Origin of the sequence: Fontibacter flavus, from assembly GCF_042432905.1 — a bacterium.
In the GTDB taxonomy this organism is placed as follows: domain Bacteria; phylum Bacteroidota; class Bacteroidia; order Cytophagales; family Cyclobacteriaceae; genus Fontibacter; species Fontibacter flavus.
The window spans coordinates 115343-173013 of sequence record NZ_JBHLWI010000009.1 but is presented as its reverse complement, the minus strand read 5'-3'; the positions used below and the strand labels follow the sequence as shown (position 1 = coordinate 173013).

The following is a 57671-nucleotide window of genomic DNA, read 5'->3' as shown; positions in this document are numbered from 1 at the left end:
GATCACATCCCGGAATCCTATCGCCTTGGTCAATTCGAAATTATTGTATTCTTTATTGATCCCTACATATTTTTGGATATGATCTTTGGTAATCGTGGTTGGCTCTGTGAAATTGATAAAGATTTTTCCTACTTCATTTGCAATCACCTCGAGATTATTACCTATACTTTCTGCCAAAAAATTGGCAGTTGGTCCATCGATATGATGCCCTTGGCTTTTGACATAAGCTTCCACCCATGCCGGTAACTGAAAATCCTTGATCTTTTCTGAGTTAACGAGTATGGCTTTTTTATCAACCTCTTTGGACAATGGTTTTCTTCCGTCAAGTTTTTTGTACTTATGGGCAAATACCAAAATAGTGCTTGGCAATGGGTTAGAAAGATAGCTGATCAATAAATTGTCAACTTCTTCTTTGCCTAATCCAAATATATTCTGAGCTTCCTTAATGATCACAACCTGTCGGTCAGCCATCATAGGGAATCTCCGGGCGTTGCTTAAAATAGACGTCATTGGAGCATCTTTACCATACATCACGACCTGATTGAAGCCCTTTTCGTGTTCAGGTATAGCGTTTTTCTCAATAAAATCACTGATTTGGTCAATGAAAAAAGGTTCCTCACCCTGCAAAAAATAGACCGGAGCATATTTCCCAGCTTTTAGGTCTTTTAATACGTCTTCTGCTTTAGTGGCCATAATCTTGTTTTCAGTTCAAAGATATAAAGAATTCAATTTCCCAAAAGCCAAAGCAATTTTCACTTTCATTTAATTTTAAACTTTATCCCTCCTATTTTTGTATTTTATTAGGGACCAATTTACTAACAAGTGAACAATTTCGATATTTCCGTCAAATATTTCAAAGAAGGCAATTTTCAGGAAGCTTTAACCCAGATCAATATTTGTATTGAGGCTGAACAGGACAACAACGAGTTTTATTTTTTCAGGGCAAGGGTACTGAGCAGAATGGGAAACCTTCAAGGTGCTATAGATGATTTTGACTATCTGATCAGTATGGAACCCTTTAATCCAACTTTTATCAGTGACCGTGCAGTTGTTCTACATATGCTCAACAGAAATGAGGAGGCAATACAGGAATTTGATAGAGCGCTGAACCTTGAACCCGGGAATCCATACCGTTATTCCAGTAGGGCATTTTTCAAAGATAGAATTGGTGATTTAGAAGGGGCTATTGCTGATTATGAAAAAGCGATTGAACTCGACCCGGAAGATGCAGTTGCGTATAACAATAAGGGCCTTGTGGAAGAAAAATTGGGATACCGTGACCAGTCCAAAAAGAGTTTTGAAAAGGCTGATGAACTGGTAGGCTATGAACCAAACCGTATAGAAAGGGATGATGTTGTACAAAATACTTCAACTCCATCTGATAAAGCTGAAATTCAGCAAGCGGAAACCGGAGAGAAAATGGACAGTTCAAAGAAAATAAATATCAGCACCTATTTCAAAACCCTGGTTGAGGTTTTGACAAACAAAAATACCCAAAAAGAATTTTGGGCATTTTTAAAAGGTGGTTTAAGAAATCCAAAGAATTAAGCTCTTTTCAGCACCAGTAAGGGTTTATTGATGAAATAAGACATTTTTCTTGAAAGATTGTGCGTGAAAACCTGTTCAAACCAGGTTTTCTTTTTGCTTAAGGTCACCAAAATATCTCCTTTTGCAGTGATGAGGTAATTCTCCAGGCCAAGACCCGGTTCATCCCTGTACGCTTTTAGAATGTAGTTGACTTTATCATATTTCACAAAAGGTTCGATTTCCTGAACCATAATCTGATGTAGGGACTTGTCAATCGCTTTTTCTTTTGAACTGACATGGACAATGTCTATTTCACTATCGAAGAATTTTGCTATTTCCACTACTTTTTGAATAGCTATTTTATCCTCCTCCAAATAATCAGTGGCATAGACAAATTTCCGTGGAGCTTTGAAATACACTCTTCTTGGAATAATGAAAACATCAATTTCAGATCTTTCCACCAGTTTACTGGCCCTTGTTCCTATATAATTTTTTTTGAAATCATTGACTCCCTCTGTACCCATGATGATAAGGTCTGCAGCCATTTCCTCAGCATATTCCAGGATAGTTTTGACGGTTTTACCTTCCCTAATCTCTGCTTTAATGGATTTTAATCCTTTTGCAATGGATTCTTCTTCAACAGTTTTGATCAGGTTATCCAGCTTTTTTTGAATAAATGAATACTGATCACCAGAATTTGAATCGCCGGCAGAAAGCTTTTGATAATCTTCCTTATCCGGAACATGAAAAAGTGTAATTTCTGCCTGATATTTTTCTCCTAATTTTGCAGCATATTCGATGGCATTAAGAGAACATTCAGAAAAATCAGTGGGGCATAGAATTTTAAAATTATTGGCCATGATAATATAAGTTAGTATCCTTTTTTTCTATCTATTTGGTTGATCAGTTCCACTCCTTTTTTAAATCTTTGATAGTTATCAACAATTTGTGGCGCAGCAGCAGAAGGATTGGTTACACTGGCAATATGAGGTGTAATCGTCACCTCACGCATTTCCCAAAATGGATGGGAAGCCGGAAGTGGTTCTTGTCTGAAAACATCAAGAAGCGCTCCTGAAATAAATCCTTCATTAATTGCCAGAATCAAATCTTCTTCTACCAGGTGTTTGCCTCGTGCCACATTGATCAGGTAAGTTCCCTTGTTACATTTCCTGAACAGGTCAATATTCAAAATCCCTTCTGTACCAGGAGTAAGCGGAAGCATACAGACCAAAACATTGACTTCTGCCAAAAAATCATCCATTTGGCTTTGCTCATAATAGGGATAAGAAAGATGTTGTTTGACGGAATTGCCTAATCCGACTACATTGATCCCCAAATACCTAAGCTTGTCTACCACATCTCCACCCAAAGCTCCAACCCCCATAATCCCTACATTCACCGGTAATTCCGGATTGGACATGTCCCAAACTTTATGCTGCTGATCCTGCTGATATCTGTTTAATTGTCTATGGTAGTTGAGAACACCCATAATGACATAATTGGTCATGGAAAAAGTCAATCTTTCATCTACTATCCTGGTAATAGGTAAGTGCGAAGGTATGCTTGTATCAGAAAGAATATGATCAACCCCTGCCCCCATAGAACAGATCAGTTTGAGATTTGGAAAAGAAGAAAGATATCCTTTAGGGTGCTGCCAAAGAATAACTGCATCAACGCTTTCGAAATCTTTGATTTCAGGATAAACCTGAATATCGATGGATTGATCTAATTTTTTTATATTGTCGACCCAAATAGAAGCGTCTCTACCGGGAGAAATGATGGCAATACCCATTATAGTTCAGTTAAAATTTGCGCAGCAGCCAAGAAGTTTAAAATATCGTTTGAATGACCAAGTCATTATGTCACCCTCACATATAACAAATTTAATCGAATCATTTATATTTCAAAACAAGTATTAAATAACATTATACTCATAACTAATTGAAAAAATGAAAAACAAAACCAATTTATTAATCCTATTTGTGGTGTTTCTTGCCCTCAACGGACTTAATGCGCAGCAAATCAATATGCCACAAGCCAGTCCTGCAGCAGTTGTAAGTCAAAAAATGGGACTGACTGATGTAAGTGTAGAGTACAGCCGTCCAAGCATGCGAGGAAGAAAGATTTTCGGAGAATTAGTGCCTTATGGTGAAGTTTGGAGAGCAGGGGCCAATGCTGCTACTGTTCTGACATTTTCTACTGACGTGAAGATTGAAGGAAACAGCATTCCTGCTGGAAGTTATGCTCTTTATGCTATTCCCGGAAAAACTGAATGGACCATTATTCTTTCCAGCAATACGAAACTTTGGGGTGCTGTAGGCTATAGTCAGGAAGATGATGTGTTAAGGTTCAAGGTAAAACCCGGAAAAACGAGCCAGGTATATGAAACATTGGAAATCAATTTCGTGGATATGACAGACACAGGAGCTTCAGTCGCCATCAAGTGGGAAAGAACCCGCGTTAAATTCAGAATAGAAACTGAAGTTGATACTATTGTAATGGCACAGATCAAGGAATTGGTGATTGACCAACAACCACAAAATCCGGGTTTATATTATCAGGCGGCTAATTATTATTTCACCAACAATAAGGACATGAATCTGGCCTATGACTGGATTACCAGATCTGTCAATGATGATCCAAAATATTGGACCATGCACTTAAAAGCAAAAATTGAACTGGCCCTTGGCAAGAAAACCGAAGCTTTGGAGAGTGCCAGAAAATCCATGGAAATGGCGAAAGAAGCAAAAAACCCTGACTACGTCGGTCTAAATGAACGACTAATCAAATCGATTAAATAAGTCATTTATAACATCAATTTTAAATTATTTTGATTTGAGAAAGTGGTCTTTTTGGACCACTTTTCATTTTTAAATAGGATGACAATTTTTTTGGGAAATCTTAAAAAATTTGGATAGTTGAGTTATTCTTTATCTAGGACATTCATTTCATACATCAAAAAAATTTGGGTTTTTGGCCAATACAATCGATTTCATTTCTTAAGTGCCTAAAATCACAAAAGTATTTTGACAATAAAAAGGTTTATTTTTTAATAATATTATAATTTTGAAGCATAAGAGTAAAAAACTTTACAACACTCATGCCCAGCAACAAGAAATTCATCATTGATTTTGACAGTACATTTATGCAGGTAGAGGCCTTGGATATCCTTGGCGAAATTACCCTAAAAGATGATCCCAAAAAGTCTGAAAAACTTCAAGCGATTAAAGATATCACCGATATGGGGATGGATGGATCCCTTAATTTCAGGGAGAGTCTGGAAAGGAGATTGGATATTCTCCAACCGGATAAGGTACAAATTGTTGAATTGATTGATGCTTTGAAAAGTAAAGTCTCCAAATCCTTCAAACGCAATAAAGAATTTCTTCAAGAAAATGCCGACAATATTATCATCATTTCCAATGGGTTTAAAGATTTTATTGCTCCCATCGTAGCTGATTTTGGCATTAAGAAGGAAAATGTTTTTGCCAATGATTTTGTTTATGACCAATCCGGGAAAGTCATAGATTTCAATAGAGAAAATGTACTTTCAAGAAATGGTGGAAAGTCAGAAACCATCAAGAAATTAAACCTCCAAGGGGATATTTATGTGATTGGGGATGGTTATACAGATTACGAAATTAAAGCAGCGGGATTGGCCAATAAATTTTACGCTTTTACAGAAAATGTAGAAAGAGCAAAGGTTACTTCCAAAGCGGATCACATAGCACCAAGTTTAGATGAAATCCTGTACGTCAATAAAATGAACAAAAAATTCTCATATCCCAAAAGCCGGATCAATGTTCTTCTTCTGGAGAATGTCCACCCTATCGGTATTGAATTGATGGAGCAAGAAGGTTACAATGTAGAAGTAATCAGTTCTGCTTTAAACGAAGATGAACTGGCAGAAAAAATCAAAAATGTCAGTATTCTTGGAATCAGATCCAAAACAAATGTTACTAAAAAAGTGCTGGAAAATGCCAACCGTTTGATTTCCATTGGTGCTTTCTGCATCGGAACCAATCAAATTGATTTGGATACCTGTACCAAAAAGGGAATTGCAGTTTTCAACGCTCCTTTCAGCAATACCAGATCTGTAGTGGAAATGGCTATCGCGGAAATCATCTTCCTGATGCGTAATTTCCATGATAAAAGTTTGAATATGCATCAGGGCAAATGGGACAAATCAGCCACAGGAAGCTTTGAAATCCGAGGGAAAAAGTTGGGGATCGTTGGTTACGGGAATATAGGTGCCCAACTTTCGGTCTTGGCAGAAAATATGGGAATGGATGTCTATTACTACGATGTGGTTGAAAAACTTGCGCTGGGAAATGCTACTAAGCTGGATTCTCTGGATGATTTGCTCAGTACATGTGATGTGGTATCCTTACATGTTGATGGTAGAAAAGACAATAAAAACATCATAGATGGCTCAAAAATAGCTTTGATGAAAAAAGGATCCTACTTGGTCAACCTCAGTAGAGGGCATGTGGTAGATATCAAGGCACTTAAAGCTGCATTGGATTCAGGACATATCGCGGGGACGGCTGTAGATGTTTTTCCTGAAGAACCTAAAAACAATTCTGAACCTTTCGTTTCTGAACTCATTGGTACCAGAAACACCATCCTTACTCCTCATATCGGGGGATCTACGCTTGAAGCTCAGCAGAATATTGCTAGGTTTGTTCCTGGCAAAATCATGGAATACATCAATACAGGTAATACATTTAATTCTGTAAACTTTCCTAATATCCAGCTTCCATTCCTTAAAGATGCGCATAGATTGATCCATGTTCACCAGAATGAACCAGGTGTCTTGGCTAAAATCAACCATTGCCTGGCAAAACATGAAATCAATATTGTTGGACAGTACCTGAAAACCAATGAGACCATCGGTTATGTGATCACAGATATAGACAAGGCTTATTCTCCTGAAGTGATAGATGCCATGAAAAATATCCCTGGAACTATTAGATTTAGGGTTTTATATTAAAGGAATAATTAAATACAAACAAAGTGTTTGAACCAAATTCAAAAAATATTCTTGGGGTCAGATCATGAAAGTTCGTTCCCCGATTTTAGATAAATCAATTGCAAGAAGGCAGGGAATTTTCCTGCCTTTTTGTTTACATTGTTTTTGCTTCAATTCTATTTCGTAAATTATTAGAAGAATTATTAGCACTTTTAACTCCTTGCCTTTATGCCATGTATCCGATAACGAATCAGATTTGACCAATATTCAAAATTCTATGACCTTAGGAACCAAAATAATTTTGTTAATTATATTACTTCACTTAATTGTGGGTTTTGGTTTTATTTTTTCACTCTTCTTACCAAAAAAGGAAAAGAAAAAGGACCAAAAAGAATCATCTGAGGCTCATAATTGACCATCAATTGATCATACGCATCATCCGCATACCACCTCCACCTGGTCTTGTCAGGTTATTCATAGGATTCAACCGGCTGTTGAGCTTATAAGTTAAGCTTAACATTACGATCCTTCCGAGATTATTGGTCACTGTTTGTTCTATAAAGTTAACATCTGCCCGTTGAGACACACCAACATTTTGATTGAGCAGGTTCTGACCGGATAATTTGATTTCTCCAGCTCTATTTTTCATCACAAATCTACTGAATGAAATATTTAGGATCGGAATGGATTCATTAAAATCTGTAGTTCTGGACTTATATACTAAATAGTTGAAATTTCCTGCTAAGGTATAATGCTGAAGGAAATTGATGCCCAATTCAGCATTGAAGTTTTGATTGAAAAAGAGTTGGTTTTGCTGAGGGTTAAAATCGTAAGAAGTGCTCTGTCTGCTAAAATTGGCAGAAAGACCAACATTTACAAATTCTTTCCAATTGTAATCATACCTGATATTTCCCCCGAGATTATTGATCTTGATGATATCCTCTACATCATTAATCAGATTCACCCCTTGGTTATACATCAAGCTTGGCCCTATGTTAAACCGACTGTTAAGTGGCTTGATTGGAAATCCAAAATTAAGATTACCGCTTGCCATCAGGTTGTTTTTCACATTCACAGGCGTAATAGTTCTGACCTGCCTATCATCGATACGCTGTGAATTGACCATGGCATTTTCTGTATAATTCACAAAGGCATTTGCAAAGAGATTTACAAATCTCCCCATGTCAAAACTATTGTAATTTAGCCTCCAGCTATGGACATAAGCTGGTTTTAACTCTGGATTACCGACATAAATATTCAGTGGATCAGCATTATTGATAACAGGCTGCAATTGCTCAATACTTGGTTCTGTCACTGAAGTCTGATAATTGAACATCAGATTTTTGGTGTTACTGAAACTATAATTCACCCGCATACTGGGCAAAACATTCTCAAAACTATTGTTGACTATCTCGTCTAATAAGAGCAACTCCCCTTTTAAGCTAGTAGCCTGCAATGCTACCCCAGCCACAAGGTTATATTTCCCACCGTTATAGGAAATGTTTGCCCCTGGTCTATGAAAAGTATATAAGCTGTTAAACCTATTACTCAATGCCTGATTAAAGACCATTGTCTCGCCTTCCCAATCAAAGACTTGCCTGTCTACTTTGTTGTGGTTTTGCCTCAAATTATAAACTAATTCCAGGTACTTCCTACCACCCAAAGGTTCGGTATAGGAAATATTTGTTCCATAATTCAAGGCAGAATTGTTTTGGGAATTCTGTTGCCGGATAATTTCAGTACTGGAGTTGTTCCCGAAAAACTCATTTTCAGCATAAAGGCTTCCTTCAAAATCAGACAGATTATATCCGAAATTAAAATTGGCAGATATGGTCCTTCCTGCTTTACCAAACCTATGTCTGTAGAGGAATTCGCTATTGGCCTGATAACTGTCTCCAGTAGTGATATTCGTCCTTTCTCCCCTATTCAAAAGATTTCCCTCCAAATCTGTATTGCTGGTAATACTGTTACTCACCCTATCTGTTTGGGTAAATTGCCCATTGGACGTTGATCTAAACGAATTGAGACTGTCTATTTTATGGTCAATGATCAAGTTTAACCGATGGTTGGCATTCATATTATCCTGTCTGCTGTTTTCATTGAAGATGAAATCACCATTGGGAAAGAAATTGAGTCTGTCAGTATTTTGAGAAATTTGATGGTCAATCAGATTGAAAAAATAACTGCTTCTCATTTGGGTGTTTTTATTAAAATCCCGGTTGAGATTGGTGCCAAAGGCGTGACTGTTCATGATCCCATTTACCCTTTGACCGTTGTTCAAAGGTATCGGACTTTGGCCACCTCCCGGTCCTCCTACTGTAATCCTGACCATTCCGCCACCACCTCCAAATCCTTGGATTCCTCCTTGAAAATTAATATAATCTTCGATGGAGAAGCCCTGCTCATTGGTATTATTGGACATTCCTAAAAAAGATAGCTGTTGCTTATCTGTAAACTTATTGATATTTCCACGAATTCCATATCGGTTGTCAGTACCATAGCCTCCCTGAAGATTACCAAAATACCCCTTCTTATGGCTATCTTTTAATTGCAGGTTAATGGTTTTTTCACGCTGTCCATCATCAATTCCAGTAAATTGAGCCTGATCGGATTTCCTATCATAAACCTGAACTTTATCAATTGCTTCAGCAAGGAGATTTTTAGTGGCGAGTTTGGGATCATTTCCAAAAAACTCTTTGCCATCAACCATAATCCTTCTCACTGTTTCCCCCTGAGCTTTGATATTGCCATCACTATCAATTTCCACACCTGGTAGTCTCTTCAACAGGTCCTCAACATTGGCATTTGGGAGGGTTTTGAAGGAATCAGCATTAAACTCAACAGTGTCTTTTTTGATGGTCACCGGTGCTACAGCTTCCACAGTAAACTCATCCAGATCGGCTGTTTTTTCCTCGAGCAGAATTTCACCCAATTCCAATAGATTTATTGCTGTGGGTTTTTTGATGGGTTTTGAATAAGGGGAAAAACCCACGAAAGATATCTGAAGCAACAAATCATCTTCCCTTAGGTTTTTTATTTCAAAATATCCGGAGGGATTGCTTACCCCAAAGGTCACCAAAGTAGAATCTTTAGGGTCCAAAAGCGTAATGGTTGCGGATGATAGTGCTTTACCTTCCTTGTCCATGACGGTTCCTGACACCAACCATCTTTGGGTCTGGGCAGACACCTGAACACTGGTCAAAAACATAATTAAGACTACTAGAAATATCTTCAGCATAGGATTAATGGTGGTAAAAATTTTTACTTATCTAAAAAAGAGGGATCTGATTTTAAATCGTTTCTTGTTTCTTGCTTCCTATCTCAATTCCGAATCATCATCCTGAATCCCCCCTGCCCTCTCTGCGCTCCCATTTTTTCCATTTGCTCCTCTACCATTGCCCGATAATCCTCATCTGAAATTTCCTGTCCGCCTTTTGGTTCCCTGAGTTCATTTTTCTTGAGTGCCCTTATGTCAATTTTTTCAGCAGTAATGACCACTTCATCGGTGTTGATTGCAACTTCAAGAATCAATCCGGGTAATCCATAAAAATTTTGAGGTCCAATGGGCAGCCTGATTTCTTCTGTATACCAAGCTGTTATTTCTCTTTCATTTTCATCTTTATAGGTCGCATTTCTGCATAAAAACCCATTTACCTCTTTTGTTTCTTGGCCTAATTTCCAGGGAATCCTATTGGCATCCTTTTTTATAATATATTTTTTACCCATAAACTCCCTCAGTTGGGTCACCATATCAGCATCTCTATCCAGAAAGATTTCATCTTGCATCATCACCCTCATCACCATTCTTTGACCACCTGCACCAGGCCCCTGATCAAATGGGTTTTCATCAACAGGCAATGCCTTGAACAAGCTGGTTAATTCATCAAAAATGAGCATCTGCTGACTGCTGTTGAATTCAGGAATCATTTTTTTCATTTCTTCCTGCTCGGAAGGTATACGTTTGTGCATATTGACTTTAGTAGTATAAGTAATGACACCTTGGTCTATTTGATTGGATATAAATGCCCAAGAGGCACATACAAAAGCGGCTATAAGGTATTTTTTCATGACTATGGAATTTTTATAATCCAAAAGTACAGAAGATCATCACTTTTCTAGGTTAAGCAACCTGAATACAAGGTTAATTAAGGTTAATGTTTTCTCAATTGGCCTGAAAAAGAGAATATATTTGTCATATGCAAAACAAAAACAAATTGTATTTGGGATGGATGATCGGCAGTATCTTGGTACTTGTCCTTATTCAGCTATTTTGGCTAAAATCTGTTTTTAAAGACTATCAAACAAGCCTTAAACAAGAAGCAGTCCTACTTTTTGCAAATACAGTTACCGATATGATGGACTCATTGGTGTTAAGCAAAATGACTCCCGTTTTTATAGATGGAGTTCCGGATACAGTTTTCGTTACGAGTCAAATTGCAAAACCAATCATTCCTGATACAGTAAAAAAGGCTATACGGATCGAAGTACTTAGAGAAGAAAACTTTCCTGAAAAACCCGGTCATGTCAATAGGCAAATCAAAGTAATTACTGGAGGCAATGATTTCCAGGCAGACTCCTTAAGGGCTATTTTTAGACCATTGATGCAGGGAATTGACAGCTTGGGTGATGGCCGGAAATTCACCTTCCGAATGCAGGAAGAATCTCTGGAAGCTGAAGATATTGAAGCAAAATTCAACCAAGAGCTTACTTCAAGGGGGTATGATGTTCAGGCTAAAGTTAGAAAACACCATTTTTTGGATTCCATACCTTTACTTCCAGCAAATGTGATGACATTGGAAGATATAAGAGTTCCATTTGGGACTAGAATACAGGGATACCTGACGGATTATAAATGGTTTATCTACCGGAAAATGATTGTACCTTCCATATTTGCATTCTTAGTTGTGATGTTTATCAGCTGGGCCTTATTTTCCATGTACAGGAATCTGCTCAAGCAGCAAAAACTTAACCTTTTGAAAAACGACATCATCAGCAATATCACCCATGAATTAAAAACTCCAGTTTCCACTGTATCCATCGTCCTGGAATCATTGGAAAACTTTGGCGCAAATGAAAGAATTGATACTAGAAAAGAATACATTGAGATCGCCAAAAACGAACTGAAAAGATTGACTGACATGGCTGAAAAAATTCTGATTTCCAGTAGTTGGGAAAAGGAAGAAAAAGTTCTGTTTAAAGAAATTGATCTTGATTATATACTAGAAAACAAAATCCAGTCATTTAAACCAATTCTTGAGTCAAGGCAATTCAAATTCCGATATGAAAAGGTCGGAAAATCCTTTAAAATTATCGGAAATGATGAACAGATCGGATTGGTCATTTACAATTTGCTGGATAATGCCATTAAATACAGTAAGGAGGAAAAGGAAATTGAGGTAAAGCTTTCAGAAACAGGCAATAAAATCAGCCTTCAGCTTAAAGACAAGGGTATTGGAATTCCTGAGGCTTACCAAAAAGAAATATTCGAGAAATTTATCCGGGTTCCACAGGATGATGTCCATGATGTAAAAGGATATGGCCTGGGATTGGCTCAGGTTTCCGAAATAGTCAGAACCCACAAAGGAAAAATTATTTTGGAATCATCAGTTGGACAAGGATCTGTATTCACTGTTTATTTTCAAAAAAGATGATCAGGATTTTGTATGTGGAAGATGAGCCTGCTTTGGGCAAAATAGTTAAGGAAAGCCTAAAGAGCAGAAGTTATGAGGTGATCATGGCTGAAGACGGGATTACTGCCTTAGGCCTATTTCAAGAAGTCAAGGCTGATATCTGCGTGCTGGATATCATGTTGCCAAAAATGGATGGATTTTCATTGGCAAAAGCCATCAGAAACCTTTCTCCTCAGATACCGATCATTTTCCTTACTGCCAAAAGCCAGGTAGAAGATGTTGTCAAAGGCTTCCAATACGGTGGCAATGATTACCTCAAAAAACCATTTAGTCTGGAAGAATTAATCGTCAGGATTGAAAACCTACTCAATTTGACCAACAGTCAAAACCAATTGGGTAAACAGGAGATAGTTTTTGGTACCTATATTTTCAGCCCTACCAAGTATGAATTAAAAAGCCAGAATGGAGAAATCAGAAGGCTATCCCATAAAGAGGCTGGGATTTTAAGTATGTTGCTGGAAAACAAAAACCAGACTACAGAACGGAAAGACATCTTATTGAATTTATGGGGAGATGACAGCTATTTCAATTCGAGAAATCTGGATGTTTATATTACCAAATTGAGGGATTACCTTAAAACAGATCCAAATGTTAAGATCATAACGATTAAAGGTATTGGTTACTTCTTCTCCATTACCTGAAATTAGCGATTGGATATTAGTGATTAGTTATTGGAAATTGATGATTTGATTTTGGATTTTGAATTTTGAAAATTGGTTATTGGTTATTGGTAATAAGTAATTAGTAATTAGTAATTATCAATTCCCCCTCTCCTTCTCCCCCAATCTCTGGGCAATAGCCGAACCGGCCATTAGTTGCAGGGCATGATATACCATCAGGGGCAGCAGAATAACGCCAAAAACAACAGGGTCAGGAAACATCACCCTTCCCATAACGGCACCCTGAACCAATGATTTTTTACTTCCGCAGAAAATAACTGTAATCATATCAGGCCGATTGAATTTCAAGAGGCCTGAAATCAGGTACATCAGACCCATCATCAAGAAAAAGAAAGCTAACATCAGTGCCCCCAAACCTATTAATGCACCTGCACTATGGCCTTCAAACATATTTTCGGCAAAGGACTCTGCGAAAGCTGTGAAAACAATCAGTAAAATAATTCCCTGATCAAAATTCTTCAAGGCTGTTTGATACTTGTTGACAAATTTGATTAAGCGGGAGTGTAACATCAACCCGATAATGACAGGAAATAAAACCTGTAAACTCAATTTTATAAAAGTATCAGTAAGGTCAAAAGACATGGCCGTTTCTGGCAACATCAGATCCATCCATAAAGGGGTAATGAAAATCCCTACCATACTTGATATACTTGCATTGAATATGGCTGCAGGTAAATTCCCACCTGCGATTGAAACCATGACTACAGAAGAAGAAACGGTAGAAGGTAGTGCGGCAAGATAGAAAGTACCTAACCAAAGGTAACTGTCAGGATGACCCCAAATGGCATAGAACAACAAAACCACCAAAGGAAAAACTAAAAAAGTGGTGGATTGAACAACCAAATGTAACTTCCAATTGGATAATCCTTCTTTTAGCTTTTGGGGACTAAGTTTGACGCCATAAAAGAAGAAAATAAAAGAAATACCAACACCGGTAATGGATTTCAATGGAAGCGGGCTTTCTTCAGTTCCCCACTCTGGAAAAGCTTTTGCCAGAAAAATCATCCCTACAAGCAAAAAGAAGAAGGTATTGAATCCAACTTTTTTTAAGGTTTCTCTGATTCTTGACATTTTGGATTATTATTTAGCGCTTTTCAGGTATTGTTGTCTTCTTACATTGTCACAGAAAATGGATGTGGCAATTGCTACATTTAAAGATTCTGCATTGCCAAAACGAGGTATCGTCAGTTTATGGCTGACCAGTTTTTCAACCTCAGGAGATACTCCATTGGACTCATTTCCCATCACAATAACTCCACCTGATCCAAAATCCATGTTGTAAATATTTTCACCTTCCAAAAATGCTCCATAAATCGGCAGCTCTGTTTTAGCTAAATACTTTTGTAAATCTGTGTAATAAAACTGTATTCTCGAAAAGCTTCCCATACTGGCATGAAGTACTTTAGGATTATAAAAATCCGCAGACTCATTCGACAATACCAATTTCTGAATACCATACCAATCAGCAATGCGTATAATTGTACCCAAATTCCCGGGATCACGGACATCATCAAGGGCAAGGACCCATTCTTTTGAATCGAGTTCAAATTCAGTATTGGATTTGATTTTGGCTACTGCTAAGGCACTGTCATTGGATTGAAAGGTCCCGACAGACTCCAGTGTTTTTTGATTTACTTCAAAAGTCTCTCCTTTAAAATATGCAAGCAATCCGGAATGCTCTTCTTCATACTTTGTTGTACACAAAAGATGGGTCACAACAAAATCTGATTGTAATAATTCCGTTACATTTTTACTTCCTTCTACAAAAAAAGCCTGTTCTTGTTTCCGGAATTTTTTCTGTTGCAAGGATTTAATAAACTTAAGCGTATTTTTGCTTAACATTAGGTTAATTGCCAAGTAGTGAATAAGGCCAAATATATAAACTTTCTTTTTCTGCTTTTTTTAATTTCTTCCTGTTCTTTGACCAAAGGGCTCAAGGAAGGGGAATATTTGCTTTATGATATAGAAATTAAAGGGGCCAAAAAGGTTCCAAAATCAGATTTACAGGATTTGGCCAGACAAAGCCCGAATACCAGGATTCCATTCTTGAACACTTCGGTTGGGGTTTCTGTCTACAGGTTTGGAGAATGGACCTTTGACAGGTCAAAAGTAGTTGACAAAATGAAAGATTATGAGCAAGAAAAAGAAAAATTATTATCTAAGGAAACCGAAGTTGAAGAACTGAGCAAATTAGACAGGAAAAGATTAAACCGTATTAATAGCAATCTTACTTCCCTTGAGAGAAAGCTGGAATATGGAAATTTCTTTATGAGGACCGGTAACCCAAGGGTTATCTACGATAGTGCCAAAACTGAGGAAAGCAGTAGGCAGATCACTTTCTTTTTATACAATAACGGGTATTTTGATGCCAGCACAAGTTATGAGGTGAAAAAGAAAAACAAAAAAGCCAGCGTAACTTATTTTATTGTAGAAAACAGTCCCTATTTAGTTGATTCTTTTTACACCCGATCTGATGATGAAAATATTTATGAGATAATTTTAAAAAATCAGGAGAAATCAAATATAAAAATCAATAAAAATTACGACCAGACAGCCATATCCAGAGAGAGACAAAGAGTCGAGGATATTCTGAAGGAAAATGGTTATTATACTTTTTCTAGATCCTATATTGAATACAATGTGTATAAGGACACGGTTGAAAAAAATGTTAAAATTGAACAACTGATCAGAAAACCAATATATGCAGACAATCACCAGGTTTACTACCTAGATTCCACTTACTTTTCCATAGACCCTCCTTCAAGTGACTTTATTGATAACAGTGAAAACTCGGTTTATCGAGACATCAATTTTGACCTTTATGATGACAGGTATTCGGAAAAAATAATCGCATCTAGAATCTTTTTAAATAAGGGTGATCTTTACAATAGAACCAATGTCATTGAAACCCAGAGACAGCTGGCCAACTTGGATCTTTTCCGATTTGTCAATATTGCATTCGACACGCTTGGTAATGTCCTCAAACCAAAAATTTTCACCCAACCCAACCAAAAATATCAAGTTACCAATCAGCTGGGTGCAAGTATTACTGAACAGGTTCCAGGACCATTTTTTAGCCATTCTTTAAGAAACAGGAACCTTTTCAGAGGTGCAGAAATATTCGAACTGTTCTTTAGAGCTGGTTTGGAAGGTGTTGTATCCGCCACTGGAGAAGGCGGGGTTTTCAGGAGTCGGGAACTGAACACCTCAGCCTCTGTGATTTTTCCTCAATTCCTATTTCCATTAAGTTCCAATTCTCTTCAAAAATTTGGCAGGTATAATCCAAGAACTAGAACCCTGATCGGTTATAATTATGTCAACCGACCTGAGTATATCAGAGAAAGTGTTAATGGGATTATCAGTTATAACTGGAACACCAGAAATCTCCGACAACAGTACACCATCAATGCCCTTGATGCTAACTTCATCCGTTCAAATTTGGGCAATGATTTCAGAGAACTTTTAGAAGGTCTTCAAAACCAAGGAAATAATCTGATCAACTCTTTCCTTCCCTCCTTTGTGAGTAGTGTTTCTGGCCAGGTAATTTTCAATTTCAATCAATATGGTGCTTTCCAAAGGAACAAAGCCTCCTTATTGCGCATTTTTGTAGAAAGTGGGGGAACCAGTTTAAATTTTGTCAAGAGAGAATTTATAGAAGAAAGAAGCCTGGCCTATTTCCAGTTTCTAAAATTCCAGGCTGATTTTAGAAGATATATTCCGCTTTCAAGACAACAGACATTTGCTTATAGACTTAACTTGGGGATGGCGAAACCTTATGGAATCAGCAATGGTGTCTTGCCTTATGAAAAATATTTCTTTGCAGGTGGTAGTACCGGCATCAGGGCATGGCAGCCTAGACGTCTTGGTCCTGGATCCTTCACACCTGAAATAAGAGAGGATGGCAGCTTTGACTATAGATTTGAACAGCCTGGCGATATTCTCTTTGAAGGAATGTTTGAACTTCGGTCAAAAATTTACGGGTATTTTGATGGCGCTTTCTTTGTTGATCTAGGAAATACTTGGACCTTTCAGGAGAATCCAACCAGACCAGGGGGAAACTTTGAGTTTAACCGATTTTGGAGGGAAATTGCAGTGGGCACTGGACTTGGTCTTAGAATGGATTTTGACTTCCTTGTACTACGGTTGGATATGGGAGTCAAAGCAGTTGACCCTGCGAGACCTATCGGACAAAGGTTTATCTTAGGCAATTTCTTCAACAAGTTTCTTGGGGAAAGAGGACAAACCGTATTCAATATTGGTATTGGTTATCCATTCTAAGAGGATATTTGCTAAATTTCAATCTGGCCCTTTTCTGAAAGTATCTCAAAAACAAACAGTTTTATGACATACAATGAATTTATAGCGTCCTTCGCAAATGAGCTTCCTCCTAAAGGGATTTCACGGCAGTTGGAATCTTTATGGTATGATGGCAAAGGTGACTGGCAAAAGGCTCATGATATTGCTGATGGTCCCTCTGATAGACTTTCAGCGAGGATCCATGCCTACTTACATCGTAAAGAAGGCGATATTTGGAATGCGGATTATTGGTATAGACGTGCTGGTGAAAAAAGACCGGATATAAGTTTAGAAGAAGAATGGAAAACCCTTGTGAAAAGGCTCCTATAACATTTCCTCCAAGTATTACCCCCAATTATAATTTGATCACCTGATTTCCCTGACCTCAATTTTTACTGCCTGAGGCTTAGGTATGATATTTCCTCCCAATTTTTCTGCTATGTAATACGTCAGCTGACCACCAAAAAGGAAAATGATCACCGAATAATAAATCCAAACAAGCAAAATAGCCAATGAACCAGCCGCGCCATAAGTAGAATCTAAATCTGAACTACCAAGGTAAATCCCTATTAAATACTTCCCGACTCCGAATAAAACCATCGTCACAATAGCACCTAACCAAGTGTCTTTCCATTTCACTTTGGCATCGGGTAAGATTTTGAACATCAAAGCAAAGATCACCACCAAAACCAACTGAGAAACAGTAAAATTGATCAAAGTGACCAGATGAAGGTTGATATTTCCAATAAAATCGGTCAGATACTCACTGACAATTACCAATGCAGCCTCCAGCAACAAGGAAACCAACAAGATGAAACCAATAGAAGCAACGAGTGAAAAGCTCAATAACCTGTTGACAACGAACTTTAGAAGACCCTTTTCCGGCTTTGCCCGGATATGCCAAATATGGTTAATGGCATTTTGCAAACTGATAAAAACTGTCGTGGCACTGAAAGCCAAAATCAAAATAGCAACAACGTTCGGAATAGTTCCTTCTGGATTTACCGTATAGTTGTTCATAACGTCTTCAAGAGTTTCCCGACTGTCTTCACCCGCAAGCTCCTCCACCTGAACCAACAGTTCATCCTTAATTTCCGATTGGCTAAGAAAAGCAGCCCCTATATTGAGTACAATGATCAACATGGCAGGAAGACTGAATATGGTATAGAAAGCAGTAGCTGCAGCCAAATTCATAGATTCACCTGAAGTGAAGTCTACAATACTGTCCTTCAATATCTGAAAAAGTGTTAGTTTTTTAAGTTTTCTCAGTCTTTTAATCATGTCTTATTCAGTCTCCCAAAGATCTTCCATTTTATAAGGGCTAAAAGGACCTGTAAAGAAACGACCGTCAACAAATCGATAAGAAGTCCCAATATTCATCAGTTTATGCATATCCTCTTCGGTTAAGGTAATCTCAGAAGCAGCGAAGTTTTCAGCAATTCTTTCTTTATTCACTGATTTGGGAATCACCGCATTTCCTCTTGCTATAGAGAATGCGATCAGAACCTGACACGGGCTACAGGAATGTTTAATAGCAATTTCGTTCACGGTTTGATTTCCCAATAAACTCGGTTCATCTTCTTTTTTTACTGCTGTTGATCTATCTCCGGATCCAAGAGGTGAATAAGCTGTCATGAGCATATTTTGCTCCTTACAAAAATTTACAAGTTTTTCCTGTGGTAAAAAAGGATGCATTTCTACCTGATTCATTTCAGGAAAAACAGTACAACTCCTTCCAATTTCCTTCAATTTGGATATATTGAAGTTGGATACTCCAATATGCCTGGTCAATCCCGCAGATTGGCACTGCTCCATGCCTTGCCATGTTTGGCTAAGCGGAATATCACTGTATGTATAATAATCTTCTCTTTTTTGGGCAAAACCAACTCCCAGCTTGAAGCTGATAGGCCAATGTATAAGGTAAAGATCCAAATAATCCAGTTTGAGGTCTTTCAAGGTTTTTTTTAATCCTGCTCCAACATCATCCAATCTATGGAAGCTGTTCCATAATTTCGAAGTAATAAACATGTCTTCCCTTTTTACGAGACCATCTTTGAAAGCCTTCTCCAGTGCATTTCCCACTTCTTTCTCATTGTCATAAATCGCAGCACAGTCAATGTGTCTATATCCAGCCTCAATTGCCCAAAGAACGGCCTGATATACTTCCCCAGGTTTAGATTTCCAAGTTCCTAAACCTATCATTGGTAGTTGATCTCCGTTACTAAATTGGATAGTTTTCATAAAATTGGTTTGTTGTTGTTTCTTTCTTACTAAGTTATTATCAATTCCACGGAATAGAAACAATATGGGGAAATAAATCTCCTGCCTTGCTCACTCCCGGTATTTCTCCAGGTACTTTCTAAAATTATTCATCACCCAAAGATGTAATTTTGCCTGCGTCAGGATATAAATAAACCAGGGTAAACGGGGTACGAATTCATGGATCGCTGATATCATATATTTACCACCAAGAACTTCCCTGAATTCCAGCCAGCCATAATCAAAACGTTTGACCAACCAACCGCCTGTGATGTAAAACAATTGACGCTTGACATCACTCCTATCCGGTATCCAAGTCAGTTGTAACATTGGGCGGCTAATTCCAATCAGATAAAATCCCAAATCATCCAATTCATTTTCTTTTGCATAAATCAATAACCTGAAAAATGTCGGCAACCAAACTTTATACCTATTGGCCACCCACAATGCACTTTGATGTCTCGTATTGGGCAATCTTTGTATACTCCTGACCGTATTGGCCACTCTCTTTTCAACTTTAAATTTGGGGAGCTTAGGAAAAGTGCCGCCCCCTTCCAAAGCAATTTTGACGCTTTCCTCATAGGTCAAATAATCCAAATCCTTTGATTTAAATGCCAATTCATCTGATATGGTAAGGGTATGCTTTAAACTTTCAACCAATGGAGAAACCAGTTTTTGGGGAGTTTTTCCAAAGTAGCTGACCCATAGCTTAGAAAAGCCAATTGAGAAAAAAGGAACAGAAAAAATCACTCTTTTCTTTCCCATCACAGCGGCTGTTTTTTCCATCATGGCTTTATAGGTGAGAATTTCCGGTGCCCCAATCTCAATGGGTCTATTGTAAAGCTCCGCATTACCCAAACAATGATCCATGATGTTCAGCGTATCTCTTAGAGAAATAGCCTGTGTTTGGGATAAAGTCCATTTTGGACACATCAAAGCAGGGAGCTTATTGACCAGGTTACGGATCATTTCAAATGAAGACCCTCCCGGTCCGACGATAATACCTGCACGTAGCGCCGTAACAGGTGTTCCTTTGGAAGCCAGAGTTCTCTCCACTTCAAACCTACTTTTCAAATGAGGTGAAATACTGCTCTCATCCTCTTCTTTTGGTAAAATCCCTCCCAGATACAGGATTTGCTCAATTCCATTAGCAGCCGAAGCCCTTGCAAAATTATCTGCCAATAACAGATCAGTGTCTTCAAAAGAACCTTGATTTAACCTTGTGGAAGCACTCATGGAATGAATGAGGTAGATGGCATAATCCACCCCTTTTAATGCATTGATAGTTGACGTAATTGAATACAGTTCAACCTGCCTCCATTCCACCTCGGGATATGGATTGCTTTTTACTTCATTCCTGCTCAGTGCTACTATGTTGTATTTGCTTTTGAAAGTATGGATAAACCACCTTCCAATATACCCGCCGGCTCCTGCTATTGCGACAGTCTTTTTCAATCAATAGGTAGGTTGAATACTCAAAATAACTGCTTCTGCCGACTTCCTACCTGCTGTCATTGCAGCATTGATGGAACCATTTAATAAATAATCTCCCGCAAGGAAAACCCCATCATATACTTTGGTATTAGTGGCCGGCAGCTGATAACTCAAATCTTCTACCTGTGGCAATGCTTCATCTATCACATAAGTTTTGATATGTTCAAAATGTTCTGCTTTGATTTTGGTTATGGCCTCTAATTCTATGGCTACTAAGCTAAACAGTTTATCCATGTCTTTTACTTCTTTGGTAATGGATACGGATAACAGCGCCTTACCATTTTGACTATAAGCTTTGCTTACATCGGTCATAAAAACAAGGTTATTGATCAAAAACTGATCATCAGGCACCAAAGCAATCATCGGCTGCGCTATAAAGGAATGGGAAAGCGCAAAATAAAGATTGATAACCTTTCTGTAGGGTTTGAACTGCCCCTTAAGTTGAGGCAAAAGTTTATCCGGTCTTGTTGCTATTATGATTCGGTCTGCATGAATCTGATCACCTGATAACAAGGATATCTGCGATCCCTCAATGGTTTTAACAGGTGTATTCAGTCTTATTTGAGTTTTGGTCAACTTGCCCTTTAGCTGTTCAGCTATTTGCTGCATACCCTTTTCAGGTACTGCAGCATGGCCTAGGGAGAACATTTTAAAAACAAATTTGAACATCCTAGAAGATGTCTCTAATCCATTTTCAAGGAAAATACCTTTGAAAAAGGGCTTGAAGAAATTTTCAATGATTTGATCAGAAAACCCAAAACTCCTTAAGAAATCAGCTGTAGTGATAGATTCTTCTTCAAATATTTCCTCTATGCGCTTTGATTTCAGCATCTGGGTCAACTTGAAAATTTTAAGTTTATCTTTTAGAGAACCAACTGGTGATAGAGCCATACTGAGCAACTTAGAAGGCGCTCTAAAGGGATCATGTATAGAAAAAGCAGTGCCTGGTTTTAGAATTACCGCTCCGGGGTTAAACTTCTTAAGATTTAATCCTTCATAATCCAGATATCTTTGAGCTTCAGGATAGGCTGTCAATAATACCTGAAAGCCCCTATCCAACAAAAAGCCCTTAAACTCATCAGTTCTCACTCTTCCACCGACGCCATCTGACGCTTCCAATATTACCGGGCTGAAACCTGCCTGCTCCAATTCATAGGCTGCAATCAATCCTGAAAGCCCTGCTCCAATGATATATATGTTTTGATCTTGCTTCATAACTATGGGGTATAACAAATAGACTAATAAATCTATAAATTGTTTGACAAGTGAATTTAACTTTTTATTCCTAACCAGTTAAAAATAAATTAGGGTTAATCCTGTAAAAAATTGCTTCTTCATAAAAGTTTCCACCTAAATTGGGGTATTAAACAGCAGAATCATATGAAAATCACCCTATTGAAAATTTTCACCATTTTCATCGTTTTGACGTATCATACCACTTTGGCCCAACAGCATTATTTTCCTCCATTTGGAGAATGGGAAGAAAAACTTCCCCAGGAAATGGGTGTTCAGGCCACTAAATTAAAAGCTGCAATCGACTTTGCCATTCAGGAAGAAAGCAGTGCCGATAAAAACTTAAAACTGGCCCATTACCAAAGTGCTTTTGGAAGAGAGCCTTTTGGTTTTCCAGTAGGTCCTATGAGGGATCGGGGTGCTGCTGCAGGACTGATCATCTACAAAGGTTATGTGATTGGCAAATGGGGTGACCCATACCGCGTTGACCTTACTTTCAGTGTAGCGAAAAGTATTTTGTCTACAACCGTAGGCTTGGCCGTTGACCAAGGACTGATTAAAAGCGAGAAAGATCTAGTCTATCCCTATATGGCCCCAATCATACCATTTGAACCACATAAGGCTATGATAAATAAAGCTGACCATGTTCATGAAGAGGATGTTTTCGATCTATTTGGAACAGAGCACAACCGTAAGATCACATGGGACCATTTGTTGCGTCAAACTTCAGATTGGGAAGGAAGCTTATGGGGCAAGCCTGATTGGGCAGATAGACCTCAGGGAAATTCAGAAGAATGGCTAAGCAGAAAAAGACATGAACCTGGTACTGTGTATAAATACAACGATACCCGTGTCAATGTACTGGCTTTGGCAATTTTGAATGTATGGAGAAAACCATTGCCACAGGTATTGAAAGAGCAGGTGATGGATAAAATCGGTGCCAGCCCTTCTTGGAGATGGACTGGCTATGAAAACTCTTATATTGTATTGGATGGACAAATTGTCCAATCTGTCAGCGGAGGCTCCCATTGGGGAGGTGGACTGTTTATCAGTGCCTATGACCAGGCCCGCTTTGGTTACCTTACTTTGAGAAAAGGAAATTGGAATGGCCAACAGATCATTTCCGAGGATTGGATCAGCAAATCCAGAACCCCTACTCCGGTTCAGACCAATTATGGTTTTATGAATTATTTCCTGAATATTGATCGTAAAGAAATTCCAGCTGCTCCCGAAACAGCATTCTTTCACCTTGGCGCAGGTACCAATATGGTTTATGTAGATGAAGAAAATGACCTAGTCATTGTGACCCGATGGATCAAAAATGAAAAGAAGGCTGAATTGGTCAAAATGATCTTGGAGAGTTTACCAAAATAAAAAATATTCATTTCTCAAGTTAAAAAAGCGGAATTCCTAAGTCGAGATTCCGCTTTTTTTATTATTCTTACACAAAACTTTTTTTCAAGGCAACACAAATTTCTGAAAAGGATCATATCAGAAAAACACCAACCATACACTTCATAAGGTATGATTTGAAGTTGAAACACTTAGTAAAATTACCGTTTAGGAAAAGGTGCTGTAATTTTCTCTCTTACCATTTCCTTCAAAGATTCCCCAATCAGAATTAAAGATCCAAACATCAAAAGGACATCTTTGATGATATGTAGATAAATAAAAGACCAGGAAATATTGGAGGATAAATCAGTGATCACAAGTACTATTGCCGATGCTAAAAAAAACACAAATGACCCAATCCCGCCAATGATACCTGTTTTGGGATTTTTATAATGAAGCAAAGAGAGACCTGGAATGACCACTAAATACACCATGATCAAAGCCATCCAAAGATTATCTTTGTCAAACTTAAAAGACAGGAAAACCACCGACCACATATAAAGGGCAATTCCAATTCTAAGCAACAGTTTGCCTAACCATTCTACTTTTAAAAGTTTATCGACCATTTCTTTTTTTGTTAAAGCTAAAAAAATATTAGGCACAAAAAAAGCGGCCAATTTGGACCGCTTTTACTTTTCATTTTTTTCTTACTTAAGCACCACCTTCAGCAGTAGTCGCATGGAGTTTACCCAACTCCTGATCAATAGTCCAAAGACCTACTCCTTCTTCACCGATAATTTCAAACAATTCCAAAGCTCTTCTTGCCAAAGTTTCTTCTTCTCTCTGTTCGGTCACATACCACTGCATAAAGCTAAAAGTCGCAAAATCTTTCACCGAAAAAGCATGGTCAACAATGGAATTGATTGATTTTGTGACTTGGATTTCATGCTCCAGAATCAATTCAAATACTTCCCTAAGAGAATTGAAATGATGCCTAATGCCTGTAATCTCCGGTTGTATCGCATGGCCACCTGCTTCATTGATATAGGAGAAAAGTTTCATCATATGCATTCTTTCCTCATCTGAATGGGTATAAAGATATTTGGAAGCATTTTCATAGCCCATCATCTGACACCATGAAGCCATGGAGAGGTAATAAGCTGAAGACTTACCCTCCATTTCCACCTGTTGGTTCAATAATTTTTCGGTATCATGTAATAGTGAACGCTGTAACGTTACAATTTCTTTATGTTTCATAGTTGTCGTGTTTTATACAAAATTAACTGTTTTCTTAAAATAAGGTTGCGTAAACGTGTAAATGCATAAAATTTAGAATTGGTATAAGTAAAAATCTAAAGAACAAAACATCTGAGGGCTAAATATACAGATCAATTGTCAAGAACTTTTTTAACTAAGCGAAAATCATCATTTAAAGAGGATACAATCATTCCGGGTTTCCTTTTCTAAATTCCATCAATCAAAAATGCCCTCATTCAAACAAATCTATTTTAAAGTTCACAACATAAAACCTTATATTGAACTGAAATTAATTTAAACAATAGTAACAACCATTTCATTTAAACCTATTTTCAAAATGACCTCAAGAAGAAAATTTATCCAAACCAGCCTTTTGGCAGGTGCAGGATTGAGTATTCCTGGAATAGTTCAGGCAGAAAGCCTTCGCAAACTTGCGGGCAAAATAGCACCTTCAGACCAACTTAACATTGCAGTAATTGGTTGCAAGGGCATGGGCTGGTCAAATATGAATGCCCATTTGAAGATCCCAAATGTCAATTGCGTTGCCTTAGCCGACATTGATCAATCTGTACTTGACCAACGTTCAGCAGATGTAGAAAGCATCAGGGGCAAAAAACCTAAAGTGTACGATGATTACAGAAAATTACTTGAAAATAAGGATATAGATGCCGTCATTATTGGTACTCCAGACCATTGGCACTGCCTAAATATGGTAGATAGCTTATCTGCTGGAAAACATGTTTATGTAGAAAAACCTATTGCCAATACCATAGAAGAGTGCAACCTAATGGTCAAAGCCAAACAGCGATATGGTAAAATGGTTCAGGTAGGTCAATGGCAAAGAAGTGGCTCCCAATATGCCGAGGCTATAGATTATGTTCGTTCAGGAAAATTGGGACAGATCCGATTAGTGAAAACATGGGCATACCAGGGATGGATGAAGCCAGTACCTAAAGTACCTGATGGCCAAGTACCCGCCGGAGTCAATTATGACATGTGGCTGGGCCCTGCTCCAAAGAGACCTTTCAATGAAAACAGGTTTCATTTTAATTTCCGTTGGTTTTGGGATTATGCCGGCGGCCTGATGACAGATTGGGGAGTACATGAAATAGATATTGCTCTATATGCCATGGGTGTTACTGCTCCTAAATCAGTGATGGCCTCTGGCGGAAAATTCGCTTATCCTGACGATGCATCAGAAACACCCGACACCTTACAGACTGTTTATGAATATGATGGTTTCAACATGCTTTGGGAACATGCAACAGGCATTGACGGGGGCAACTATGGTACCACAGAAGGAATTGCTTTTATCGGCAACAATGGAACCTTGGTTGTCAACAGAGGTGGCTGGAAAGTTATCCCTGAAACAGAGATGAAAGATGGGCAAAGGGTCAATAAAATGGAAGAAGTACCCCATATTAGACCAAATGGCAATGCTTTGGAGATTCATGCCCAAGGTTTTGTCAATGCCATTATGCAAAACGATGCTTCAAAATTAACCTGTGGCATTGAAACAGGCAGTATTGCCGCCATCAATGCACAAATGGGAAATATTGCTTATAAAACAGGTAAAAAAATCTATTGGGACGCCGTAAAAGGTCAATTTACCGACCCAGAAGCCAACGCGCTTATGAAAGCGAATTACCACAATGGCTGGACTTTACCTAAGGTATAATCGGATTATATTGGATTCTTCAGGAAGGGTGTAATTAGTGATTAGTCATTGGTGATTAGTGATTAGTGATTAGTAATTGATAATTAGTCATTGGTAATTGGTAATTACATCCTTCTTTCACCACTCATTTTCTTTTTTTACATACCCCCACTCATCTTTGAGTATACTGTAATAAATTGTATCTCTTCTCCTTCCTTTTGTCATCAAAGTATGACTTCTCAGAACCCCCTCCTCGATTGCATTTATATTCCTTAGAGATTGTCTAGCTTGTTTGTTGAGCACATCGGTTTTGAATTCTACTCTTTCCAAATCCAGCACTTCAAAGCAATAAGTAAGCATCAATTGCTTCATCTGCTGGTTGATACCTTGGCTTTGGAAGGCTTTTCCCAGCCAGGTCCATCCAATTTCCAGTCTAAGATCTCTTGGAGAAAAATTACCAAAGGCTGTACTTCCCATCAATTCACCTTTTTCTTTATCAATAACCCCAAATTGAAGTCTTTCCTGATCAAATGCAGGATCTGCCCAAGACTTTAGACCTTCTAAAGTAGAAAGGTCATGGGTATAATACTTCCACATTTCAGGGTCTGATGTCAATGAAAGCATCAACTCCAAGTCTTCCGGAACCAAAGGCCTGAGTACGATATTTTCATTTTGGAGCACCAAATTAAAATCAACCATGAAATCTTTAACCTAGTGTTTCAATAAGTACTTTGTTGAAAAATGCCACCTCTTCTAGTGTACCGGTACTGATTCGGCACCAATCATCAAAAGGTGGAAAAGGCCTTCCAATAATCACTTCTTTCGCCAGCATATTTTCTGCCAGTTTTTTTACATCCTGCTTGGCATGAAAGAATACGAAATTGGCTTGTGAAGGAAGGTAGTCAAGTCCCAATTGATCCAGGGTAGATTCAATCATTTTGCGGGCTTCCTTATTTTTTTGTAGACTGAAATTATAAAAATCCTGATCTTGAAGTGCAGCTTTTCCTGCTTCGATAGCCATAATATTGGTATTGGCTACGACTCTTTCGTTCAGTTTTTGGGCAATATCTGGTCTTGCTACCAAGTATCCAATCCTGATACCTGCAAGTCCATAAACTTTGGATAAGGTTCGGGAAACAATAACGTTTTTACCTTGTTTGACCAACTCTACCATGGAAGGGTAATTGGGATCTTCAATATAGTCGTAGTAGGCTTCATCACTGAAAACCATGGTTTTTTGACTTACAGTATTACAGAAATCCATGACATCCTTAGCTGGAAGGAGTTTCCCCGTTGGGTTATTCGGATTGCATAAAAACACTAATTTTGTTTTGGCCGATACCCTTTTTTCAATCTCCTGAAGGTCATAATTCATTTCCATGTCCAAAGGCACCCAATTGATATCTGCACCCCAAACCTTGGCATATTCCATCATAGAAAGAAATGTGGGCAATCCTGATATGATCTCTTCCCCAGGACCGGCATAGGTAATTCCGGTGATTTTCAATCCTTCAGTAGAACCTGCCACCAATACGATATGATCTGGCGTTACACCTTCTTTTTTAGCAATCATATCCCTCAAAGTGCCATTATAAGCCCATGGATACCTGCACGATAGATCAAAATTTTCCTGCATGACCTGTCTGACTTTCTGCGATGGTCCATAAGGATTTTCGTTAGACCCTAACCTAACTGGGCCGGAAAATGGACGGGGATTAAATTTTTCAACTTCTTCAGCGGTCAGTTTGACAATACCGGCTGCCCCTGTCAACATCGCTATGCCCCCCATTAGGGAAGCGTTCTTTAACCATTCTCTTCTTGAAAGACTCATGATGATTCGGATTTTGTCAAAATCTAGTAACAAATGATTTTTATTCCTAATCCTTTGTCAAAACTTAAATACCAATAAAGAGCATAAGCGGCAAAAACCAAGTATATTTTACCAAATTGACAATTCGTAACAAATATAAAAGACAACAATTATCATTTTCAAAATTTTATTTGTAAATTTTAAGGGAAAGCCATAAAGAAATCTTTTACCACAAAGAAAGTCTTATGAAAAAAATCATTCTTCCCCTACTACTCCTTGTCCTGACTTCGGTGATGGTCAAGGCCCAAGAAACCAGATATTTGGTGTTTGAGTTTATCAAGGTTGAGTCAAATCAGACTTATGATTTCATAGAACATAAAGAATTTATGGAGAAAATTTACCAATCCGCTATCAACGACAAAAGGATTCAGGGTTGGGATTTTTGGTCTCTGCAATCGGGTGCTGACCCAAGTGAATTTCAATACATTACCATTACTTATTATAAAGATCCTGTTTCCATGATGCATGGCCTTCAGGAAGAGGAACTGGCTAAATATGGCATGGTTGCCTACCCTCATTTTACAGAAAATCAAGTAAAAGAAAGATTAGCCAAAGCCTATTCCTGTATGGATCTTGCCCAAAGGGCATATATGCAGGAAATTGCCTCTACACGCGACAATTTTCAGATGAAAAGAGGAACTTTAGCATCTTTTGACCTAATGAAAGCAGTTGAAGGAAAATTCCAAGAATATGAGAAAGCAGAAAAAGAAGTCTTTATGCCAATTCATCAAAATAGGATTGACAAAGGCTTAATGGGACACTGGAGCTTACTGAGAACAGCCTTACCTTTTGGAAGTGAGGCGAAATCCACGCATCTCACCATCAATATTTACCGGGATTATGTGCAATTTTTCAATGCACAGGAATATGAAGATATGGAGTCTACTGCTGAACAAAGAGCTGCTGTGGAAAAAGGCCTGAAGTCGAGAGACCAAAAGTGGGTCTATCTGGCTACTCTGGAAAATGCAGTCCGTTAAAACCGATAACTAAATAATAGAGGCTGACCCTTAATTGGGTCAGCCTCTAAAGCTAAAAAGCTTAATAGTTGCAAAATTGCATGGTCAACCTGAACCACGGTATCTTTATAATACCCAACTGATCAGTTAAAAATCATTGGAATCCGATAATTAAAATTTTAAACCAGGAATAGTTATTCATTAGATCATTACCTGATTTAATAAGGCTATAGAAGATTATCAGATTTCCTTAAAGTTTACCAGGCGATACCGTAATCCTCACCGTGATTACTGGAACCTCCCCAGAAACTTTTATGCTTCCAGTCAAACCAAATGGCATTCAAAGGTCCTGAAGTCCTATCCAAGAAACTCATTTTATATCCTCTTTTAGCCAAATCCTTTCTTACCCAGCTCGGTACTTCTGAATTGAGTGTAATAGACCCCGGTTTGGATTCATGAGCCCCAAAAGAGGATTGTATCTGATAAGTGTGTATGTTAGCTGCCTCAGTTGCTTCCTGCACAGTCATTCCAAATTCCACGATATTGAGGAACAATTGAAGCAAATCCTGGTCCTGGGTATCCCCCCCCTGTACAGCAAATGATAAATAAGGTTTGCCGTCTTTCAAGGCCATACTCGGGGTCAAAGTTACCCTCGGCCTTTTTCCAGGTTCAAGCACGTTGAATGGATTTAAAGCCTCATCCAAAACGAAGCTTTGCATACGTTGACTTAAGCCTATTCCGGTATTCCCGGCAATCACCGCAGGCACCCAGCCACCTGAGGGCGTAATGGATACCACCCACCCATCTTTATCCGTAGCTTGAATGGAGGTCGTACCTGAAGTAAAACTTTTCAAAAAAGGATCATCTGGTCCAGAAATTGGCATTTCCGGATTGTTATAGGCTATGACACTTTTGTTTTTTTCCAATAATTGAAGAAATGGGTTTTTCTCATTTTGATAAGGATAAGGATCACCAGGTCCAATTGTTGGGTCATTTTTCTCCCCTATCATTTTTGCACGTTCTTTTGCATATTCTTTAGACAACAATCCTTTCATTGGAGACTTAGGTCCAAAATCAGGATCGCCGTAGTAAAAATCCCTATCTGCAAAAGCCAAATTCATAGCTTGGTAAATGGTATTAATATAATTGGCCGAGTTATACCCCATTGACTTTAGATCAAAATTTTCCAGAATATTCAGACTTTGCAATAAGGCAGGGCCTTGGGTCCATTCCTGTAACTTATACACCTCTATCCCTTTATAGTTGACACTTAACGGTTCTTCGATTTTTACTTTCCATTTTGCCAGGTCCTCCATGGTAAACAATCCTCCTTGCTCCCTGGTACCACGGACAATTTCCTCAGCAATATCACCCTTATAAAATCTCTCATAAGCTGCATAGATGGCCTCTTTTCTGGATTTCCCCTGTCCTAGGGCTGCTTTTTCAGTGTCCACCAATTTTTTAAGAGTCTGATATAGGTCTTCCTGAACAAATACTTCTCCGGGATGTGGAGCTTCCCTATCTTCACCCAAATGAGGCAAAAATACTTTTTTGGAATATGGCCATTCCTTAATTAAGTCTTTCCTGTTTTCGATCATATTGGCTGTTTGAGCTTCGATTGGATAGCCCTTCGCCATTTCCATAGCCGGTGCCAAAACCTGCTCCAAGCTCATGGTACCATACTCTGCAAGCATGGTCATCAAACCACCAGGAGTACCAGGCGTAGTGGCGGCCAAAGGTCCAAATTCAGGTGGATATTGCATATTCTTCTCTTTGAAGAAATCTACGGTGGCACCTGTTGGCGCGATCCCCATAGCATTAATGGCAATAACTTTACCTGTGTTAGGATTGTAAATCAGCGCTTGGGTCTCTCCTCCCCAGCTCAATACATCCCACATGGTACAGACAGCAGCCAACATAGCACAGGAAGCATCCACAGCATTACCGCCTTGTGAAAAAATCATAGCTCCAGCGGTAGCGCCCAGTGGTTTTCCGGTAATCGACATCCAATGTTTTCCATGCAAGGGTGGTTTTTGTGTGCTTTGTGCATAGGAAAACTGAAAGATCAATCCAGTAAGGGCAATCAAGATTAACTTTTTCATATTTCAATTATCTACTAGTTTAGGGATTAATGGTTCGAAACCTTCGAATGAACTGTTATATTGAGTAAAAATAGTGAAGTAACCGGAAGGTTGACGGATGTTCACGGCGTTTTCTTTTACGAATTTTTCTAATTCCTCAGATTTGTCTCCAAAGATTTGAAAGAATTTCTTCTTGTTTTTCGGGATTAGGTAAAGATTTTTGCCATTCAGGTAATAATATTGGTTCCTCTTGATGATTTGATCGTTTCTTTCCCCAACCATCAATGCCTGATTATAATTTGATTCCTTGATAGAAGCAACTGTACGCCTAACCAAAGGCATTTGCCCATCTACCAAGACTTCAAAAAATCCTGAAATCGGGACTCCATCTTCCAGTAGATCCATTCCATTGACAAAATATCGTGGCACATTATGCTCATTATCAATCCAAACAATATTCTGAACCCGTAAACCGGGCATGGTACTGACCAAATCAGCTTCATCAGCCCTTAATTCAAAATTATTGGAGTTGATATTATACCTGACAAAATATCCCTCCACTACTTCATTGTCTTTATAGAGCAAAATGGAGGCTTTATTCCATTTAGTGTCCAAATAAAAATTACCTATAAGTCTCTTAGGCTCGGGAGGAATTCCAAAAACTTGATTTCCTCCAATGAAATTGGGCCTTTTCGTAAATAACTCGGCAATGTTGGTGGCCCGTATCGTTTTTTGAAGAGCCATATCCTCTTCCGCTTCATAACCTAAAGGAAAAAGCGTTATTGTCCCCAAATCCAAATCTGTTTTTACATTGATCTGTGCCTGGTAAGACTGATATCCGGCAACATTGATGTTTAGGACAAATCTGTTTTCATAAACATTCTCAATAAGAAACTGTCCGTTATCTTTTGAAACAGCTGCAAAAGCTGTTTCCCTAAGCGTAATGACTGCTCCCTTTATTAAATTATCGTTTACCCCGTTTTTCAGCACTCCTGTAATGCTATGCTTTTCTTGGGCAAGCAAGTCGTGATTACAGCACATCAATACAAAAAGTAAGGAAAGGGAATACTTTATTGACTTTAATAACCACATAAATCTACCGTATTCAAATTAAATGCTTAAAACTTGGCTTTTGTTATGAAATTTTGTCTTATTTTTATTCTGTAATATACTTATTGATTTTCAAATCCGATAAAAACCGATGTACTTATTTTTTCTTTACCTGATGAGCATTTTCTACATTGCTGCAGGTGTCATGCATTTCCTTAAACCGAAAATTTACATTAAAATAATTCCGAAATATTTCCCGAAACCAGAGCTGCTCAATTTAATTACCGGTGCATTTGAAATTATTTTTGGTGTTGGATTGTTATTTGAATCAACAAGGTCATTTTCAGCCATTTGTATAATTTTACTTCTTTTGGCTGTTTTTCCTGCCAATATTTATATGTACCAAAAAGGATCCAAGGGAATTCCCAAATGGATGCTTTTGCTTAGATTACCACTTCAATTCGCCCTTATTGCATGGGCATATGTTTACATTTAATCGTTATCGCATTGAATTTTGATCAATTTAATTTTGAATCTGGCCTCAAAGAAGGTTTAGATGCCATGGGGTTCGAAAAACCAACCCCTATACAAGAATCGGCCATTCCCGTAATTATGGAAGGAAAGGATCTGATTGCCTGCGCCCAGACAGGGACAGGAAAAACAGCAGCATTTGTATTACCAATACTACATAAAATTGCAGCGTCAGGGTCATCTGGACTGGACACCCTAATCCTTGCTCCTACCCGTGAATTGGCTCAACAAATCGACCAGCAGATACAGGGATTTGCCTATTTTCTTGGAATTAGTTCAATTCCAGTCTATGGCGGCGGAGACGGTATCGTGTGGGAGCAGCAAAAGAAAGCCTTGGAAACCGGAGCTGAAATCATTGTTGCCACTCCAGGAAGATTAATCGCATTGCTTCAAGGAGGTAAGATTAAGTTTGACAACATCAAACACCTGATCCTTGACGAAGCAGATCGAATGTTGGATATGGGATTTTCGGATGATATCCTGAAAATAGTCAATTACCTGCCAAAGGATAGACAGACTATCCTCTTTTCCGCTACGATGCCTCCTAAAATCCGTCAGTTTTCTAAGCAACTGCTCAATAATCCGGAAGAAATAAGTCTGGCCTTAGGCAAGACTGCTGAAGGTGTTACCCAAGCGGCATATTTGGCCTATGATTCCCAAAAAGAAGAATTGGTGAAACATGTGCTGAACCAAAAGGATTATGAAGCAGTGATCATTTTTGCTTCGACAAAGGAAAAAGTGAAGAGTCTGTACAAATCCCTCAAAAAGAGTTTTGAAATTGAAGCATTTCACTCCGACCTTGAACAAGCTGAGCGGGAGGAAATCATGTCAAGATTCAAGAACAAATCCCTTAAAATACTGATTGGCACTGATATCATTTCCAGAGGTATTGATGTAGTCGGGATTGAACTCGTCATCAACTTTGATACGCCAAATGATCCTGAAGATTATGTACACCGTGTAGGAAGAACTGCCAGAGCAGATAGTAAAGGTGAAGCCATTACATTTATTAATGAAAAAGACCAGTATAAATTCAAAAGAATTGAAGAACTGATAGGCATGGAAATCACCAAGCTCCCTCTTCCCGATGGTTTTGAAAAAGGACCAGAATACGGAACTTCAAAGGGAAGAAGCAGCAATAAACCATCATTTAAGAAAAACAATAAGGGTTCTGGAAACAAGAAGAAATTCCCCCCAAAAAAGGAAAATTTGGAAAACAAGGAGACTAAAAGTCAACCGAGAACAGAGTCCAGAGATAAAATGACGGAAACTAAATCCTCCCCTTCAAAATATGGAAAAAGAAGCAACGTGATCAAGGATAATTGATCCAAAAAAGATTTCCGCTTTACAAGAACAAGCCCATGGCATCTGCCATGGTTTTTTTTATCTATTTCTTGATTTGATTAGATAAAAAAATTTTCAAGCAAACATCAGAAACCCGTCTTATATGCGCATTCAGAAAGTTTTTAGCCAAAAGAAAAACTGCTTTAAGATAGAATTTGTCTTCGGTAGAATTACGCAAAAAAATATTTGAAAAGTAACAAAAGTCATAAAATATCAGGGTTTAAATAGGTATATTTAAAGTATTGATTATCTGTAATTTTTAAGATTTATAAATGAAAGGGTATAAGGATGGAACATTTAAAAATCAAAGTGGATAATGTCTTGCTTGATGGTGATTTATCCTTACCGGAAAATCCTAAAGGCATTATCATTTTCAGTCACGGCAGTGGCAGTAGCAGATTCAGCCCAAGAAATAATCTGGTGGCCCAGTACCTTAACAAACTGGGATTTGGGACTTTCCTTTTTGACCTCTTGACCAAAGAAGAAGATTCTGATTATCAGCTCAGGTTTGATATTCCTTTATTATCAGAGCGATTAATAAAAGTCACTAATTTTTTGATCAACGTGCCATCATTGGCCAAGATACCTTGTGCCTATTTTGGTTCAAGTACAGGAGCTGCATCTGCATTGATAGCGGCAAGCAAGTTGCAGGACAAAATAAAAGCTGTCGTTTCTCGCGGAGGTAGGCCAGACCTAGCTTTACATGTACTCCAAAAAGTCAAAGCCCCTACTCTTTTAATCGTAGGTGATCTAGACACTGAGGTAAAGGAGCTAAATCAGATAGCATTTGAAAAAATACCTGCAGAAAAGGAAATAAAAATAATTGAAGGGGCTACTCATTTATTTGAAGAGCCGGGAAAATTAGAACTTATCTCACAGATATCAGGAGAATGGTTTCAAAAATTCCTCATTAGCCAAAAACAGACTCCAAATCAATCATTGACTATGCGTAAAGTTTAAATAGATCCTATAAATCCATTAGCCATGTTCAAAGATCGGAAAGATGCAGCCATTCAACTAGGTCATAGTCTGGAAAAATTCAGAGACCAGGCTCCCCTGATTATCGGCATTCCACGTGGTGGGGTAGAAACAGCTTATTATGTAGCAAAGCATCTGAAAGCAGAGATGTCCCTGGTAATCACACGGAAAATAGGTCACCCACAGAATCCGGAGTATGCTATTGGTGCTATTGCAGAAGATGGCAGTATCTATTTGAGTTCCATTGGATCGGAAGAGGTTTCGAAGGAAGAAATCCAAAATATCATTGTAGAACAAAAAACAGAAATCAAAAGAAGGATACAGCAGTTTAGAAAAGGAGCCTCTTTTCCGGAAGTAAAAGACCGTCTAGTAATCCTTGTAGATGATGGTATTGCCACTGGAGCTACCCTTTTTGCGACGATTATGTTTTGTAAAAACAAACATGCTAAAAAAATCGTGGTAGCTGCACCGGTAGCTGGTCAAGGCATGCACCAAAAACTGCTTAAAATGGTGGATGATGTAATCATTCTGGAAACACCTATTGAGTATAGAGCTGTTTCTCAAGTTTATGATAACTTTTATAATCTCTCAGATGAAGAAACAATCTCATTTTTGGAAAAATGGGAAAAAGAAAAGTCCAACTAACAGAAAAAAAATAACGACAGGTTTATCCATTCTTAAATCAATCCTACTATGAAGACGAAAATATTTAAAGTCGAACATGCGGAATTCAAAAGAAAACTACTGGAAGCCAGCATCAAAAAACATCAATCAGTAATTGATGATTTGCAAAATAGCATCAAAGAGCTACTTGGCAATGAAGAAATAATCAATGAAGATGAATCCGATATGTCCCTTCAGGGATTTAAAACTGAACAGATCCAAAAAGCCAATCTTATCGGTAATCAGGTGAGCTTTGCCAATGATGAAATGACCTTATTGAACAATATGTTACCAGGAATTGAAGATATCCATGACGAGGTGATTTTAGGTTCTGTCGTGGTCACAGATAAAATGAATTTCTTTGTTTCGGCCAGTATAGAACAATTTGAAGTCGAAGGCATCAAGATTTTCGGATTGTCAACCGAAAGCCCACTCTTTCAGGAAATGAAAGGAAAAAGAAAAGGAGATAAATTCTCATTCAAAGACCAAGAGTACAAAATTCTTGATCTGTTTTGAACAAAAAGAGGTTGTGCCATAAGTCATATGAAATCTCTGAGATTTGGCTTTAAGGAATTTGATTCAGATACCTGACCGAATAAAAAAGAGGCTGTCCAAATTTATGAGACAGCCTCGTCTTAATAACACCTAAAACTGCATAAGTTATTTACTGGATGTACCGTTAAGTGTAACCGGAACAGATTTTACTTTCCAGATTTCATCGCAATACTCACGTATACTCCTATCACTGGAAAATTTACCCATTCTGGCTACATTGAGAATAGACATCCTGGCCCATTTAACCTTGTCTTTAAAAGCCTCTGCCACCTGATCTTGACAATCCACATATGACTGATAATCTGCCAATACCATAAATTGATCGTCATAAAGCAATGAATTGATCAAATCTTTGAATATCGTATCATCCAAATGAGAAAAATACCCATTCGATATTTGATCCAAAGCAAGCTTCAAATTTGGGTTGTTTTCATAAAAATGAAACGGATTATACCCATCCGATTTCGTGTTTTCTACCTCTTCCGCAGTCAATCCAAAAAGGAAAAAGTTCTCCTCTCCTACGCATTCCCTGATTTCCACATTGGCACCATCTAAGGTACCGATAGTCAATGCGCCGTTCAAAGATAACTTCATATTCCCTGTACCTGAAGCTTCCTTACCTGCTGTGGAAATCTGTTCAGATAAATCTGCTGCTGGATAGATCTTTTGGGCATTGGTGACATTATAATTTGGATAAAACACCACTTTCAGCCTTCCCTTTACATCTGGATCCTTATTTACAATTTCTCCTACCGAATTGATCAATTTGATGATTAATTTGGCCTGCTTATAGCCAGGAGCAGCTTTACCTGCAAAAACAAATGTCCTTGGAACAATTTCCGCTTCAGGGTTCTGCTTAATCCTATTATAGAGCGTAATGACATGCAGGATATTCAAATGCTGACGCTTGTATTCATGGATCCTTTTCACTTGGATGTCAAAAATTGACTCTGGGTCAACTTTGATATTTGTCCTATTCACAATTCTTTGAGCCAATTGGGTTTTCATTTCCAATTTGACATCCATCCATTGTTGAAGAAACTCAGGATCATCGGCAAATTTTTCCAAATTTTTCAGTTCATCCAGATGCTTGATCCAATTTTCTCCAATTTTGCTACTGATCAGCTCAGTAAGTTTAGGATTACTGAGAACCATCCACCTTCTAGGGGTGACACCATTCGTTTTGTTGCTGAATTTCTCAGGTGATAGCGCATACCAATCTTTGAGTACAGTTTGCTTTAGGAGCTCTGTATGCAGCGCTGCCACACCATTGATGGCGAAACTACCAGCACATGCAAGGTTGGCCATTTTGATATACCTCCTTGGACCTTCACCGATGATGGATAAGCTGCTGATTTTTTCCTGATCTCCATAGACTCTGACAGTCACCTCATCCAAAAATCTTCTATTGATTTCCTGTATGATTTCCAAGTGACGCGGTAAAACGGACGCAAATAGTTCCATATCCCATTTTTCCAGTGCTTCAGGCAACAAGGTATGATTGGTATACGCAAATGTTCTGGTAGTAACTCTCCAGGCATCCACCCACTCCAAATCATATTCATCAACCAGTAAACGCATCATTTCAGCAATAGCTACCGCAGGGTGAGTGTCATTTAGCTGAACAGCAAAAGTGGTTTGAAAATCCTCAATACGCTCTCCTTGCCTCAAATGAATACCAATCATATCCTGTAAAGAGCAGGAAACAAAAAAGTACTGTTGCTGCAATCTTAGAACCTTACCACTTCTGGTTTCATCATTCGGATAAAGGACTTTGCTGATATTTTCACAAATAATCTTTTGATTTACGGCGTTGCTATAATCTCCAGAGTTAAAAGACTGAAAATCAAAAGAGTTAGGCGCTTCTGATTTCCAAAGTCTAAGGGTATTTGTGGTATTAACTTTATAGCCTACGATGGGTGTATCATAAGCAACTCCTTTAACAATCAGATCAGGGGTCCAGATAGTTCTGAATTTCCCGTCCCTATCCATATAATGCTGAACATAGCCCCCGAGTTTGATGTCATAGCTGATTTCACGCCTTGCAATTTCCCATGGGTTACCCCTTCTTAGCCAGTTATCTGTATCTTCTACTTGCCAACCATCACGGATATCCTGCTCAAAAATCCCGAACTGATAACGTATTCCATATCCGATAGCAGGAACCTCCAAAGTGGCAAGAGAGTCCATATAACAGGCGGCCAACCTACCAAGCCCCCCATTTCCCAAACCAGGTTCTATCTCCTTTTCGATAAGCCAATCCAGATTTAGTCCCATTTCATGAAGGGCCTGCTCTGCTTCTTTGTAAATGCCAAGATTGACAAGGTTATTTCCCAAATGAGGACCAAGAAGATATTCTGCCGACAGATAGGATACTATTCTATGCTTTCCTTCCAGATATTGCTTCACAGATGCAACCCACCTCTGCAAAAGCCTGTCCCTCACAGTATAGGCTAGAGCCATGTAATAGTCATTACGTGTGGCGATTTCAGGATACTTACCCTGAACATAAAAAAGGTTATTCAATATCGCTTTTTTTAGCGTTTCTACATCCAGACCTGTACGTGCATCTTCAACTAACACATTCTGAACTTCTTTTTTATCCAGGCCCTTATCCTGGAGTGCAGATTGCATTTCCTTATTCAATTCGTTCTTTTTCATCCTAACAATCAAGTAAAATCGGTTTGATGCCAGCAAGTTAACCAAAACAACATGGATATGAAATTGTAAAGTTGCAGTAGCCCTGATTCTGATTTAGTAGGAAGGTATATATCTGGAGAATACTGCCCTATAAAAGATGAGATATTGAAACAATTTCTTGGTAAAATAGGCTTATGAAAGTCAAAATATTTCGACTTAAATTCACTAAAATGTCTGATAATTACCTTGTATGGCTAGCCAAAGTATCGTAAATTTAATAGAGTTTAAACCCTTAAAACCTCAAGTTAAACACTAAAAAAAAATATACCTAAAAGTTGCATTTGCTCTTTGAAGAAGTACCTGCCTAATCGGAAAAATCTTCTTAATCTTTATTAGAAGTTCGCCTTTGGAACTGGAAAATAAATCTTTGAATTGACCAGTAAGTTATCAGTAACTATTGAAACACTACTCTATATCCATTTTTCCAAAAAAGAACACAAAATGAAATTTCAACTCACTTCAATTATCAGTGTTGGCATTTTAGCATTATTTTATGCTTGTTCCCCTGCCACAAAAATCACAGGGTCCTGGACCAGTCCGGAAAGAAGCATCGATGGCTATCACAACCTGTTTATCGCTGCCATTGTTGACAATATACAGGCTAGACAGACTGTAGAAAATGATTTCAGAGAAAAGCTCAAAATTCTCAATATTTCCTCAGAAATCAGCAGCGAAAAAATCAAACCTACCATCTGGCAGAAATCTGAGCTGGATGAAGAACAAATCATGGAGATCGTATCTCAAAATGGTTTCGATGGGATATTGACGATGACTTTGATCGACCATCAGAGCGAGGAAAGGTATGTGCCAGGTACTATGATGTACAACCCGATGATCATGCAAGGTTGGAGCTGGGGAAGAAGAGGGACATTTGGAGGCTATTGGATCTATCACTACCCTATGATGGCTACTCCCGGTTATGTGGTGGAAGACAACAAATATATCATCGAAATCAACCTCTATGACGCAAAATCAGAATTATTGATCTGGTCAGCCCAATCCAAAACGCTAAACCCTTCTTCTCTTAACCAATTCTCTTCGGAATTTTCTACCGTAGTTTTAGAAAGAATGTTGGAAGAAGGGATTCTTAAACAATATTGAATTCTCGATAATTATCAATCATGAATCAGTTCAGAAATCCCAATCAAATCTTGTCTATTGGAAATTCCCGAAGGAAATGACGTCTCAGGTTTTTGAATTGGTAATTGAAATTAATCCATAATACAAAACCATGGACTATCCTTACCTGAGATGTGGAAGTATTCTGGAAGCGGATATGGTAACCTGGTGAAAGGGTACTTCCACCCCTTTGAATTCCTAATAACAAAAATACCCTGTGCTCAAAAGGAATATCCACCCGATCAGGACCTAAGGTAAACAATGTTTCATTCACGAAACTGGCAGATAATGCTGTTTTTATCTTGTCCAGTCTTTTAAATTGATACCGAATACTATTATTGAACCTAAGACGATGGTTGAAATCGTGGCCATCGGTCAACTGAAGTTCATCAAAGCTTTGTCTAAACCGGGCATCATAACGGAACCTGAAACTGACATTATACCCTTGACTACTCGGTAACCTCATGATCACCTGCCCCCAAGGTCTTCTTTCCGGTCTGATTAAATCCCCTTCTGAAAAAGGTGTCGTCAGCTGCAAATGGGCGTAACCAGCGGTGAAATTAAATTTTTCATCGGCGGTATGATAAGTAAAAACTCCTCTACCAATGAGAAAAAGTTCTGGTACATAATGGGTATCCAACCAAAGTGACCATTTATCGGCAATTTGACCGGAAGTCATCAGTCCCCACCAACTTTCCGTCATCAACTGTGCTTGAGCATTCAATTTGGAATGACATAACAATATCAAAAAGCAAGTGAACAAAATATGCCGCATTCTTCCATTTCATTGATTCAACATCCTAAAGGTATTGAAAAATAAACCTTTAATTTAGACACACAAGCCAATTATCGGATTACAGCCCAAACAACCTGGGCAACCACAAAGTCAGACCTGGCCAAAGGGTCACTACAATCAGCCCTATAATCATCGCGACAAAGAATGGAATCATCGGCTTGACAGCTTTTTGTATACTGATACCAGCTACTTGTACCCCTAGGAATAAAACCGACCCTACAGGCGGCGTGCAGAGGCCAATACACAGGTTTAGAATCATAATAATCCCAAAATGAACTGGATCAACGCCCATAGAAGTGACTATTGGGAGAAAAATTGGAGTGAAAATCAACACGGCAGGTGTCATATCCATAAAAATCCCCACAAACAATAACAATAAATTGATAATAATCAGGATGACGAAAATATTATCACTCAAAGTCAAAAGATAAGAGCTGATAGATTGGGGAATATCTTCGCTTGACATTACCCAGGACATGCTCATAGAAGTCGCAATCAACAACATCACAATGGCTGTTGTCTCGCTGGATTTTAATAAAATGGCAGGAATTTCTTTCCATTTCAATTCTTTATAATAAAAAGACAAGACCAAAGTGTACACCACGGCAATTGCAGATGCTTCAGTAGCGGTAAAAATTCCTCCTACTATTCCTCCGATCACAATGACCAACAACATCAGAGAAGGTAAAGCCCTGAGCGATTTTGAAATCAACTCTTTAGAAGAGGTTCTTTCTCCAGGAGGAAGATTGTGTTTTTTAATAAAAATTGCAGCGGTAAGCATCAGAATCAATCCGATGAAAATTCCCGGTAAATAACCTGCCACAAACAAAGCCGCAATGGAAACTCCTCCTGATGCCAAAGAATAAACGATCAAAATATTGGATGGTGGTATAATCAGACCTGTGGTAGATGAAGTAATGTTTACAGCTGTAGATAATCCTTTTGGATAGCCTTCCGCATCCATTCTTTTTCCTAAAATGCCACCAATCGCTGAAACCGCTGCAGCAGCAGATCCGGCAATCGCCCCGAAAAGCATGGCTGCAATGATATTGACATAAAGCAATCCTCCTGGAAGTTTTCCTGTCATTGCTTTTGCCAGTTCGATCAGACGGTTGGCTATCCCACCTTTATTCATGATTTCTCCCGCCAGCACAAAAAAAGGAATTGCCAACAAGGCAAAGCTGTCCAATGAAGTACCCATTCTCTGGGCAATAGTGGTAGCAGATGGTACAGCTGCCACTGTCACCATCAGCGTAATCAGACCGGAAATCCCCAAACTCCAGGCCACAGGAACACCAATGCCCATTAATGTAATGAAAGATAAAACCAGTATTATGATACTAATATATTCCATGATATTAGGCTTTAAGATCCTTTAGATGTGATAAAATTTGAAAAATCTGATAATACACCACCAAAATCCCACTGATAGGTACTATGGTGTAAATGTATGCTAAGGGAATCTGTAAAGTGGCTGATTTTTGCTCCAAAATGTAGGTAATGTAAACCAGATTGCCTCCTCCTAAAACCATGGCAATCAAAGCAAAAAGTAAAACTAATGTATTGATCAGTATCAACAATTTCAATTTTGGCTTTCCGGTAAGCTTCTTAGGTAGAATATCAATGGCCAAGTGCTGGTCTTTTCCAGCCACAAAAGCAGCACCCAACATACCCAGCCAAATCAACATATATCTGGACAGTTCATCAGTAAAAGAACTTGGATTTTGGACTACATACCTGGACAAAACCTGCCAGGTAACATTGATAACCATCAATCCCATCAGTAATATCAACGTCCAGGCGACAAAATTATCCAGCTTAGTTTTGAAATTGGTTTGGGTCATTGTTAACTAAATTGACTTTTCTTAATTCTCTCTCATTATATTAGGGACATACACCAATTCTTAATTTTTCATTCTCCATTCAGAATCATTCCAGCTCTCTGATTTTCTCTACCATTTTATACATTTCCGGTTGCACCACTTTGACGTTTTCGTAAAGACTTTCTACAGCTTCCCTGAAAGGTTTTTGATCTGGAAATGTGATCGTTACACCTGCCTTTTTTAGTTCCCGATAAGATTCTTCCACGGACTCAGCCCAAAGCTGGTATTGAAAAACAGCTGATTCATCTGCAGCTTCCTGGATCCATCTTTTCTCCTCTTCATCAAGTGTATTCCACACCTTTGTACTGATAATCAGGACATCAGGTACAGCTGTATGTTCATTCACTGAATAAAATTTACATACCTCATAATGTCGGGAAGTATAAAGGCTTGGCGGATTGTTTTCAGCTCCATCTACTATACCCTGCTGTAATGCGGTGTAGAGTTCACCATAAGAAACAGGAGTTGGAGAACTGCCAAAGCTTTTGATCATATTGATGGCCATATTGCTCTCTAGAGTACGGATTTTTAAGCCTTTAAGATCTTCTGGTGTATCCACAGGTTTGGTTTTGGAATAAAAACTTCTTTTCCCTGCATCATAATAACAAAGACCCCGCAACCAGTATTTTTCACCCTCCAAAAGCAGTTGCTTTCCAATATCACCTTTCAAAACTTTATCTCTATGGGCATCGTCTCTGAAAAGGTAAGGCATTGAAAGTACCTGAATCTTAGGTGCAAAACTCTCCAAAGTCGCAGAAGATACCTTAGTCATTCCCAAACTTCCAATTTGAAGTAATTCGACTAACTCCCTTTCTGTCCCTAATTGTTGGTTGGGATATATCCTGATCTCCACATTACCCTCAGATTTTTCCTCAACCAACTTGGCCATAAACTCCATGGCTTCATGCACAGGGTGTGTTACCCCAAGCCCATGGCCAAGTTTGATTACCCTGACTCCTCCTGGACCTTTGCAGGTTGAAAAAACCAACATGACCGAGAAGAACAGTATCTTAATCAGGCTACTTTGAAAGTACTTTTGGAAGTGATTTCTCATTTTTAAAAAGATTGAATAATGTTCAAAATTTCCTTAATCCTTGCTTCCAACAAACTAAAATCACCATTTTCTATAGCTTTTTTATCAAAAAGCTGTGAGCCCATTCCCACACAAGACACTCCTGCATCAAACCATGCTTTCAAATTTTGATGATTGGGTTCCACCCCACCAGTCGGCATCATTTTGACATCGGGAATGACTGATAAAACCGCTTTGATAAATGCCGGACCCAATAAATTACCAGGAAAGGCCTTGATCAAAGAAGCTCCTAATGACTTGGCCGCATACACTTCTGTCACAGTCGCACAGCCAGGAATCCAGAAAATCCCTTTCATTTGACAATACTGAGCCAACTCAGGAACCAAGGCTGGGGAAACAATAAAATCTGCTCCTATGAGATGGAATTTTTGAGCATCTTCTGCAGTAAAGATCGTTCCGATTCCAAGCAAAAGATCAGGGTATTTTTCAGCGTACAACTTCAATTCCTTGAAAACCTCAAATGCATTGAATTCCCTGTTGGTGAATTCAAAAACCCTGACACCAGCATGGTACGCCACATCAAGTACTTTTTGGGCGACCAAAATGTCCTGATGATTAAACACAGGAATCATTCCTGATTGGGTCATTTGGTCAATAATCTGTTGACTATTAAAATTCATAGCGCTATGGCAATATCTTCTGTCTAAATTAATTCAAGAGTCGTTTTCATTTCTTTACTGATGGGCTGCTTAATCTTCAAACCTTTATCGCAACAACCTGCCCACATTTTCCCCTTTCATCAAATCCAATACTTCCTCCTTTGTCACCAAATTCGCATCGCCGACAATACTATGTTTGAGAACTGAAGCAGAAGTGGCAAATTCCAGCGCCGTCTGGTCAGGAAAGTGCAACATGCCATAGATTAAACCTGCCATATAAGCATCCCCTCCTCCTATTCTATCCACTATATGGGGCATATCATAATTTTTGGATTTGAGTATCTCTTTTCCATTCCACAGCCAACCCTGCAATTGATTATGGCTTGCAGAAATACTGTTTCGTTCTGTAGTGGTGATGTATTTTAACTGGGGAAAATCTTTCATTGCTTGACGACAGGCATCTTCATAATCCGGTTCTATAATATCCATGCAGTTTTCAAAATCCGTCAAACCAGCCACTATTACATCCGTATACCTTATCAACTCGGGCATGATGTCAAGAGGTCCTTTCCCGTATTGCCACAAATTCCTCCTGTAATTGATGTCACCACTCACCAAAACCCCAAGATTTTTGGCTGCTTTTAAAGCTTCAAGAAGCATATCTGCGGCATTTTGTGATAAAGCCGGCGTAATACCCGTCCAGTGAAAGCAATCAACTCCTTCTAACATCTTAATCCAGTCCAAGCCTTTCCCTTCAAAATTGGCAAAAGCGGAATCAAATCTATCGTATATGATTTTGGAAGGTCTCTGCATAGCGCCATTCTCCAAAAAGTAAAGCCCTAATCTCCCAGGTCCAAAAAATATATGGTCCGTTTTTACCCCGACCTGCCTCAAATAGCGAATTGCAGTCATTCCCAAATCATGATCAGGAAAAACAGTCATATGATAAGCGTCAATATCCCACTGGGCCAAAGAAACAGCAACATTGGCTTCTGCTCCTCCGAAGACCACATTATAGGAATTGGCCTGTAAGAATCGTTCATTTCCCTGTGTACTGAGACGCATCATGACATCTCCAATGGTAAGCACTTTCTTATTCATATTTGACTATCAAATCTTTCCTGAAAATAATCACTTTAAGTTTCTTTTTTATTTTTCTTTTACATAAATTGTGCAATCGATTGCGCAATTTATGTAAAAATTTCAATGAACCATAAGATTTTGCAAATTCATCCAAAAGATAATGTATTAGTAGCATTAACGGACTTAAAGAAAGGAGAAAAAGTTGTTTTTGGAAAGAATACCATCACTCTGATAAATCATGTGCCTGCGAAACATAAATTTTCAATGCATAATTTGAAACAAGGAGAACTAGTATTTATGTATGGTTCCATCGTGGGGAGGGCCAAATCCCCTATTCCAACGGGAGGAATACTGACTACCGAAAATGTAGCCCATGAAGCCAATTCATTTGGAACAAAATCCATGGATTACCATTGGGAAGCTCCGGACATAAACAGATTCAAAGAAAAAACATTCTTGGGCTACCACCGCCCTGATGGCCAGGTTGGGACTGCTAATTATTGGTTGGTGATTCCATTGGTTTTTTGTCAAAACAGAAATGTGGACGTCATCAAGGAAGCCTTTGTGGAGGAATTGGGTTTCAGTAAACCAAATGCCTACAAGTCTTTGGTGAAACAAATGGCTTCATTATACAACAGTGGCAAAAAATCAGAAATAGAACAATTAATCGTAGAAGAGGAAACGATAACCAACCAAAGCAAATTATTTCAGAACATTGATGGTATTAAATTTTTGACCCATAATGGTGGTTGCGGAGGTATCAGACAAGACTCGGAAATGCTCTGTGCACTGTTTGCCGGATATATGAACAATCCGAATGTCGCAGGTGCTACTATTCTGAGTTTGGGTTGCCAAAATGCCCAGCCAGCTATATTGAAAGAGAAATTAGACAAAATCAATCCTGATTTTAGTAAACCGTTCATTCTCCTAGAACAGCAAAAAGAAGGTACAGAAGCACAATTATTATCCCGGGCCATTAAAAAGACCTTTTTGGGTATGATAGATGCTGACCAACTTCAAAGATCGCCTGCTCCTTTAAGTAAACTAACCATTGGCCTGGAATGTGGCGGTTCTGATGGTTTCTCTGGAATATCTGCCAATCCTGCTGTTGGACATGCCTCTGATCTTGTAGTGGCATTGGGTGGGACAACAATACTGTCTGAGTTTCCTGAGTTGTGCGGTGTCGAACAGGAGCTGATCAACCGCTGTAAAGATGATGTTATTGCAGCCAAATTCAGCGGACTGATGAAGACCTATGCCGCTGCTGCTGAAGCGGTTGGCTCTGGTTTTGACATGAATCCTTCTCCGGGAAACATCAAAGACGGACTGATCACGGATGCCATGAAATCTTCCGGAGCTGCGAAAAAAGGGGGGGCTTCCCCAGTTGCAGATGTTTTGGATTATGCTGAATATGTAAAAAAACCAGGTTTAAATCTACTCTGCACACCGGGCAATGATGTGGAAAGCACCACCGCAATGGCTGGATCTGGTGCCAACATCATCCTTTTTACAACTGGATTAGGAACACCTACAGGTAATCCCGTTGTTCCTGTCATCAAAATCTCCTCTAATACAACCCTTGCGAAGAAAATTCCGGACATCATTGATATTGACACAGGAGGAATTATTACCGGAGAAAAAACCATTCCTGAAATGGGAGAAGAAATTCTGGAATATATCATTAAAGTTGCTTCCGGAGAGATCAAAACCAAAGCTTCCATACTCGATCAAGATGATTTTATACCTTGGAAAAGAGGAGTTTCTTTGTAAGCAAAACCCTAGTTCCAAAACTCAATTTTCAACTTGAGCTTTTCTTTATCCTGTTTCTCCCGAAGCATGATTTTCACTTGTATTCCATATTTCCGGAAGAAATGATTCAGCTATCCTGCTTCTCCCGAAGCAGGATTTTCTATAGATGCAGGATTTTCACATTTATCCCTTTTATCCAAATAGACTGATATTCCCACCTTTTTTTTAAAGAATGACTTCCTGGAATCTCAAGATAAAAAGCCCTGAATTTTTTCCCAGACGGATGGATCTACCGGCACTCCTTCTTTTATGTTTTTTTTGCGGATAGCTAAAATATGTTCTCCAGGATACCTGACATGCTGGTTTGAAAAAGTTGCCGAATCATGAAGGTTGTTAATGATTTCATCCAATTTTTGATCTATCCAATCATGCATTCCCAGCCTTTCGGGGTCCAGGCATAGAAATACCTGCGACAGTCCAAATTCATCACCGCTTGCACCTACCTGATGGGTAGCCTGTCCACCTGAAATCACCGAAGCCAACATATCCAAAACCAGAGAAAGGCCTGCTCCTTTCCATAATCCTATGGGTAAAGCCAACTCCTCAGCGATAACTTCAGCCGGAGATTTGGTAAGATTCCCTTCTCTGTCAAATCCTGCCTCAAAAGGCATAGCCTTACCTTCCCGTAGGTATATATTCATCTTACCGTATGAAAATTGGGACATCGCGATATCCAAGACCACATGTCCTTTCTCCCGTGGAATTGCAATGACCAATGGATTATTGCCGAGTCTAGGTTCCTTCCCTCCCCAAGCAGGCATATTGGGTTTTGTATTGGTAAAGCAGATGCCAATACAGCCGGCATCAGCAGCCTGCCAACCAAAATTTCCTGCCCTCATCCAGTGATTGGTGTTTTGAAGTGCTACTAATCCAATTCCAAATTCCTTAGCCAAATATACTGCCCTTTCCATGCTTTGGAAGGCATTGAGTGGTCCTGGTCCTAAATTCCCATTCCACCTTTCAAAAAAACCAAAGGTTTCAATTCTTGAGGGCTCTGCATTTGGATTTATCCGGCCTTTTTTGATCATTTCCAAAAATACCGGAACCCTGTCCAACCCATGAGAAGGTACCCCATCTAAACTTGCTTGGGTGAAGAGCTGTGCGCATTTGTTGGATTTGGATGCTTCAAGGCCATACTTTCGGAAGGTATTTTCCAAAACTTCCAGAACCTCAGGATAAGGGATTTTCATGTCAGTAGGTACATCTTTTTAATCTAAGATATCTGAATTTATGCATTTTGAAAAATTAAGGCACTCTACTTGAATAAAGTGCCCTAACATTGCTGATTGCATTACGCTCCAACAGGACCAACACTCTCGACTACCAACATTTTTGATTGGGCAGCCCGGTACCTGATATTTTTGGCTACGGTATATTCCGGAGAAGACCACCAGTCTTTAGCGGATTGGACTGAAGGGAATTCCAATATCACCAGACGTTGTGGATTCCAATCTCCTTCCAAAGACTCCGTCTGTGCTCCCCTGACAACAAACTTTCCTCCATATTTTTGGAGGGTGCCAAGCGTATGTTTCTTATACTCTTCGTATAATTCAGGATTGTGGATACTTACTTCTACTAATACTAATGCTGACATAACAATACTTTTTGTGATGATGGATTTTCCTTAACATTTGGATACAAATGCTGCACCAATGCATTCAGGAACACTTCAATATTAGTGCAATTTTCATTTAGATCATATCTCCGTTATAACATTGGAAAAGAAACTCTCTTTTTGGATTGATCCATCCATCTGAATCCGTACCTGTTTGCCGTAGAAAATTGGATCTCATAAAATGATCTTTGCAATTTTAAATAAATCTTATTTTTGTGCAATCGATTACACAATTTCTTATCTTTGTCTGAAAGATTTTTTTTAATGAAAAAAGGAAAAGCAACCATACATGATATCGCTGAAAAGCTGAACATCACTGCCTCTACTGTATCCAGGGCATTGAATGACCATCCCAGGATATCTGAAGCCACCAAGAAGCAGGTGCTGAAAATGGCCAAACAGCTCAACTATCAGCCAAACAATATTGCATCAGCCTTAAGAAGCGGTAAAAGTAAATTGATCGGTGTGGTAGTACCTACAGCCAACAGAAACTTCTTTTCTTCAGTAGTCAGAGGTATTGAGGATATTGCTAATAATTTCGGTTACAAAGTAATCATTTCCCAGTCTTATGAAGATTACAAAAAGGAAATCGATACCGTAGAAGCGCTCCTCAACGCCCGCGTTGACGGAATAATTGCCTCCATCGGCAAAAACACCGAAAAGTTTGACCATTTCAAAAAAGTCCTGGACAAAGGCATTCCTTTAGTGCTTTTTGACAGAACTACCAACGAGCTCGAAGTAAGTGAAGTTGTCATAGATGACTATTTGGGGGCATACCAAGTGACCGAGCACCTAATCAAACAAGGATGTAAAAGAATTGTCCACTTCACCTCACCGAAAAAAATCAACATCTACCGGGACAGGCTTAGAGGATATGAAGACGCCTTGAAAGACCATAAAATACCTTTTGATCCCAAGCTGATCGAAGAAAGTAATATGCAATTAGAAGATGGCAGAAAAAGTATGGAAAACATCATCAATAAAGGAATTGCATTGGATGCTGTGTTTTCCAGTTCCGACTATGCCGTCATGGGCGCCATGCAGGTGCTCAAAGAAAAAGGTTTCAAAATTCCAGAACAGGTCATGTTGGCAGGTTTTGGAAATGAACCTTTTACCTCTTTCACGGATCCACCAATTACCACGGTAGACCAAAAAAGTATTCCTATGGGACGGATTACAGCAGAGACCTTCTTTGAATTGCTCAATGGAGAAAAGAATAATAATATTCCTCAAAAAACCGTCCTGAAACCTGAGTTGATCATTAGAAAGTCAACTCAAAAAAATAACCTATTCAATCAAAACATTACTATTCCATGATTTCTCAGTTTAATGCCAAAAAAGCATTCCTTTCAGAAGACTTCTTACTGGAAAATGATTTTTCCAGACTTCTCTATCATGAGTATGCCTCAAAACTTCCCATAATAGACTATCATAACCATCTCTCTCCAAAGGACATAGCGGAAAACAGGAGATTCGACACCATTTCCGAAGTATGGCTAGCAGGCGACCATTATAAATGGCGTGCCATGAGAACCTTGGGGATTCCTGAAAAATACATTACCGGTAATGCTTCTGACCAAGAGAAATTCCAAAAATGGGCTGAAACAGTACCATACACCATGAGGAATCCCCTTTATCACTGGACCCATTTGGAATTAAGGAGATATTTTGGAATTGAAGCGCTTTTGACTGGAAAAAACGCGGAAGAGATCTTTCAAGAAACATCTTCCATGCTACAATCCCCAGATTATTATACCAGAGGATTACTTCAAAAAATGAATGTCCGCTTGGTTTGCTCTACAGATGACCCAATAGATACCTTGGAATACCACCAAAAAGCAGCAAAAGAGAATATTGAGCCAAGGTTACTTCCTGCATTCCGGCCTGACAAAGCCTATGCAGTTGAAAACACAACAACCTACCAAAAATATTTGCAACAGCTATCCGCTGTCTCTGGTGTTGAAATTTTCCACTACGATGACCTTTTGGAAGCGATTCAAAACAGGGTTGAATATTTCCATACCAATGGAGGAAGAATCTCAGATCACGGATTGGAACAATTGTATTTTTTCCCCCTAGGATCCTATCATATTGATTCCCTTTTCCAAAAATTGATCCTGGGAAAAAAACTGAGTAGTGAAGAAGTAGCGTATTTCAAGTTCCATACCCTTTATGAACTTTCCAAGATGTACCATGCAAAAGGATGGACACAACAGTTCCACTTGGGAGCTTTGAGAAATACGAACGACCGTATGTTGAGAGTCTTGGGACCTGATACAGGTTTTGACTCTATTGGAGACTTTTCCCAAGCAAAGGCATTGGGTGCTTTCCTCAATTTGCTGGATTCAACAGATCAGTTGGCCAAAACCATTTTATATAACCTTAACCCTGCAGACAATGAGGTAATGGCCACTATGGTGGGCAATTTTAATGACGGATCAGTCAAAGGGAAGATCCAATTTGGAAGCGGCTGGTGGTTTTTGGACCAAAAAGACGGCATGGAAAAACAATTGAACGCATTATCAAACATGGGACTTCTGAGCTGTTTTATAGGTATGTTAACCGATTCAAGGAGCTTCCTTTCATTCCCAAGGCATGAATATTTCAGAAGGATTTTATGTAACCTTATCGGAAAAGATGTTGAGAATGGAGAACTCCCGGCTGATGAAGCTTGGTTGGGTAAAATTGTTTCCGATATCTCTTTCCATAATGCCAATACCTATTTTGGTTTCGATTTACAGCATTGAAACAGGCCCATTGAAGCATGAATACATTGAATAGAAATAATACGTTTGTAAAAAAACGTCCTGTCAAAATTCTTCAGTTTGGAGAAGGAAATTTTCTAAGAGGTTTTGTTGATTGGATGGTAGATGAAATGAATGAAAAGGCCGGTTTTGATGGTGATATTCAAATCATTCAGCCGCTGAACGAAGGAATGGGCGAAAAACTGAATGACCAGGATGGCCTTTACCACCTTCAACTTCAGGGAATCCAAAATGGCGCAATAGTAGATAAATTAAAGCTGATTACCTGTGTACAAGGCGTAATCAATCCCTATCAGGATTATCAAGCATATCTTTCTTTGGCTGCAAATCCAGATTTACAATTTGTTATTTCCAATACTACCGAGGCAGGCATCACTTTTGACCCAAATGATATTTTGCAGGAAAATACAGTTCCCCACACATTTCCGGGAAAGCTTACTGCCCTACTCTATCAAAGATTCCAGATCTTCGATGGAAATCATTCAAAAAAATTGATCATCATACCCTGCGAATTAATCGACAAAAACGGTGAAATGCTCAAAAAATGCGTTTTGCAATATGCTGAATTATGGGATTTACCAATTGGTTTTCATAAATGGATTGAAGAGAGCAACTTATTTTACAATACGCTAGTAGATAGGATTGTACCTGGCTTCCCAAAAGATAACATATTCGAAATCCAACAAAAAATTGGTTTTGAGGACAGTATGATCGTCAAGGCTGAGCCTTTCCATCTTTGGGTAATCGAGGGTCCTCAATCTTTGCGGGAAATATTCCCTGCTGATCAAGCAGAACTTGAGGTGAAATTTGTTGAAGACCTCAGTCCTTTCAGAACCAGAAAAGTCAGAATTCTAAATGGTGCCCACACAGCTATGGTCCCATTAGCTTATCTCAAGGGAATAAGAACCGTAAGAGAAGCAATAGAAGATGAAGAAATGGGGGCAATCATTAGGGAAACTATTTTTAAAGAGATCATTCCTACTCTAGACCTTCCAAGTGAAGAACTGAAAAAATACGCCAATGAAGTATTGGATAGATTCCGCAATCCTTTTATTAGACATGAACTTGCATCAATTGCCTTAAATTCTATCTCCAAATTCAAAGTCAGGGTTTTACCGAGCATGGTGGAATATCACCAAAATTTCGGAACCTGGCCAAAGAATCTGGTGAAATCCCTGGCAGCTTTGATCTTATTTTATAGAGGTGAATGTAATGGAGAATCTTTACCATTGAATGATGGGCAGGAAATCCTGGACTTCTTCAAAGCTGTTTGGAAAAAAGGAAACATGGAAGAGATTGTTACCAGTATTTTGACTCAGGAGGAATTTTGGGGGATTGATCTAAGCAAAGAAGACGAATTGATTTCCGCTGTGAATCAGGCAATTCTAAACTTATCATACGACCTTGTCAGTTAGAATTGTTCTTTTTTTCCACTAAAGAGCCCGCGGTCAGGAATTCTATTTTTAAAATCAGGTTTTTTTTGTTGACTTTTGTACCCATGAAAGTAGCGACATCCGAAACCAAAACATTGCTTCAGGCCAAAGGCCAAGCAATGCTTAAAGATCAGATTGCTGATATTCAAAGGCAACTGACTGAACTTCAGGAATCTTCAGAAGTAGAGGAAAAAAGTTCTGCTGGGGATAAATTTGAAACCCATCAGGAAATGATCCATCAGACCAGAAATATTTTGGAAAAAAGGTTGTCTTCCTCCAAGGTAATGCTCAATCAACTGAATGCTGTACCGGTGAAACCGATGGAAAGTGTACAAGAAGGAGCATTATTCAAGGTTGAAATGGGAAATATTTGGGTTTCCGTACCTTTTGGCAAGATCAGTCTTGATGGGATTGATTATCAATTGGTGTCTCCAGATTCACCTTTAGTGGCTGCACTTTGGAATCTTAAACAGGGGGAATCTGGGGAGTTCAGGGGGAAAAAGATAAAAGTTATTGACCTGATATAGCAGATTGAATTTTGAGAAATGATCTAATGAAATACATTACAGATCTAAAGCTCCAAAAACGATTATCAAATATTAAATTCTTAAAGTGAAGATAGGGAGAAGCTAGTAAAGCACTTCTCCCTTTTTTAATGTCTTTTTATTTTAAATAGATAAGAATATGTGTCCAAAATATCTAAAATTGACCTCCCAACTTTGATAAAGTCAATTTATGAAATCACAAAAAACTTATATGAATTTTTAATCATACACGCTACTGGTAACATCTACCAGAATATTCTTTCTCAAAAAGAAAATCCAAAAAAAAATCTTCATACTCAATACAATATCTTATTGGATTTCAAGCTAAAAAAACTCGTTTTCAAAAGTTCAGCTTCATTTTAAAGAATTTTATTTTTCAAATTATTTTTTGGATTTACAATTATATTCTATTAATTAAATAAAAATGATGTTTGATAGGAATATAATTTTACTGTAAACAAAAAACATAAAATTTTATATCAAAAAACAAAAAACCATTTATTGGATATGTAATGCATAAAACCCAATAAATAAGTTCTCTTGAAAATCACAAAACCAGGTGAAAGTTTGAGAAAAGAGTAAAAAAGAGGAGTGATGAACTTAACTGATGGTAATAAAAAATTTACTTGTATGAGAAAAAACTACCAGAAAATTTTATTAATCACCCAGATTTTTATCTGTTGGTTAGGATTGTCTTTAAATTCTTATGGACAAGTTGCCCCAATCATCCGTGATATTTTTATTTTTTCCGAATGTGAAAAATCTGCATCAATCAGAGTACGTGGAGGGGTTGCACCATATACTTATGTATGGACTTATAATGGAAACATCATTCAGGTTGATGCTAATCTTGGTCCTACAGAATTCAGTACTATTGAAAGAGCATTACCTGGGGATTATTATCTTGAAGTTACTGATAGTAATGGAACTGTATATACAGAAGTTACAACTTTTAAAGGAAGTACAAGTTTTACAGTCAATGTATTTTATGAAGATGTTCAAAGCTGCGGTGGAGGAACAACAGCCACCGTTTATGGTACAATCGTAAATGGTATTCCTAGATTTACAGTCAATTTTTATGATGAATCGGGAAATAGGGTTAGAACATACAATACTAGAGACCGAGAAATAAACCTGAGCAATGTCCCTGCTGGAAAGTATTTGGTTGAGGTCATTGATGCCAGCGGCTGTAAGGAATACACAGAAATAGAAATAGAAGAAGTTGACCCTATTGTTCTTCCTCCGGCACCGGATGTCACAACATTCCCGGAAACATGTGAAAGCAATGGTGGAATTGCATTAGATCTGATTGATTTTGAAGGACAGGTTGAATTTAGGATCAGGAGAAGGAGAGGCAACAGAAACTATGTAACTGATTGGATCATAGCACCTGATGGAAAAATAAGATATGACCAATTACCAGCGGGAGATTATGTCCTTGAAATTAAAGATAGATATCGAGGAGATTGTCCGGCAGAAATTGTTTTTACAATAGGAAGAGAAAATCTGTTGGATTTTAGAGCTACAGCTACTCCAATCTCTTGTGTGGGAGACACCAACGGTACCATCACTTTAGATGTAAACAGGTTGGTTTCCAATTTCGCCTTCCCTCCCAATGAAGTGAGGGTAGATCTTATTGGTCCAAATGGCAATACCATTGTTTCGAATTTTGTAATTCCTGTTGGCGCGAATTCAGGGACCCATACTTTTACAGGACTACCTGCCGGTAATTATACCATTATCGTTAAACATGGAGGTGTAAATTATCCAGAGTGTAGTCAAACTATTAGAGTAACCATCTCTGCGCCACAACCCTTCAATGCCAATGTTTCTGTAACCCAGATTACCTGTTTTGGTGAAAACAACGGATCTGCTACAGTCAATCCTTCAGGTGGATGGGGAAATTATACTTATTTGTGGAGTACAGGTGCAACCACCAGAACTGTCAATAATTTGGCTCCTGGAAATTATTCTGTTACTGTAACAGACCGAGAAGGTTGTGCTATTGTATTGAATTTTACAATTACGGCCCCTGAAGCGCCATTAAACGGACAAATCGAATTATTACGAGGACTTACCTGTGTGGGCGCAAATGATGGATCCGCGAGGGTGTTTAATCTTAGCGGTGGACTAGGAACATATACAATCAGATGGAGTAATGGGGAAACGACAGCTACAGCAACCAGGTTACCTGCAGGTCTTAACACTGTTACAGTAAGAGATAATGGTGGTTGTGAAGAAACTTTTGAAATCTTCGTGCCTGTCCCACCAGCTCCAGATGTGACCACATCAGTGACCAATCCATTATGTTACGGTGGAGCAGATGGCAGTATCAGGGTTCAGATTGCAGATAATACTACAAGCTACTCTGTGACGGTAAATGGTCAAACAAGAACTGGAAATGACTTAACATTCAACAATCTTCCAGCTGGACAGTACACAGTTCAAGTTACTTATGGAGGTGTTTGTAGCATTACAGAAATTGTCAACATCTCCAATCCTCCAAGAATCAATATCAATGACAATAATGTCGTTATAACCAATGTACAATGTTACGGAGATAACAATGGTTCTATAACTGGACTTAGGGTAAATGGCGGAACAGGAACCTTGAGCTATCAATGGCAGCAATTAATTGGGGGTGTTTTCACAAATATTCCAGGTCAAACCAGTTTGAACATCAATAATCTTTCAGCAGGAACTTATAAAATTATCATAACTGATAGTAACAATTGTCCTGTTGAAAGAGAATTCACCATAACTTCACCGGATGAGTTTTTAGTGTCAACACCTATGGTTACAGGGGTTGCCTGTTTCGGTGATCAAACAGGTTCAGTTGCCTTTACGATTTCGGGTGGTACGCTTCCGTATGCCTATTCTTTCAATGGTGGTCCATTCATCACTACGTACGATACCAATGTCCTTATTGATGGCCTTACAAATGGTGCCGGATATACAGTAGAAATCAGAGATGCCAATAATTGTGCGGGCACCAATTTTACTTTTGACATCAACTCCCTACCAGAAATCATTATTTCGGATGCTATTATCACTCCTGAAACTTGCTTCGAACAGGGAAATGCTTCCATTTCTATTTCAACATCAGGTGGTTCAGGAAATCTTGGAATTGAATGGTACAGGGCTGGTGATTTAACCAATATCTTATCGACAAATCCCACACTTTCTAATGTTGGACCAGGAGAATACACCGTTAAAGTATTCAATGTAGGAACCAGTGATGATTGTTACGTCCTTAGAAATTTCACCATTCCTCCAACAGCAGAATTGACTTTGGAACTTAACGGTTCTCCTGTAGATGTGCTTTGCCATGGAGAGGAAACAGGCGCTATCAGCGTACTTGTTCAAGGTGGTACCGGTAACCATACTTTCCAATGGATCGGCCCAAATGGCTTTACTTCCACTGCCCAAAATCTCCAAAATGTTGCCGCTGGCTCTTACACTGTTAGGGTTACAGACGAAAATGGATGCTGGAAAGAATTGGATGACATTATCATCAGCCAACCAACTTCTGCAATCTTAATAAGCACACTCAATAAGGTGGAGCCAAATTGTTTTGATTCTACAGATGGCCGAATCAATATTCAAGTTGCCGGAGGAACTCCTTCCTATACTATAAGATGGGAAAAAGATAATGGATCCGGTGTGTTCAGTCCGATCCCTGGAAGCTCACAATCGCTGACTAATATTGGCGCTGGTACCTATAAAGTAATTGTCACAGATGCCAACAATTGTATCAGCGAAGAAATCATAGAACTTAATGCTCCAGAACAATTACAGGTAAGCAT

At 38.6% G+C, this 57671-nt stretch carries 48 protein-coding genes (2 of these 48 running past the window's edge); 22 read left to right on the top strand and 26 right to left on the bottom strand.

All coding sequences use genetic code 11. The annotated features are described in order from the left end of the window. Positions 1-693: the 5' portion of a DNA polymerase III subunit delta gene (gene holA / locus ACFFIP_RS05320; protein WP_382386535.1), read on the bottom strand. Its footprint begins 330 nt before the window's first position; only the first 693 of its 1023 coding nucleotides appear in the window; its start codon is at positions 691-693; its stop codon lies beyond the left edge, outside the window. A 129-nt stretch (positions 694-822) separates the two neighbouring features. Here holA and ACFFIP_RS05315 point away from each other — a divergent pair, with 129 nt between their 5' ends. Then, entirely contained in the window at positions 823-1548 is a 726-nt protein-coding gene (locus tag ACFFIP_RS05315; protein WP_382386534.1) for a tetratricopeptide repeat protein, read from the top strand. Here the strand turns inward: ACFFIP_RS05315 and ACFFIP_RS05310 are convergent. Further along, complete coding sequence (locus ACFFIP_RS05310; RefSeq protein ID WP_382386533.1) at positions 1545-2387, bottom strand: universal stress protein; 843 nt, start codon at positions 2385-2387, stop codon at positions 1545-1547. The genes ACFFIP_RS05315 and ACFFIP_RS05310 overlap by 4 nt on opposite strands. Positions 2388-2398: 11 nt before the next feature. After that, positions 2399-3319 carry a 2-hydroxyacid dehydrogenase gene (locus ACFFIP_RS05305; RefSeq protein ID WP_382386532.1) on the bottom strand — a complete coding sequence of 307 codons (921 nt, stop codon included), beginning with the start codon at positions 3317-3319 and terminating at the stop codon, positions 2399-2401. A 157-nt stretch (positions 3320-3476) separates the two neighbouring features. Here ACFFIP_RS05305 and ACFFIP_RS05300 point away from each other — a divergent pair, with 157 nt between their 5' ends. Both ACFFIP_RS05300 and serA read left to right on the top strand, forming a co-directional pair. Then, positions 3477-4328, top strand: a complete 852-nt coding sequence (locus tag ACFFIP_RS05300) for a DUF2911 domain-containing protein (RefSeq protein WP_382386531.1) — start codon at positions 3477-3479, stop codon at positions 4326-4328. A gap of 299 nt (positions 4329-4627) precedes the next feature. Beyond that, positions 4628-6520 carry a phosphoglycerate dehydrogenase gene (gene serA / locus ACFFIP_RS05295; RefSeq protein ID WP_382386530.1) on the top strand — a complete coding sequence of 631 codons (1893 nt, stop codon included), beginning with the start codon at positions 4628-4630 and terminating at the stop codon, positions 6518-6520. A gap of 397 nt (positions 6521-6917) precedes the next feature. Here serA and ACFFIP_RS05290 read toward each other — a convergent pair whose 3' ends face one another. Beyond that, a complete protein-coding gene (locus ACFFIP_RS05290; protein WP_382386529.1) occupies positions 6918-9737 on the bottom strand; it encodes an outer membrane beta-barrel protein in 2820 nt (939 codons plus the stop codon). An 83-nt stretch (positions 9738-9820) separates the two neighbouring features. Continuing rightward, positions 9821-10567 (bottom strand): GLPGLI family protein, encoded by a 747-nt coding sequence (locus tag ACFFIP_RS05285; RefSeq protein ID WP_382386528.1) that lies wholly within the window; start codon positions 10565-10567, stop codon positions 9821-9823. A 128-nt stretch (positions 10568-10695) separates the two neighbouring features. Here ACFFIP_RS05285 and ACFFIP_RS05280 point away from each other — a divergent pair, with 128 nt between their 5' ends. Together ACFFIP_RS05280 and ACFFIP_RS05275 are read left to right on the top strand one after the other, a co-directional pair. Continuing rightward, positions 10696-12150, top strand: a complete 1455-nt coding sequence (locus ACFFIP_RS05280) for a sensor histidine kinase (protein WP_382386527.1) — start codon at positions 10696-10698, stop codon at positions 12148-12150. Next, positions 12147-12830: a response regulator transcription factor gene (locus ACFFIP_RS05275; RefSeq protein ID WP_382386526.1), complete on the top strand. Its 684-nt coding sequence runs from the start codon at positions 12147-12149 to the stop codon at positions 12828-12830. The genes ACFFIP_RS05280 and ACFFIP_RS05275 overlap by 4 nt, the downstream gene beginning before the upstream one ends. Before the next feature lie 117 nt (positions 12831-12947). Here ACFFIP_RS05275 and ACFFIP_RS05270 read toward each other — a convergent pair whose 3' ends face one another. Together ACFFIP_RS05270 and ACFFIP_RS05265 are read right to left on the bottom strand one after the other, a co-directional pair. Continuing rightward, a complete protein-coding gene (locus ACFFIP_RS05270) occupies positions 12948-13940 on the bottom strand; it encodes a bile acid:sodium symporter family protein (RefSeq protein ID WP_382386525.1) in 993 nt (330 codons plus the stop codon). 9 nt (positions 13941-13949) lie between these two features. After that, positions 13950-14711 (bottom strand): TrmH family RNA methyltransferase, encoded by a 762-nt coding sequence (locus tag ACFFIP_RS05265; RefSeq protein ID WP_382386524.1) that lies wholly within the window; start codon positions 14709-14711, stop codon positions 13950-13952. An 18-nt stretch (positions 14712-14729) separates the two neighbouring features. On the opposite strand from ACFFIP_RS05265, the gene tamL reads away from it, so the two are divergent. Together tamL and ACFFIP_RS05255 are read left to right on the top strand one after the other, a co-directional pair. Next, positions 14730-17147 (top strand): translocation and assembly module lipoprotein TamL, encoded by a 2418-nt coding sequence (gene tamL / locus ACFFIP_RS05260; RefSeq protein WP_446685324.1) that lies wholly within the window; start codon positions 14730-14732, stop codon positions 17145-17147. A 63-nt stretch (positions 17148-17210) separates the two neighbouring features. Continuing rightward, positions 17211-17495: a hypothetical protein gene (locus tag ACFFIP_RS05255; RefSeq protein ID WP_382386522.1), complete on the top strand. Its 285-nt coding sequence runs from the start codon at positions 17211-17213 to the stop codon at positions 17493-17495. Between the two features lie 36 nt (positions 17496-17531). On the opposite strand, the gene ACFFIP_RS05250 is transcribed toward ACFFIP_RS05255, so the two are convergent. From ACFFIP_RS05250 to ACFFIP_RS05235, 4 genes are all read right to left on the bottom strand, one after another. Further along, positions 17532-18446: a YihY/virulence factor BrkB family protein gene (locus ACFFIP_RS05250; RefSeq protein WP_382386521.1), complete on the bottom strand. Its 915-nt coding sequence runs from the start codon at positions 18444-18446 to the stop codon at positions 17532-17534. Between the two features lie 3 nt (positions 18447-18449). Next, complete coding sequence (locus tag ACFFIP_RS05245; RefSeq protein ID WP_382386520.1) at positions 18450-19406, bottom strand: aldo/keto reductase; 957 nt, start codon at positions 19404-19406, stop codon at positions 18450-18452. 90 nt (positions 19407-19496) lie between these two features. After that, positions 19497-20879 (bottom strand): NmrA family NAD(P)-binding protein, encoded by a 1383-nt coding sequence (locus tag ACFFIP_RS05240; RefSeq protein ID WP_382386519.1) that lies wholly within the window; start codon positions 20877-20879, stop codon positions 19497-19499. Further along, positions 20880-22133, bottom strand: a complete 1254-nt coding sequence (locus ACFFIP_RS05235; RefSeq protein ID WP_382386518.1) for a protoporphyrinogen/coproporphyrinogen oxidase — start codon at positions 22131-22133, stop codon at positions 20880-20882. It lies immediately after the preceding gene. Positions 22134-22298: 165 nt separating this feature from the next. Here ACFFIP_RS05235 and ACFFIP_RS05230 point away from each other — a divergent pair, with 165 nt between their 5' ends. After that, positions 22299-23525, top strand: coding sequence for a serine hydrolase domain-containing protein (locus ACFFIP_RS05230; protein WP_382386517.1), 1227 nt, complete (start codon positions 22299-22301; stop codon positions 23523-23525). A 179-nt stretch (positions 23526-23704) separates the two neighbouring features. Here the strand turns inward: ACFFIP_RS05230 and ACFFIP_RS05225 are convergent, their stop codons facing one another. Next, positions 23705-24109, bottom strand: a complete 405-nt coding sequence (locus ACFFIP_RS05225; RefSeq protein WP_382386516.1) for a hypothetical protein — start codon at positions 24107-24109, stop codon at positions 23705-23707. Between the two features lie 85 nt (positions 24110-24194). Further along, positions 24195-24740, bottom strand: coding sequence for a ferritin (locus tag ACFFIP_RS05220; RefSeq protein WP_382386515.1), 546 nt, complete (start codon positions 24738-24740; stop codon positions 24195-24197). A 337-nt stretch (positions 24741-25077) separates the two neighbouring features. On the opposite strand from ACFFIP_RS05220, the gene ACFFIP_RS05215 reads away from it, so the two are divergent. Next, positions 25078-26418, top strand: coding sequence for a Gfo/Idh/MocA family protein (locus ACFFIP_RS05215; RefSeq protein ID WP_382386514.1), 1341 nt, complete (start codon positions 25078-25080; stop codon positions 26416-26418). A gap of 117 nt (positions 26419-26535) precedes the next feature. Here ACFFIP_RS05215 and ACFFIP_RS05210 read toward each other — a convergent pair whose 3' ends face one another. Then, entirely contained in the window at positions 26536-27096 is a 561-nt protein-coding gene (locus ACFFIP_RS05210; protein WP_382386513.1) for a GNAT family N-acetyltransferase, read from the bottom strand. 7 nt (positions 27097-27103) lie between these two features. Beyond that, positions 27104-28228 carry a pyridoxal phosphate-dependent aminotransferase gene (locus tag ACFFIP_RS05205; RefSeq protein ID WP_382386512.1) on the bottom strand — a complete coding sequence of 375 codons (1125 nt, stop codon included), beginning with the start codon at positions 28226-28228 and terminating at the stop codon, positions 27104-27106. A 224-nt stretch (positions 28229-28452) separates the two neighbouring features. Here ACFFIP_RS05205 and ACFFIP_RS05200 point away from each other — a divergent pair, with 224 nt between their 5' ends. Continuing rightward, positions 28453-29244 (top strand): hypothetical protein, encoded by a 792-nt coding sequence (locus tag ACFFIP_RS05200; RefSeq protein ID WP_382386511.1) that lies wholly within the window; start codon positions 28453-28455, stop codon positions 29242-29244. A 236-nt stretch (positions 29245-29480) separates the two neighbouring features. Here ACFFIP_RS05200 and ACFFIP_RS05195 read toward each other — a convergent pair whose 3' ends face one another. Both ACFFIP_RS05195 and ACFFIP_RS05190 read right to left on the bottom strand, forming a co-directional pair. Continuing rightward, positions 29481-31325 carry a gamma-glutamyltransferase family protein gene (locus ACFFIP_RS05195; RefSeq protein WP_382386510.1) on the bottom strand — a complete coding sequence of 615 codons (1845 nt, stop codon included), beginning with the start codon at positions 31323-31325 and terminating at the stop codon, positions 29481-29483. A 3-nt stretch (positions 31326-31328) separates the two neighbouring features. Next, positions 31329-32396, bottom strand: a complete 1068-nt coding sequence (locus ACFFIP_RS05190) for a carboxypeptidase-like regulatory domain-containing protein (RefSeq protein WP_382386509.1) — start codon at positions 32394-32396, stop codon at positions 31329-31331. A gap of 109 nt (positions 32397-32505) precedes the next feature. On the opposite strand from ACFFIP_RS05190, the gene ACFFIP_RS05185 reads away from it, so the two are divergent. From ACFFIP_RS05185 to ACFFIP_RS05165, 5 genes are all read left to right on the top strand, one after another. Further along, a complete protein-coding gene (locus tag ACFFIP_RS05185) occupies positions 32506-32850 on the top strand; it encodes a DoxX family protein (RefSeq protein ID WP_382386508.1) in 345 nt (114 codons plus the stop codon). Continuing rightward, the gene (locus ACFFIP_RS05180) at positions 32829-34211 is read left to right on the top strand and encodes a DEAD/DEAH box helicase (protein ID WP_382386507.1); all 1383 of its coding nucleotides are present in this window, start codon (positions 32829-32831) and stop codon (positions 34209-34211) included. Before ACFFIP_RS05185 ends, ACFFIP_RS05180 begins: the two co-directional genes overlap by 22 nt. Before the next feature lie 306 nt (positions 34212-34517). Beyond that, positions 34518-35189: a dienelactone hydrolase family protein gene (locus ACFFIP_RS05175; RefSeq protein ID WP_382386506.1), complete on the top strand. Its 672-nt coding sequence runs from the start codon at positions 34518-34520 to the stop codon at positions 35187-35189. A gap of 24 nt (positions 35190-35213) precedes the next feature. Continuing rightward, entirely contained in the window at positions 35214-35852 is a 639-nt protein-coding gene (locus ACFFIP_RS05170) for a phosphoribosyltransferase (protein WP_382386505.1), read from the top strand. A gap of 48 nt (positions 35853-35900) precedes the next feature. Then, on the top strand, positions 35901-36386 hold the full coding sequence (locus ACFFIP_RS05165; RefSeq protein WP_382386504.1) for a hypothetical protein: 486 nt from the start codon (positions 35901-35903) through the stop codon (positions 36384-36386). A gap of 144 nt (positions 36387-36530) precedes the next feature. Here the strand turns inward: ACFFIP_RS05165 and ACFFIP_RS05160 are convergent, their stop codons facing one another. Beyond that, a complete protein-coding gene (locus ACFFIP_RS05160; protein WP_382386503.1) occupies positions 36531-39086 on the bottom strand; it encodes a glycogen/starch/alpha-glucan phosphorylase in 2556 nt (851 codons plus the stop codon). A 480-nt stretch (positions 39087-39566) separates the two neighbouring features. Between ACFFIP_RS05160 and ACFFIP_RS05155 the strand changes: the two genes are divergently transcribed. Beyond that, positions 39567-40226: a hypothetical protein gene (locus ACFFIP_RS05155; protein WP_382386502.1), complete on the top strand. Its 660-nt coding sequence runs from the start codon at positions 39567-39569 to the stop codon at positions 40224-40226. Positions 40227-40269: 43 nt separating this feature from the next. On the opposite strand, the gene ACFFIP_RS05150 is transcribed toward ACFFIP_RS05155, so the two are convergent. From ACFFIP_RS05150 to ACFFIP_RS05125, 6 genes are all read right to left on the bottom strand, one after another. Next, the gene (locus ACFFIP_RS05150) at positions 40270-40947 is read right to left on the bottom strand and encodes a DUF2490 domain-containing protein (RefSeq protein ID WP_382386501.1); all 678 of its coding nucleotides are present in this window, start codon (positions 40945-40947) and stop codon (positions 40270-40272) included. A 151-nt stretch (positions 40948-41098) separates the two neighbouring features. Continuing rightward, positions 41099-42394: a TRAP transporter large permease gene (locus tag ACFFIP_RS05145; protein WP_382386500.1), complete on the bottom strand. Its 1296-nt coding sequence runs from the start codon at positions 42392-42394 to the stop codon at positions 41099-41101. 4 nt (positions 42395-42398) lie between these two features. Then, positions 42399-42884, bottom strand: coding sequence for a TRAP transporter small permease (locus ACFFIP_RS05140; RefSeq protein WP_382386499.1), 486 nt, complete (start codon positions 42882-42884; stop codon positions 42399-42401). A gap of 85 nt (positions 42885-42969) precedes the next feature. Beyond that, positions 42970-43914: a TRAP transporter substrate-binding protein gene (locus ACFFIP_RS05135; RefSeq protein ID WP_382386624.1), complete on the bottom strand. Its 945-nt coding sequence runs from the start codon at positions 43912-43914 to the stop codon at positions 42970-42972. A 65-nt stretch (positions 43915-43979) separates the two neighbouring features. Continuing rightward, a complete protein-coding gene (locus ACFFIP_RS05130; RefSeq protein ID WP_382386498.1) occupies positions 43980-44636 on the bottom strand; it encodes a beta/alpha barrel domain-containing protein in 657 nt (218 codons plus the stop codon). An 84-nt stretch (positions 44637-44720) separates the two neighbouring features. After that, a complete protein-coding gene (locus ACFFIP_RS05125) occupies positions 44721-45716 on the bottom strand; it encodes a PfkB family carbohydrate kinase (protein WP_382386497.1) in 996 nt (331 codons plus the stop codon). Between the two features lie 105 nt (positions 45717-45821). On the opposite strand from ACFFIP_RS05125, the gene ACFFIP_RS05120 reads away from it, so the two are divergent. Next, positions 45822-47468: a UxaA family hydrolase gene (locus tag ACFFIP_RS05120; RefSeq protein WP_382386496.1), complete on the top strand. Its 1647-nt coding sequence runs from the start codon at positions 45822-45824 to the stop codon at positions 47466-47468. A gap of 227 nt (positions 47469-47695) precedes the next feature. Here ACFFIP_RS05120 and yiaK read toward each other — a convergent pair whose 3' ends face one another. Both yiaK and ACFFIP_RS05110 read right to left on the bottom strand, forming a co-directional pair. After that, positions 47696-48697: a 3-dehydro-L-gulonate 2-dehydrogenase gene (gene yiaK / locus ACFFIP_RS05115; protein WP_382386495.1), complete on the bottom strand. Its 1002-nt coding sequence runs from the start codon at positions 48695-48697 to the stop codon at positions 47696-47698. Positions 48698-48798: 101 nt separating this feature from the next. Continuing rightward, positions 48799-49101, bottom strand: a complete 303-nt coding sequence (locus ACFFIP_RS05110) for a DUF1330 domain-containing protein (protein ID WP_382386494.1) — start codon at positions 49099-49101, stop codon at positions 48799-48801. Between the two features lie 285 nt (positions 49102-49386). On the opposite strand from ACFFIP_RS05110, the gene ACFFIP_RS05105 reads away from it, so the two are divergent. From ACFFIP_RS05105 to ACFFIP_RS05085, 5 genes are all read left to right on the top strand, one after another. Then, positions 49387-50439: a LacI family DNA-binding transcriptional regulator gene (locus ACFFIP_RS05105; protein WP_382386493.1), complete on the top strand. Its 1053-nt coding sequence runs from the start codon at positions 49387-49389 to the stop codon at positions 50437-50439. Then, positions 50436-51869 (top strand): glucuronate isomerase, encoded by a 1434-nt coding sequence (uxaC, locus tag ACFFIP_RS05100; RefSeq protein WP_382386492.1) that lies wholly within the window; start codon positions 50436-50438, stop codon positions 51867-51869. The genes ACFFIP_RS05105 and uxaC overlap by 4 nt, the downstream gene beginning before the upstream one ends. Positions 51870-51886: 17 nt before the next feature. Next, a complete protein-coding gene (locus ACFFIP_RS05095; protein ID WP_382386491.1) occupies positions 51887-53302 on the top strand; it encodes a tagaturonate reductase in 1416 nt (471 codons plus the stop codon). An 83-nt stretch (positions 53303-53385) separates the two neighbouring features. Further along, a complete protein-coding gene (locus tag ACFFIP_RS05090; protein WP_382386490.1) occupies positions 53386-53847 on the top strand; it encodes a hypothetical protein in 462 nt (153 codons plus the stop codon). A gap of 648 nt (positions 53848-54495) precedes the next feature. Beyond that, positions 54496-57671: the start of a PKD domain-containing protein gene (locus ACFFIP_RS05085; RefSeq protein ID WP_382386489.1), read on the top strand. Its footprint extends 6526 nt past the window's final position; only the first 3176 of its 9702 coding nucleotides appear in the window; its start codon is at positions 54496-54498; its stop codon lies off the right edge, out of view.

Excerpts from the sequence above, each read along its gene's own strand:
- ACFFIP_RS05310 (WP_382386533.1), bottom strand. The coding sequence starts at position 2,387 with ATGGCCAATAATTTTAAAATTCTATGCCCCACTGATTTTTCTGAATGT.
- ACFFIP_RS05305 (WP_382386532.1), bottom strand. The coding sequence starts at position 3,319 with ATGGGTATTGCCATCATTTCTCCCGGTAGAGACGCTTCTATTTGGGTC.
- ACFFIP_RS05300 (WP_382386531.1), top strand. The coding sequence starts at position 3,477 with ATGAAAAACAAAACCAATTTATTAATCCTATTTGTGGTGTTTCTTGCC.
- serA (WP_382386530.1), top strand. The coding sequence starts at position 4,628 with ATGCCCAGCAACAAGAAATTCATCATTGATTTTGACAGTACATTTATG.
- ACFFIP_RS05290 (WP_382386529.1), bottom strand. The coding sequence starts at position 9,737 with ATGCTGAAGATATTTCTAGTAGTCTTAATTATGTTTTTGACCAGTGTT.
- ACFFIP_RS05285 (WP_382386528.1), bottom strand. The coding sequence starts at position 10,567 with ATGAAAAAATACCTTATAGCCGCTTTTGTATGTGCCTCTTGGGCATTT.
- ACFFIP_RS05280 (WP_382386527.1), top strand. The coding sequence starts at position 10,696 with ATGCAAAACAAAAACAAATTGTATTTGGGATGGATGATCGGCAGTATC.
- ACFFIP_RS05275 (WP_382386526.1), top strand. The coding sequence starts at position 12,147 with ATGATCAGGATTTTGTATGTGGAAGATGAGCCTGCTTTGGGCAAAATA.
- ACFFIP_RS05270 (WP_382386525.1), bottom strand. The coding sequence starts at position 13,940 with ATGTCAAGAATCAGAGAAACCTTAAAAAAAGTTGGATTCAATACCTTC.
- ACFFIP_RS05265 (WP_382386524.1), bottom strand. The coding sequence starts at position 14,711 with ATGTTAAGCAAAAATACGCTTAAGTTTATTAAATCCTTGCAACAGAAA.
- ACFFIP_RS05255 (WP_382386522.1), top strand. The coding sequence starts at position 17,211 with ATGACATACAATGAATTTATAGCGTCCTTCGCAAATGAGCTTCCTCCT.
- ACFFIP_RS05250 (WP_382386521.1), bottom strand. The coding sequence starts at position 18,446 with ATGATTAAAAGACTGAGAAAACTTAAAAAACTAACACTTTTTCAGATA.
- ACFFIP_RS05245 (WP_382386520.1), bottom strand. The coding sequence starts at position 19,406 with ATGAAAACTATCCAATTTAGTAACGGAGATCAACTACCAATGATAGGT.
- ACFFIP_RS05235 (WP_382386518.1), bottom strand. The coding sequence starts at position 22,133 with ATGAAGCAAGATCAAAACATATATATCATTGGAGCAGGGCTTTCAGGA.
- ACFFIP_RS05230 (WP_382386517.1), top strand. The coding sequence starts at position 22,299 with ATGAAAATCACCCTATTGAAAATTTTCACCATTTTCATCGTTTTGACG.
- ACFFIP_RS05225 (WP_382386516.1), bottom strand. The coding sequence starts at position 24,109 with ATGGTCGATAAACTTTTAAAAGTAGAATGGTTAGGCAAACTGTTGCTT.
- ACFFIP_RS05220 (WP_382386515.1), bottom strand. The coding sequence starts at position 24,740 with ATGAAACATAAAGAAATTGTAACGTTACAGCGTTCACTATTACATGAT.
- ACFFIP_RS05215 (WP_382386514.1), top strand. The coding sequence starts at position 25,078 with ATGACCTCAAGAAGAAAATTTATCCAAACCAGCCTTTTGGCAGGTGCA.
- ACFFIP_RS05210 (WP_382386513.1), bottom strand. The coding sequence starts at position 27,096 with ATGGTTGATTTTAATTTGGTGCTCCAAAATGAAAATATCGTACTCAGG.
- ACFFIP_RS05205 (WP_382386512.1), bottom strand. The coding sequence starts at position 28,228 with ATGAGTCTTTCAAGAAGAGAATGGTTAAAGAACGCTTCCCTAATGGGG.
- ACFFIP_RS05200 (WP_382386511.1), top strand. The coding sequence starts at position 28,453 with ATGAAAAAAATCATTCTTCCCCTACTACTCCTTGTCCTGACTTCGGTG.
- ACFFIP_RS05195 (WP_382386510.1), bottom strand. The coding sequence starts at position 31,325 with ATGAAAAAGTTAATCTTGATTGCCCTTACTGGATTGATCTTTCAGTTT.
- ACFFIP_RS05190 (WP_382386509.1), bottom strand. The coding sequence starts at position 32,396 with ATGTGGTTATTAAAGTCAATAAAGTATTCCCTTTCCTTACTTTTTGTA.
- ACFFIP_RS05185 (WP_382386508.1), top strand. The coding sequence starts at position 32,506 with ATGTACTTATTTTTTCTTTACCTGATGAGCATTTTCTACATTGCTGCA.
- ACFFIP_RS05180 (WP_382386507.1), top strand. The coding sequence starts at position 32,829 with ATGGGCATATGTTTACATTTAATCGTTATCGCATTGAATTTTGATCAA.
- ACFFIP_RS05175 (WP_382386506.1), top strand. The coding sequence starts at position 34,518 with ATGGAACATTTAAAAATCAAAGTGGATAATGTCTTGCTTGATGGTGAT.
- ACFFIP_RS05170 (WP_382386505.1), top strand. The coding sequence starts at position 35,214 with ATGTTCAAAGATCGGAAAGATGCAGCCATTCAACTAGGTCATAGTCTG.
- ACFFIP_RS05165 (WP_382386504.1), top strand. The coding sequence starts at position 35,901 with ATGAAGACGAAAATATTTAAAGTCGAACATGCGGAATTCAAAAGAAAA.
- ACFFIP_RS05160 (WP_382386503.1), bottom strand. The coding sequence starts at position 39,086 with ATGAAAAAGAACGAATTGAATAAGGAAATGCAATCTGCACTCCAGGAT.
- ACFFIP_RS05155 (WP_382386502.1), top strand. The coding sequence starts at position 39,567 with ATGAAATTTCAACTCACTTCAATTATCAGTGTTGGCATTTTAGCATTA.
- ACFFIP_RS05150 (WP_382386501.1), bottom strand. The coding sequence starts at position 40,947 with ATGACGGAAAGTTGGTGGGGACTGATGACTTCCGGTCAAATTGCCGAT.
- ACFFIP_RS05145 (WP_382386500.1), bottom strand. The coding sequence starts at position 42,394 with ATGGAATATATTAGTATCATAATACTGGTTTTATCTTTCATTACATTA.
- ACFFIP_RS05140 (WP_382386499.1), bottom strand. The coding sequence starts at position 42,884 with ATGACCCAAACCAATTTCAAAACTAAGCTGGATAATTTTGTCGCCTGG.
- ACFFIP_RS05135 (WP_382386624.1), bottom strand. The coding sequence starts at position 43,914 with ATGTTGGTTTTTTCAACCTGCAAAGGTCCAGGAGGAGTCAGGGTAATC.
- ACFFIP_RS05130 (WP_382386498.1), bottom strand. The coding sequence starts at position 44,636 with ATGAATTTTAATAGTCAACAGATTATTGACCAAATGACCCAATCAGGA.
- ACFFIP_RS05125 (WP_382386497.1), bottom strand. The coding sequence starts at position 45,716 with ATGAATAAGAAAGTGCTTACCATTGGAGATGTCATGATGCGTCTCAGT.
- ACFFIP_RS05120 (WP_382386496.1), top strand. The coding sequence starts at position 45,822 with ATGAACCATAAGATTTTGCAAATTCATCCAAAAGATAATGTATTAGTA.
- yiaK (WP_382386495.1), bottom strand. The coding sequence starts at position 48,697 with ATGAAAATCCCTTATCCTGAGGTTCTGGAAGTTTTGGAAAATACCTTC.
- ACFFIP_RS05110 (WP_382386494.1), bottom strand. The coding sequence starts at position 49,101 with ATGTCAGCATTAGTATTAGTAGAAGTAAGTATCCACAATCCTGAATTA.
- ACFFIP_RS05105 (WP_382386493.1), top strand. The coding sequence starts at position 49,387 with ATGAAAAAAGGAAAAGCAACCATACATGATATCGCTGAAAAGCTGAAC.
- uxaC (WP_382386492.1), top strand. The coding sequence starts at position 50,436 with ATGATTTCTCAGTTTAATGCCAAAAAAGCATTCCTTTCAGAAGACTTC.
- ACFFIP_RS05095 (WP_382386491.1), top strand. The coding sequence starts at position 51,887 with ATGAATACATTGAATAGAAATAATACGTTTGTAAAAAAACGTCCTGTC.
- ACFFIP_RS05090 (WP_382386490.1), top strand. The coding sequence starts at position 53,386 with ATGAAAGTAGCGACATCCGAAACCAAAACATTGCTTCAGGCCAAAGGC.